The organism is Mesorhizobium sp. M0854 (genome assembly GCF_040319815.1).
In the GTDB taxonomy this organism is placed as follows: Bacteria; Pseudomonadota; Alphaproteobacteria; order Rhizobiales; family Rhizobiaceae; genus Mesorhizobium.
Genome location: NZ_JAMYOL010000001.1, coordinates 171281 through 228578 on the forward strand (window position 1 = coordinate 171281; position 57298 = coordinate 228578).

Below are 57298 nucleotides of genomic sequence, written 5' to 3' on the forward strand. Positions count from 1 at the left end.
GCACCCCAGACGGAATAGCGCCCGCCGACCCAGTCCCAGAAGCCGAAGACGCGATCGGGCGCGATGCCGAATTTGGCGACCAGGTCGAGCGCCGTCGAGACGGCGGCGAAATGCTTGCCGACCGCTTCCTTGCCGAGCGCCTTCTCGACCCATCTGCGCGCGGTTTCGGCATTGGTCATCGTCTCGACCGTGGTGAAGGTCTTGGAGGCGATGATGAACAGGGTGGTTTCGGCGGAAAGACCCTTCAGCGTGTCGTGGATATGGGCACCGTCGATATTGGATACGTAATGCGCGCGCGGCCCGTCATGATAGGGCGCCAGCGCCAGCGTCGCCATGGCCGGGCCGAGATCGGAGCCGCCGATGCCGATGTTGACGATGTCGGTGATCTTCTTGCCGGTCGCGCCGGCCGCCTTGCCGGAACGCACCGCGTCGGCGAAGGCACCCATCGCGTCGAGTACGGCAAGGACTTCCGCCTTCACGTCCTGGCCGTCGAGCACGATGCCCTTGCCGGTCAGGTTGCGCAGCGCCGTGTGCAGCACGGCGCGGCCTTCAGTGACGTTGATCTTCTTGCCGGCAAACATCGCGTCGCGCCGGCCTTCGAGGTCAGCGGCCTCAGCCAGTTTCTCCAGCAACTCCATAGTCCGCGCATCGACCGCGCATTTCGACCAGTCGAGCAGCAGGTCGCCGTCACTGGCGGAGAATTTCTCGAAGCGCTGCGGATCGGCAGCGAAAGCCTCGCGCATCGAGCCCGATTTGGCCGCACGGTGATCGCGCAATGCGTCGAGCTGCTTTTGAAAGGACGATTGATCCACTGCTTCGCTCCGGTCTCTTGAGATGCATCTTATCAGGCCGGATGTTTCCGGCGCGTGTCGTCGCGGCAAACTATCGGGTCGAATTCCATCTGTTTCAATGCGCAGCGATGCCGCAGCGCAGCGTGGCCGGCTCAAAGGATCACTGGCATAAATCCCAGCGATCAGAAAAATTGATTGGCGCAACACCTTGTGCCACCGGTACATTCGACTGGTCCAGCCATGTGAAAAAAGCTGGCCATCGAGGAACATCTCCCATGCCACAACGAAACGACACGGCCATATGGTCCGGCCTGTTCCGGATTTCGGCGGAATCCGGTCAGACCCTGCAGGCGCAGATCCGCCAGGCGATCGTCGCCGCCATCCTCGACCGGCAGATCGCGGCTTCCATGCCGCTTCCGTCCTGCCGGATTCTTGCCGAAAAACTCGGCGTGGCGCGCGGCACCGTGGTGCTGGCCTTCCAGCAGCTGGTCGACCAGGGCTTCCTGGTGGCGCGCGAGCGCCGCGGCCATTTCGTCAATCCCGAAGTGCTGGCGACGCCGGCCAAGCCGCATCAGAAGGCGCCCGACCAGGCCAACGAGATCGACTGGAAGGCGCGTCGGCAGATCGCGGCGAGCGACATGCCGCCGCCGGCCAAGCACGACAACTGGATCAAGTCGTCATACCCCTTCGTCTATGGCCAATTCGACCCGGCGCTGTTCCCGACCGCCGAATGGCGCGAGTGCAACCGCATGGCGTTGGCGGTGCTCGAAATCCGCAACTGGGCATCCGACATGGTCGACCGCGACGATCCGCTCCTGATCGAGCAGATCCAGGCACGGCTGCTGCCGCGACGCGGCATCTTCGCCAATCCGGACGAGATCATCGTGACGTTGGGCGCGCAGAACGCGCTTTATATGCTGGCAACGCTGTTGATGACCAAGGGCTCCAAGGTGGCGATGGAGGACCCGGGCTATCCCGATGCACGTTCGATCTTCCGGCTGGCCGGCGCCGAGATCCAGCCGGTTCCGGTCGACCACTCCGGCATCGTAACCTCGGCCATTCCCAATGATTCCGGCTTCGTCTTCGTCACGCCCAGCCACCATTGCCCGACCATGGTGCCGCTGTCGGCGGAGCGGCGGCAGGAGCTTTTGGCGCGCGCCAACCGGCACAACCAGATCATCATCGAGGACGGATATGACAGCCAGCTCCTGGACGAGGCGCCGCAGCAGGCGCTGAAGAGCCTCGATCGCTCCGGCCGCGTCGTCTATGTCGGCTCGATGTCGAAGACTCTGGCTCCCGGCCTCAGGCTCGGCTACATCGTCGCCTCGGCCGGGCTGATCTCCGAGCTTCGGGCGCTACGCCGCTTCATGCTGCGCCATCCGCCGGCGAACAACCAGCGCGCCGTGGCGCTCTTCCTGTCGCTCGGCCATCACGAGGCGCTGGTGCGGCGGCTGTCGAGCGCCTTCGACGAGAGGCGCAAGCGTCTGGTCCATGCGATTTCCGCCTTCCTGCCGGAGTGGCGCTCGACCGATTCGGCCGGCGGCACGTCGCTCTGGCTCGAGGGGCCGCGCGGCACCGATTCGCGCGGGCTGGCGGAGGCCGCGGCCTCGCGCAGCGTCATCATCGAGCCTGGCGACCGCTTCTTCGACCGCACCGAAAAGCCATCGCGTTTCATGCGCTTGGGCATTTCCTCGATCGCGTTGCAGCACATCGAACCCGGCATCCGCGAACTGGCGACGGCAGCTGGACGCAGGCCGGCAGCGGCCTGATCTCCCTTCCCCGACCGGAGCCTGGCGCATGTGGTGCGGCTCCGGTTCTTTAGCTCCTTGGCATATTCGACGGGACCGGCTGGCACATAGGCTGTGCCAATGCCGGCGGCATAGTCGCTGTGTAGAGGGACGAAGCAGGCCGATGGTGGACCAACCGCCGCGAGTTCCTGCCGATGAAGGTGGAGTGCTTCCATGCCAGTGGCTGTCGAACAGCAGGACACGCCGGCGAACCGTCGTCCACAGCGCTCCGGTCTTCGCGAAACAGGACATGCCATGCGATCAGCTCCTCTGATGGAGGACACCGGACCACGACACCAGGCCATCGAGGGCGGCAGCTACGGGCCGCTGCGCGGGGATGACTGCGAGCGCATCCACGAGGGCGTGCTGACGCTCCTGGAGACGGTGGGTTTCGCCAATGCCATCCCTTCCTGCATAAAGGTGCTGACCAAGGCGGGGGCGGTCCATGGCGACGACGACCGTGTGCGCTTTCCGCGCGCGCTAGTGCTCGACACCATCAAGCGGGCGGCACGACATTTCACACTTCATGGCCAGGACGCCAGGCACGACATGGTGGTCCAGGGCAAGCGCGTGCACTACGGCACGGCAGGTATCGCCGTGCACCTGGTGGATCTGGAGAAGCGCGAGTACCGCGAATCCAAGCTGCAGGACATTTATGATGCTGCCCGCATCGTCGATGGGCTGGACAACATCCATTTCTTCCAGCGGCCGATGGTGGCGCGCGACATCGCCGATCCGCTCGAGATGGATTTCAACACGCTCTATGCCTGTGTGATGGGGACATCGAAGCACGTCGGAACATCCTTCACCGTGCGTGAGAACGTGAAGCCGGCGCTTGAAATGCTGTACGCCATCGCCGGCGGCGAGGAGAATTTCCGCGCCCGGCCATTCGTTTCTAACTCTAACTCATTCGTCGTGCCGCCGATGAAGTTCGCGGAGGATGCCTGCGGCGTGCTCGAGGCTTGCGTTGAAGGCGGCATCCCGATCCTGCTGCTCTCGACTGGCCAGTCCGGCACCACAGCACCCGCGGCGATGGCCGGCGCCGTCGTGCAAGCGGTGGCCGAAGTATTGGCCGGCCTGGTCTATGTCAATGCGCTCAAGCCGGGCCATCCGGCGATCTTCGGCGCCTGGCCGTTCATGTCGGACCTGCGTACCGGCGCCATGGCCGGCGGGTCGGCCGAGCAGTCGGTGGCAACCGCGGCCTGCGCCCAGATGGCGCAATTCTACGATCTGCCCGGCGGCTCGGCCGCTGGCATGACGGATTCGAAACTGCCCGACATTCAATCCGGCTACGAAAAGGGCATCACCAATGTGATGGCCGGCCTCTCCGGCCTCAACCTCGTCTACGAGGCGGCCGGCATGCATGCCTCGCTGCTCGGCTTCTGCCTGGAGAGCCTGGTCATCGACAACGACATGCTCGGTCATTGCCTGGGCTGCGCACGTGGCATCGACGTGACTGACGAGGCCTTGTCGATCGACAACATCGCCGAGGTCTGCCTCAAAGGCCCAGGCCACTATCTCGACAACGAACAAACGCTCAAGCTGATGCAGACCGAGCATTTCTATCCCGCCTTCGCCGATCGTTCCTCACCGAAGGAATGGAACGAAAAAGGCCGACCTGATATATTGCTGCGTGCGATCACCGAGAAGAAACGCATTCTTGCCGAACGATTTCCGCGCCACGTGCCAAAACAGGTCGACGACAGATTGCGTGCCCGCTTCGGCAGCCTGATCCACCTGCCGCGTACGCATATGGGCGGCTGACCGGAGACGAGTTCGTGCAGCCATACAGCCACCACCCAGAGCCAATTCCGGACGGAAAACCGCTTCACAGTTTTCCTGGAATTGCCCCAGGACCAACCATCGGGCAGAACGACAAATGAGTGCGCATCCTATCCTGCAAGCCCACACCGACGGCGACGCGATCGATCGGCTGGTGGCGTCTCACCGGCCCGGCCACGGCCTGGTGCGTGCCTTCTATCATGACCCGGCGATCTTCGAGCGTGACATGGAACGTGTCTTTCGCCGCCACTGGCATTGCCTGGCCCATGCCAGCGTTATCCCGAACCCCGGCGATTTCGAGCTGTTCAAATTGGGCGACGAGGCGGTCATCCTGACGCGCGGCATGGATGGCACCGTGCATGCCATGCTCAATGTCTGCCGCCACCGCGGCGCCGAGGTCTGCACCAAGGAGAAGGGCAACGCGAAGATGTTCGTGTGTCCCTACCACGCCTGGACCTATTCCAATGACGGGTCGTTGCGCGCTGCCCGCCTGATGCCGAAGGATTTCGACCGCACGGCGCACGGGCTGAAGAAGCTTCATGTCCGCGTTGCCTCCGGGCTGGTTTTCATTTCCTTCGCGGAGACGCCGCTCGATTTCGATCCAATCGAACAGTCTCTGCGCACAAGCTGCGGCCAGTATGGCTGGGGCGACGCCAAGGTGGCGTATCGCCAGTCCTATCCGCTCGACGCCAACTGGAAGCTCGCCGTCGAGAACTATGTCGAATGCTACCATTGCGGGCCGGCGCATCCGGAATATTCGCAGACGCATGCGCTGGAAAAGCCGGCCGAGATGATCGAGCAGCTCAACGCGGCGATGGAGCAGCGCACCTGCGCGCTCGGCATCGAGATCGGCAGCGCCAACCGCTGGCAGAACTCGGCGGCCGGTCAGGAAGCAATCCATACCTTCCGCTATGCGCTCTATGATGGCGTTTCGAGCGGCAGCCAGGATGGCTCGCCGGTGGCCCCGCTGATGGGCCGATTCACCGACTATGACGGTGGCGTCACCTCCATCCATCTCGGCGGCACGACCTTCCTCGTCTGCTATCCCGATCACGGCATGATCTACCGCTTCATCCCGAAAACGGCGGGCACCTGCGAGATGGAGCTGATCTGGCTGGTGCGCGGCGACGCGGTCGAGGGCCAGGACTACGATCTGGAGAAGCTGACCTGGCTGTGGAAGGTCACCACCCAAGAGGACAAGAAGATCATCGAGCACACAGCGCGTGGCGTGCGCTCGCACTATTTCGTGCCGGGGCCGATCGCGCCGATGGAATACAACGAACTGCGCTACATCGGCTGGTATCTTGAGGAGATCAGCCGGGCTTGATCGACTCGGCTGCCGCGGGGGGATCCGGCAGATCTTGCCTATCGCGTCATTCCGCGCTGAGCCCGTATCGGTCGACGACTTCGGCGTTGATCAGCTTGGCATGCAGCGTCATCAGCACGATCTGTGCGTCGAAGCTGTCGCCGGCCTCAAGTGCCGCCTCGATGCGGCGCTCGGCTTCCAGCGTCCGTTGATGGCCATTGGCTTGCTCGAAGGTTTCGGGACCCGCGATGCAATAGCTGCACAATTGTGCCACCGACGCATAGATGCCCGGCGGCGGCTCGTCGGGCCAGTGATCCTTCATCAGATTGACGATCGTGAGTTTTACCCCCTCCGGCACAAGGGCGGGATGCAGATCGGCGCCGCGCAATGCATCGTCGAGCTGCCTCAAGTCGCCCGAGCGACCGAACATTCCAAGGAAGCCGAGGGAAGAACGCCGTTGCGCCATAATGGTCCAACCGTTCCCAACCAGTTAGGTGGTTCACAAGCGGAATACAAACGCAGCGGCATTCAAAGCGTCGCGTTTAAGTAGATTCAGGCGATGCGCTTCAAGTCCTTGCAGGCATCAGCTACTTACCGCCAGCAACAAGACACCGGCCAGCGCCGATCCGGCAAGCGTCGGCAGCATACCGATCTTCAGCTTCAGAATGGCGATCATCGAGGCACAGGAAAGCAGCGCCGCGCGCCAGTCTATCGATGAAAGCACCGGCACGTCCATTCCAAGCCCGACATTGCGCACTTCGCCGAAGATGACGTGCAAGCCGAACCATAGAGCGAGATTCATGATGACGCCGACGACGGCGGCGGTGATCGCACCGAGCGCCGCCGACAGCGCCTTGTTGCCGCGCAGCGCTTCGATGTAAGGCGCGCCAAGGAATATCCATAGGAAACATGGGGTAAACGTCGCCCACAGCGTGAACAGCCCGCCAAACAGTCCGGCAAGCAGCGGCGCCAGCAAGCCCGGCTGGCGGAACGCGGCAACGAAGCCGACGAACTGCAAGACCAGGATGAGCGGACCCGGCGTGGTTTCGGCAAGTCCAAGGCCGTCGACCATTTCACCGGGTGCCAGCCAGCCGAAGTACTCGACCGCTGCCTGCGCGACATAGGCAAGGGCTGCGTAGGCGCCGCCGAAGGTGACGACCGCCATGACACTGAAGAAGCCACCGATTTGCGTCCAGACGCTGGCAGGGCCGGTGAAAGCCCAGACCAGCAGAACAGGCCCCAGCCAGATCGGCAGCCAGATCGCCAAAGTGCGCGGCGCGTGCCATCGCGTCGGCCTGACGTGGGTCAGTTCACCGCGCTCGAACATCAGATCCACCGCGCCCTTGATGTCGGGAACATCGCCCTTGCCCTGCGATGCGGCTGAAAAAAATGCTGGCGCACTACGGTTGCCGATCCAGCCTGTCAGGCCGGCAAGCAGGACGATCAGCGGAAACGGCACGTTCAACGCGTAGATGGCGATGAAGGCAGCGAGTGCGATCGACACCATGATCGGGTTTTTCAGCGCGCGTCTGCCGATCCGGATCACCGCCTCGATGACAATGGCGAGCACGGTCGCCTTGACCCCGAAAAACAGCGCCGCGACGAGTGGTACATCGCCATAGAGCGCATAGAGGCTGCTCAGGACGAGCATGACAAGCGCGCCCGGCACGACGAAGAGAATGCCGGCAACAAGGCCGCCGGCCGTTTTGTGCAGCAACCAGCCGATATAGATGGCGAGCTGCTGGGCCTCGGGGCCAGGCAGCAACATGCAGTAGTTCAACGCATGCAGGAAGCGCTGTTCGCCGATCCAGCGCCGTTCCTCGACCAGTTCCTTGTGCATGAGCGCGATCTGCCCGGCCGGGCCGCCAAAGCTGAGCACGCCGATTTTCGCCCAGACCTTCACGGCCTGCCGGAAGCTCGGCACAGCGGGCTCCTGAATCTCCGCCGGCTTTTTCGATAGGACGGCGCTCACGATGGTTTGCCCGCGCTGACTGCGCCGGCGGCCGGCCAGTTATGCGTCTCCTCGGTGGCATCGCGGCACCAGCGGAAGAACATATCATAGAGCAGCATGCCGGCCTCGAGCTGCTCCAGATCGTTGCGAAACATCCGTGACAGGCCAAGCGAGGCGGCCAGGAACCCGGCCGCCTGTGGAACAAGATCGAGGCTCGCAGTATCGGCGGCGCGTATGATCGTGGCCAAGCGATCGAGTGCTTCGGATTTAAGCCCGAACTCCTCGATCATGGTGTCGAAGGTGCAGCGTTCGCCGCGGTGGCTCCAGAACACGTTCTCAATGTCGAAAGGCACGGCCTGAAAGCGATCGGCGACGGCCGACACTTCGGCCGGCTCGACGAAGAGAAAGACCGCGTGAGGATCGATGAAGCGCCGAATCAGCCAGGGGCAGGCGATGCGGTCGACCTTCGGGCGCGTACGCGTCACCCAAACGGTGCGGCCCTTGGCATCGCGGGGCGGTATCTTGCGGGCGTCAACAAGAAGCCCCTTGGCGTCGCGCCAGTCTTCAAACCCGCCGTCGAGCGATTCGGCGGCAATGCCCTCGTGGCGCAGCCATGCGGCCACGCCTTGCGAGAGCTTTTTTCCCTGTTGGCAGACGACTGTCACTTGCCAGCCGGCGAAGTCGGCAGCCCAGTTCGAGACAGTCCTGAAATCACGCCGATCCGACCCCGGCAGCAGTCGCGGGTCGGCGTTGTAGTCATCGTCGATGCGGACATCGATGATCGCGGGTGCACCCGGCAGACCAATCAGACGGGATAGTTGCGGTACGGTGATGGTTGTTGTCGACGGCATGGCGTCCACCTCCTGGAAAGAGAAGCTTGGACGCGAACATTGGGCTGACGCCTCACGGGGTCGTCGCGATTAACCCCTTGCGATGATCGTGGATTTGTCGCGCTCGCTTGTCAAGCATTGCCGTTCTCGCGGGAGCAATCGCTGTTGACAAATGACCGCGTCCAACCCTGTGCCGGGCATTTCTGCCCATTAGCGGCAGGCTATCGCAGGTGGAAAGCCGAGGCTTTCGCTCTGCGATGTGACCCCACCCCTACCCCTCCTGGCGCTGACCTCGGCAAATTGCCTGCACCGGCGGCTGGCTCATGCGACGGACCCTGGTCAGTGATTGTCCCTCGGCACCCCGCTTGTATGAGCCACATCCTGGTATTTTACCGCCGGCTTCAGCACCATGCCTTCGGAAAACTGGTCGACCATGCCGCGCTGGATCTCCTGCCACGGCGTCTGGTGCTTGGGATAGTGATAGCCGCCATTGTTCTGCAGTTCGGTGCGCCGCCGCGTGATCTCGTCGTCGCTGACGAGGATATCGGCGGTGCCCTTGCGCAGATCGACGCGGACGCGGTCACCGGTCTTCAGCAGCGCCAGCCCGCCGCCGATGGCGGCTTCCGGCGAGGCGTTGAGGATCGAGGGCGAACCCGACGTGCCCGACTGGCGGCCGTCGCCGATACAGGCCAGCGCGTGGATGCCCTTTTTGATCAGATAGGCCGGCGGCTGCATGTTGACGACTTCGGCGCCGCCCGGATAGCCGATCGGGCCGGCGCCGCGCATGAACAGGATGGTGTGCTCGTCGATGCCTTGTGCCGGATCGTCGATGCGGGCGTGGTAATCCTCGGGCCCGTCGAACACCATGGCGTTGCCCTCGAAGGCTTCGGGGTCCTTCGGGTTCGACAGATAGCGCTCGCGGAACTCGGGCGAGATGCCGCTGGTCTTCATGATCGCCGAATCGAACAGATTGCCCTTGAGATTGATGAAGCCGGCATTGGCTTTCAGCGGCTCGGCAACCGTGCGGATGACGTCGAGGTTCTCGTTGACGGCGCCCCTGCAATTGTCACCGATGGTCTTGCCATTAGCTGTCATGGCTTCCGGATGGGGCAGCAGGCCGCCCTTCATCAGTTCGGCGACCACGGCCGGCACGCCGCCGGCATGGTGATAGTCCTCGCCGAGATATTCGCCCGTCGGCTGCAGATTGACGATGAGCGGTATGTTGAGGCCGACCTTCTGCCAATCGTCATTGTCGAGCGGCACGCCGAGATGGCGGGCGATGGCGTTGAGGTGGATCGGCGCGTTGGTCGAGCCGCCGATCGCCGAGTTGACGACGATGGCGTTCTCGAAGGCCTTACGGGTCATAATGTCGGACGGCTTCAGATCCTCATGCACCATGTCGACGATGCGCTTTCCGGTCTCGTAGGCGATCTGGCCGCGCTCGCGATAGGGGGCGGGGATAGCGGCCGAGCCCGGCAATTGCATGCCGAGCGCCTCGGCCAGCGAATTCATCGTGGTGGCGGTACCCATCGTGTTGCAATAGCCGGTCGACGGCGCCGAGGAGGCAACGATATCCATGAACTCGTCATAGCCAATCTCGCCGGCCGACAGGCGCTGGCGCGATTCCCAGACGATGGTGCCGGAGCCGGTGCGCTTGCCCTTGTGCCAGCCGTTGAGCATCGGGCCGACCGAAAGCGCGATAGCCGGAATGTTGACGGTGGCCGCGGCCATCAGCATGGCTGGCGTCGTCTTGTCGCAGCCGATGGTGAGCACTACGCCGTCGAGCGGATAGCCGTAGAGCACCTCTACCAGGCTGAGATAGGCAAGGTTGCGGTCAAGTGCAGCAGTCGGCCGCTTGCCGGTCTCCTGGATCGGGTGGCAAGGGAACTCGAAAGGGATGCCACCCATCGAGACGATGCCTTCGCGCACGCGCTTGGCCAGTTCGATGTGATGGCGGTTGCAGGGCGACAGGTCCGAGCCGGTCTGGGCGATGCCGATCAGCGGCTTGCCGGACATCAGTTCGGCCCGCGTCAGCCCGTAATTCAGGTAGCGCTCCAGATAGAGTGCCGTCATGCCCGGATTGTCGGGATTGTCGAACCACTCCTGCGAGCGAAATTTCTTCTTGTGGGTGGGGGCGCCTGCCATCGTGGTCTCCGTATTTGTATGACAAATCGATATGACAACGCGCGGGAGCAGGCAAGGGGCACGCGCCATCCGAATCCGCTCTTTGGTACGAAAGACATACATCTGCCTCCGCGCCAGACGGGATCGTGGTTTGTCAGCCCGCTATCCCGGAGAGTTGGAGCGCGTCGCCGCGGACCCTACCTGACCCTTCCGGCCACCCTCCCCCTCAAGGGGCCCACTTGGGGAGGGACATCCGCATCACTCGAACACGATGCTCGGCACTGCAGCCTCGGCCGCGCCGCGCTCTTCATTGACGCGGTCCCAGACCTTGGCGGCGATGTCGCGATAGATTTTCGCCTCAGCGCCATCCGGCTTGGAGACCACCACCGGCGTGCCGGCATCGGAGCTTTCGCGGATGCCCATCTCGAGCGGCACTTCGCCAAGGAAGGTGACGCCGAGACGCTCGGCCTCGCGGCGGGCGCCGCCATGGCCGAAGATGTCGTAGCGTTTTCCCGTATCGGGGGCGAGAAAATAGCTCATGTTTTCGACGATACCCAATAGCGGCACGTCGACCTTTCTGAACATGTTGAGGCCTTTGCGCGCATCGATCAGGGCCAGGTCCTGTGGCGTCGAGACGATGACGGCGCCGGCCAGCGGCACTTGTTGGGCCATGGTCAGCTGGGCGTCACCGGTGCCGGGCGGCATGTCGACGACGAGCACATCAAGCGGTCCCCATTCGACCTCGCGCAGCATCTGCGTCAATGCCGACATCACCATCGGCCCGCGCCAGATCATCGGCGTCTCCTCATCGACGAGGAAGCCCATCGACATGACCTTGAGGCCATAATTCTGCATCGGCTTCAGGATCTTGCCGTCGACGGTCTGCGGCCTGCCACGAATGTTGAGCAGACGCGGCATGGAAGGGCCATAAATGTCGGCATCGAGCACCCCGACCCGCAGCCCGTTGGCGGCAAGCCCAAGGGCGATATTGACGGCGGTGGTCGACTTGCCGACGCCGCCCTTGCCGGAAGCGACGGCGATGATCGCTTCGATGCCGGGTACGCCGCGCTTGCCCTGGCTGTGCGAGGCGGGCGCCTGCGGCGTGGGACGCGCAGGTGCGGCCGGCGGAGCGGGCCTCTGAGCCGGTCTTTGCGGAACCGGCGCCTCCATGCCGCCGCCCTTCTTTTCCGCCGTCAGCGCGACCACGGCGCCGGCAACACCGGGGATCGCCTTGACGACACGTTCGGCCGCCGCACGCAGCGGTTCCATCTCCTGGGCACGGGCAGCGGGAACGGTTATCGAAAAGAACACCTTGGCATCGGCAATGAAAATCTCGGAAACCAGGCCGAGGTCGACGATATTGCCGGTGAAATCCGGCCCATTGACCGTCTTCAGGCGCTCGATAACGATTTCCTTGGTCACGTTTTCATTGGCGGCGGGCATGAGTTTTTCCTCTACTTTTCCGCTCCAGATAATGCAGTTCCGGAACAGAACCAAGCGATGGACCACCAATTGCAGCGGCGTATCGGGGAGGCAGCGAGCATATGACGGCATTTCCAGTGGGAGCAGCCGTCGCCAAATCGTCAGCGCAGCCTATTTCATGAGCATGGAATGACAGCCAGGGAAGGAGACGAATCATGCTCGCAAACAGCAACGCGACGGCCAATCTCGCCGTGAAGGACCTGGCCAAGGCCAGGGCATTCTACGAAGGGGTCCTTGGCCTGAAAGAGGTGCACAATGAAGGTGGCGAACTGATCGTCTATAAAAGCGGCGACACCAGCATCAACGTCTACCGTTCGAACTTCGCTGGGACCAACAAGGCGACGGCTGTGACATGGACGGTCGGCGACGAACTCGGCAAGATCGTTGAGGCATTGAAATCGAAGGGCGTGACCTTCGAGCATTACGACATGCCCGGGCTGACGCTTGAGGGTGACATCCATGTCGGTCACGGCATGAAGGTCGCATGGTTCAGGGACCCGGACGGCAACATCCTGAATCTTGTGGACCGGTAGTCGCCGCGCCAGAGGCGGCTCCAGGCGCCATGATGCTCACATCACCTTGCCAGACCGACCGCGAAGTAGGTGAGAGCCGCGATCGCCGCGGTTGCCGGCAGGGTGACGATCCACGCCACCACGATGTTACCGGCAATGCCCCAGCGAACGGCGGAGACGCGGCGGGCGGCGCCGACGCCGATGATAGCGCCGGTGATCGTGTGCGTGGTCGATACCGGAATACCGAGCCAGGTGGCGGCGAACAGGGTGATCGCTCCGCCGGTCTCGGCGCAGAAACCCTGCATCGGGTTCAGCCGGGTGATCTTCGAGCCCATGGTGTGGACGATGCGCCAGCCGCCGAGCAACGTGCCCAGCGCCAGCGCCGACTGACAGGTGATGACGACCCACAGCGGCACGTAAAAATTCGCGCCGAGCATGCCTTGCGAATAGAGCAGCACGGCGATGATGCCCATGGTCTTCTGCGCGTCGTTGCCGCCATGGCCGAGCGAATAGAGCGAGGCGGAAAAGAACTGCATGACGCGGAAGGTGCTGTCGACGGCGAACGGCGTCTGCCGCACGAACAGCCAGGAGACCGCGAGGATCAAGACAAGCGCCAGCAGAAAGCCTGCCGCCGGCGATAGCACGATGGCCGCCGTCGTCTTGCCCAACCCGGCCCAGACGATGGCACCGGTGCCTGCCTTGGCAACCCCGGCGCCGACCAAACCGCCGATCAGAGCGTGCGAGCTGCTGGACGGGATTCCGACGAGCCAGGTGACGACATTCCAGACGATGGCGCCGACAAGTGCTGCGAAGATCACTGCCGGCGTGACGATGCTGGCGTCGATGATGCCGGTTCCGAGCGTCTCCGCTACGTGGAGACCGAAGAACATGAAGGCGATGAAATTGAAGAAGGCCGCCCAGAACACCGCATAGTGCGGCCGCAGCACCCGGGTGGAGACGATGGTGGCGATGGAGTTGGCGGCATCGTGCAGGCCGTTGAGGAAATCGAAGAACAGCGCGACGACGACAAGGCCGACCAGCACGGGAAAGGCTATTGCGGCTTCTGACACTATACGTTCTCGATGACGATGCCGCTGATTTCGTTGGCGACGTCCTCGAAGCGATCGACCACCTTTTCCAGCTGGCCGTAAATCTCGCTGCCGATCAGATAGGCCATCGGATCGCTGCGGCCGTGCCGCTTGAACAGGTCCTTCAGGCCCTGCTCGTGCAGGTCGTCGGCCCGGCCTTCGGCGCGCATGACCTCCTCGGCGATGGCGTTGAGGCGCACCGTATGCGCCCCGACCTTGCCGAGCAGCGGGATCGCCTCGGCCACCAACTTGGCGGCCTCGACGATGACACCTCCCATTTCCTGCATCAGCGGGTCGAATTCCTTCTTCTCGAACAGCCTTACCGTCTTGACGGTTTTGTGCATCATATCGATGGCATCATCCATCGACTGGATCAGGTCCTTGATGTCGCCGCGGTCGAAGGGCGTGATGAAGGAGCGGCGCACGGCCAGCAGCACTTCCGCGGTGATCTGATCGGCTTCGTTCTCGAGATCGATGATCGTCTGGCACCAGCGCTCGATGTCGTTGCCCTGCAAAAGCTGCTGCAGTGCCTCGGCGCCACCGACCACGGTGCGGGAATGCCGCTCGAACAGGTCGAAGAAGCGATCTTCGCGCGGCAGCAGCTTGCGGAACCAGCCCAGCATGTTCGGTACTCCCGTCGTGTCCAGTCCACGACCCCGTCTCATCCACATAGCGCCGCATTCCATCGCGGGAAACAGTAAGCCGGCTGAAAGATGTGGATGCGGACGATTTACACAGGCGGCTTGCGGCCGAAGGCGATTTCCCCGACCTTGCGCGCTAAGATCGGACACAGCGTCCATGACAGGCTCCGACGGCATGATCGACAAGCTGGAATTCTTCATAGCACTTGCCAGGGAAGAACATTTCGGCCGGGCGGCGGAGGTGTGCGGCGTCACCCAACCGACGCTTTCGGCCGGCATCAAGCAGCTGGAGGGTCAGCTCGGCGTGATGCTGGTGCTGCGCGGCTCGCGCTTCCAGGGGCTGACGCCGGAAGGCAAGCAGGTGTTGGTGTGGGCGCGCCGCATCGTCGGCGATAGCAGGACCATGCGCGAGGAGATGCGGGCGGCGCGCCACGGCCTGTCGGGGCGCATCCGCATCGCCGCGATCCCGACGGCGCTGGCCATGGTGGCGCGACTGACGACGCCGTTTCGGGCAAAGCACCCCGGCGTCACCTTCTCGGTGCTGTCGCGCACCTCGATCGAGGTGCTATCGCTGCTCGGCAATTTCGACATCGACGCCGGCATCACCTATCTCGACAACGAGCCGCTCGGACGCGTCACCAGCGTGCCGCTCTATGACGAGCGCTATCAGCTGATCACCGCGGTCGGGAACCCCTATTTCGACCGCGACAAAGTGACATGGGCGGAACTCAGCCAGCTGCCGCTCTGCCTGCTGACGCCGGACATGCAGAACCGCCGCATCATCGACCAGCATCTGGCCGAAGCCGGCGTGCAGGTGCGGCCGACATTGGAATCCAACTCGATGATCGTGCTGTTTTCGCATATCCGCACCGGCAAATGGTCGTCGATCATGCCGCTTAATCTTGCGGAAACCTTCGGTTTTTCCGAGCCGATCCGGGCGATCCCGATCGTCGAGCCGGATGCCAGCCACACGGTCGGGCTGGTGGCGGCGCGGCGCGAACCGCACACGCCGCTGGTCTCGGCGCTGTTGGACGAGGCAATGGCGCTGGCGGACGATTTCCACGGCCGCCGCTAGTCTAGACAATGCTGGTGAACGCGAACGATAGAAAATTTCTATCGAGCAACGGATCGGCTTTATTGATTTGGCGGGTTTCCTCTGATTTCCTAACCACTTAGCGGAAGACCGCCACGACCAGGGAGGGCGCTGCATGACGATGCAGCTAGCAAGTACCGAGATCGCATCGCGCACGGCGGCGATCATCCACGAGCTGAAACACCTCGAAGGCCCGCTGTTGCCGATCCTGCACGGCATACAGGAAGAGTTCGGCTATGTGCCGCAGGACGCACTGCCGATCATCGCCGAGGCGCTGAACATCTCCAGGGCCGAGGTTCATGGCGTCGTCACCTTCTATCACGATTACCGCAGCCAGCCCGCCGGCCGCCATGTGCTGAAGCTCTGCCAGGCGGAAGCCTGCCAGTCGTTGGGCTCGGATGCGATTGCCGCCAAGCTCAAATCATTGCTGGGCATCGGTTTCCACGAGACAACCCGCGACGGTTCGGTGACACTGGAGCCGGTCTATTGCCTCGGCCTTTGCGCCTGCTCGCCGTCGGCAATGCTGGACGGGGAGGTGATCGGGCGGCTCGACGACGAAAAGCTCAACGAGATCGTTGCCGAGGTGCGCTCATGATCCCGCGTATCTATATTCCCGGCGATTCCGGCGCGCTGGCGCTCGGTGCGGAAAAGGTTGCCAAGGCGGTTCGTGCGGAATTGGCCGAGCGCGGCATCGAGGCCAAGATCGTGCGCAACGGCTCGCGCGGCGCCTATTTCCTCGAGCCTATGGTCGAGGTTGCGACAGCCACTGGCCGCGTCGCCTACGGGCCGGTGAAGCCATCCGACGTCAAAAGCCTGTTCGACTGCGGCTTCCTCACCGGGGGCCACCACAAGCGCTGGCTGGGCGCACCGGACAAGATCCCGTTCCTGGCAAGGCAGACACGGCTGACCTTTGCGCGCTGCGGCGTCACCGATCCGCTGTCGCTCGACCACTACAAGGCGCATGGCGGGCTGAAGGGCCTGCAGAATGCAGTGGCGATGACGCCGGCCGAGGTCGTCAAGCAGGTGACCGAGTCCGGGCTGCGCGGTCGCGGCGGCGCCGGCTTCCCGACCGGCATCAAATGGAAAACTGTGCTCGATACGTCGGCCGACCGCAAATACATCGTCTGCAATGCCGATGAAGGCGATTCCGGCACGTTCGCCGACCGCATGATCATGGAAGGCGACCCCTTCGTGCTGATCGAAGGCATGGCGATCGCCGGCATCGCCACCGGCGCGACCAAGGGCTTCATCTATATCCGCTCGGAATATCCGCATGCGGTGGCGGTGATGCAGAAGGCCGTCGAGATCGCCCGCAAGGCCGGCGTGCTCGGCGTCAATGTGCTCGGCTCGGCCAATTCATTCGACATGGAAGTGCGGGTCGGCGCCGGCGCCTATGTCTGCGGCGAGGAGACCGCGCTGCTCGACAGCCTCGAAGGCAAGCGCGGGCAGGTGCGGGCCAAGCCGCCGCTGCCGGCGCACAAGGGCCTGTTCGGCAAGCCGACGGTGATCAACAACGTCATCTCGCTGGCCTCGGTGCCGGTGATCATGGACAAGGGCGCTGCCTTCTACAAGGATTTCGGCATGGGCCGTTCACGCGGCACCATCCCGATCCAGATTGCCGGCAACGTCAAGTATCCCGGTCTCTACGAGGCGGCGTTCGGCATGACGCTGGGCGAGATCGTCGACGATATCGGCGGCGGCACGGCGACGGGACGCCCGGTCAAAGCGGTGCAGGTGGGTGGCCCGCTCGGCGCCTACTTCCCGCGCGCGCTGTTCGACACGCCGTTCGACTACGAAGCGTTTGCCGCCAAGGACGGGCTGATCGGCCATGCCGGCATCGTCGTTTTCGACGACAGCGCCGACATGCTGAAGCAGGCACGCTTTGCCATGGAATTCTGCGCCATCGAGAGCTGCGGCAAGTGCACGCCGTGCCGCATCGGCTCGACGCGCGGTGTCGAGGTGCTGGACAGGCTCGCCCAGAACGTCGAACCGGAAAAGCAGATCGCGCTGGTCACCGACCTTTGCAACACAATGAAGTTCGGCTCGCTTTGCGCTCTCGGCGGCTTCACCCCATATCCAGTGATGAGTGCACTCAACCATTTCCCGGACGACTTTCGGCCGACGCCGGTCGCCGAAGCAGCGGAATAGGAGCGGACAGCCATGAACGCGGCATTCGACATCAAATCGCTGGTCCAGGAAATCGACTACGGCACACCTGCCTCTGAAGCCGAGCAGCAAGTGACGCTGACGGTCGACGGCAAGTCGATAACAGTGCCGGCGGGGACCTCGATCATGCGCGCATCGATGGAAGCGGGCGTCGAAATCCCGAAACTGTGCGCCACCGACATGCTGGACTCGTTCGGCTCCTGCCGGGTCTGCCTCGTCGAGATCGACGGGCGCGGCGGCACGCCGGCTTCATGCACTACGCCGGTCGGCGAAGGCATGGTCGTGCATACGCAGACCGATCGGCTGAACGCCATTCGCCGCGGCGTGATGGAACTCTACGTCTCCGACCATCCGGCGGCGTGGGGCGAGAAGGCCGGCACTGGCGCCAGCGAGTTCGACAAGGTCGTCAGGACGGTCGGCCTGACCGAGAACCGCTATGGCGTGGACGGCCGCAACCACGTCAAGCAGGAAAACGGCGTGGCGCCCGGCCATGGCTCGCTGACTATCGATTACATCGCCCGCGATGAATCGAACCCGTATTTCACCTACGATCCGACGCAGTGCATCGTCTGCTCGCGCTGCGTGCGCGCCTGTGAGGAGGTGCAGGGCACGTTCGCGCTGACCATCGAGGGCCGCGGCTTCGAATCCAGGGTCTCGGCCGGCATGCACGAGGCGTTCGTCGATTCCGAATGCGTGTCGTGCGGGGCCTGCGTGCAGGCCTGCCCGACTGATGCGCTGAGGGAAAAGACCGTGCTGGCGAAAGGCCTGCCCGAGCGCTCGACCGTCACCACCTGCGCCTATTGCGGCGTCGGCTGTTCGTTCAAGGCCGAGGTCAAGGGCGACGAGGTCATCCGCATGATGCCCTACAAGGCAGGCAAGGCCAACCACGGCCACTCCTGCGTCAAGGGCCGCTTCGCCTATGGCTATGCGACGCACAAGGACCGGATCCTGAAGCCGATGATCCGCGAGCGGGTCAGTGATCCGTGGCGCGAAGTGTCGTGGGAAGAGGCGCTCACCCACACGGCGAATGAATTCCGCCGCATCCAATACCAGTACGGCCGCACCTCGATCGGCGGCATCACCTCCTCGCGCTGCACCAACGAGGAGACCTACCTCGTCCAGAAGCTTGTCCGGCAGGGCTTCCGCAACAACAATGTCGATACCTGCGCCCGCGTCTGCCATTCGCCGACCGGCTATGGTCTCGGCCAGACCTTCGGCACCTCCGCCGGCACGCAGGACTTCGATTCGATCGAGCAGACGGACGTGATCCTGCTGATCGGCGCCAATCCGACCGATGCGCATCCGGTGTTCGCTTCGCGCATGAAAAAGCGCATGCGCCAGGGCGCCAAGCTGATCGTGCTCGATCCGCGCCGCACCGACATCGTGCGCTCGGCCCATGTCGAAGCTCAGTTCCATCTGCCGCTGAAGCCGGGCACCAACGTCGCCATGCTGACCGCGCTTGCCCATGTCATTGTCACCGAAGGCCTGTTCGACGAAGCGTTCATCCGCGAGCGCTGCGACTGGGACGAGTTCCAGGACTGGGCATCGTTCGTGGCGCTGCCGGAAAACAGCCCGGAAGTGGTCGGCCAGCTTGCCAATGTCGATCCCGACGACATACGCGGCGCGGCGCGGCTCTACGCCCGCGGCGGCAACGGCGCGATCTATTACGGCCTCGGCGTGACCGAGCACAGCCAGGGCTCGACCACCGTCATCGCCATTGCCAACCTCGCCATGGCGACCGGCAATATCGGCCGGCCGGGCGTCGGCGTGAACCCGCTGCGCGGCCAGAACAATGTGCAGGGCTCCTGCGACATGGGCTCGTTCCCGCACGAGCTTCCCGGCTATCGCCACATTTCAGGCGACGCGGTGCGCGCCATCTATGAGAGCCTGTGGGGCGTCAAGCTCGACGACGAGCCCGGCCTGCGCATCCCCAATATGCTGGACGCCGCCGTCGACGGCTCGTTCAAGGGGCTCTATGTGCAGGGCGAGGACATCCTGCAGTCGGACCCCGACACCAAGCATGTCGCCGCCGGTCTCGCCGCGATGGAATGCGTCGTCGTGCACGACCTCTTCCTCAACGAGACGGCCAACTACGCGCATGTGTTCCTGCCCGGCTCGACGTTCCTCGAGAAGGACGGCACCTTCACCAATGCCGAGCGCCGCATCAACATGGTGCGCAAGGTAATGGAGCCGAAATGCGGCTATGCCGACTGGGAAGCGACGCAGGAGCTCGCCAAGGCGCTCGGCCTCGGCTGGAACTACACGCATCCGTCCCAGATCATGGACGAGATCGCCAAGACAACACCAAGTTTCGCCGGCGTTTCCTTCGACCTTCTCGACCGGGTGGGCTCCGTGCAGTGGCCCTGCAACGAGAAGTCGCCGGAAGGCACGCCGATCATGCACATTGGCGGCTTCGTGCGCGGCAAGGGCAAGTTCATCCGCACCGAATATGTCGCGACCGACGAAAGGACCGGACCGCGCTTCCCGCTGCTGCTGACCACCGGCCGCATCCTGTCGCAATACAATGTCGGCGCGCAGACCCGGCGCACCGACAACGTGGTCTGGCATAGCGAGGACCGGCTGGAGATCCATCCGCACGATGCCGAAAATCGCGGCCTGCGCGATGGCGACTGGGTGCGGCTGACCAGCCGCTCGGGCGAGACGACGCTGCGCGCGCTGATCACCGAGCGGGTGTCGCCGGGCGTCGTCTATACGACCTTCCACCATCCCGACACCCAGGCTAACGTCATCACCACCGACTTCTCCGACTGGGCGACCAACTGCCCGGAATACAAGGTGACCGCGGTGCAGGTGGGTGCATCCAACGGCCCGTCGGAATGGCAGCGCGACTATGACGAGCAGGCAAAGCAAAGCCGCCGCATCGCGAAGTTGGAAGCGGCGGAGTAGTCCTTGACCGCGCGCCGCAAAGCCATTGCGCAGATCTCGCGTCTCGCGCGCCGCGCCGGCGGCACTGCGGCCGCCAACCGCATGGTGCCGGAAGAGACGCCGGTGGCGTTCTCCTTTGCCGGCACCACGCATGCGGTGATGATGGCAAGCCCGGCTGATTTCGAGGATTTCGCGCTCGGCTTCTCGCTGACCGAAGGCATCATTGCCTCGCCGGACGAAATCGAAGCGATCGAAGTCGAGGATCACGGCGCCGGCATCGATATCCAGATCCGGCTGAAGGACCAGGCCAACACCCGCTTCGAAGCGCGTCGCAGACGCCTGGCCGGCCCGGTCGGCTGCGGGTTGTGCGGCATCGAATCGATCGAGGAGGCGATGCGCTCGGTAAACCCGGTCGGTGCGTCGCAACTTACACTTCAGGCCAATGACATCGTCCGCTCGGTCAAGCTTTTGTCGAAGCTGCAGCCGCTGCACGCCGAGACCGGTGCCGTCCACGCCGCCGGTTTTTACCTTCCCGGCAAGGGCATCGTCATGGCGCGCGAGGATGTCGGCCGCCATAACGCACTGGACAAGCTGGCTGGCGCGCTGGCCAAAGCCGGTATCGACGGCAGGTCGGGGGCCGTCGTCGTCACGTCGCGCGTTTCGGTCGAGATGGTGCAGAAGACCGCGGCGATCGGCTCGGCCGTCATCATTGCCGTCTCGGCGCCGACGGCACTTGCCATCCGCACCGCGAACGATTCCGGCATGACGCTGGTGGCGCTGGTGCGCGGCGACGATTTCGATATTTTCACCCATCCTGACCGCGTGGTTTCCGGAGTTGCCAAGCATGTCGCATGACGAGGGCCACCTCATGAGCACCAGCGAAAAGCTGGTTCGCATGGCCAACCAGATTGCCGCCTTTTTCCACTCAAAGCCGCGCGAGCAAGGCATTGCCGGCGTCGCCGAGCACATCAACAAATTCTGGGAGCCGAGGATGCGCCGGCAATTGTTCGAGATGCTGGACAGCGGTGGCGAGGGATTCAACGAGCTTGTCGTCGCGGCCGCGCCACACATCAAGCGGCCGGGCGCGCCGGAGGGCGCAGGTTTTAGCGTCGGCGGAGCGAACACCGAGACTGCCGCCGCGTCACAGAAGTAGGCGCCGCGGGCCCACATTCACACTCTCTGAAGTTTCATCTGCCGCAGGCCGCGCGCCTCTGCTATGATCCGGCGATAAGAAATCGTCGGGTCGGGCGGACAACTCGTGAGGCCGATCGAAACTCGATACGCGCTCAGTGGCGACGTGCGGATCGCCTATCAGGTGGTCGGCCAGGGATCGCTCGATCTCGTCTTCGTGCCGGGTTTCATTTCCAATCTCGACCTGCACTGGGAAGACGAGGGCTACACCCGGCTGTTGAAGCGGCTTTCCGCGTTCTCACGGCTGATCCTGTTCGACAAGCGCGGCACCGGTCTGTCCGACCGCGTCGATGTCCACCACCTGCCCAGCCTCGAAACCCGCATGGACGATGTACGCGCGGTGATGGATGCGACCGGCAGCGGCCGCGCCGCCTTGGTCGGCGCTTCGGAAGGCGCGCCGATGGCAATGCTGTTCGCCGCCACCTACCCGGAGCGGACGCGGGCGCTGGCGCTTTATGGCGGCTATGCGCATTTCCACAAATGGGTGATGCCGCCGGAACGCCTTGAGGCGTTCATCGCGACGGCGGAGACCGCATGGGGCACCGGCGCCACCCTGCCGCATTTCGCGCCCGGCCGCGTCGACGATCCGCGTTTCGCCACATGGTGGGCGCGCTTCGAGCGGCTGTCGGCGAGCCCGACCGCGGCAATCGCCCTGGCCCGCATGAATGCGGCTATCGACGTGCGCGGCGTGCTGGCGGCGATCAGCGCACCGATGCTGCTCATCCATCGCCGCAACGATGCGCGCGTCGACCCGGAGGCCAGCCGCTTCCTGGCAAGGAAGATCCCGAATGCGCGGCTGGTCGAGGTGGCCGGGCGCGACCACCCGATCTGGACCGGCGATGTCGACCGGGTGGCCGATCTGATCGAGGAATTCCTGACCGGAGCGCGCGCCGTTGCCGAGGCCGAGCGCGTGCTGGCTGCACTGCTGGTCACCCGGATCTACGACACGGCGCGGCTTGGCGACCGTATGTGGAGCGAGCGCAGCCGACGTTTTCAGGAAACATGGCGCCTGCTGGTCGGGCGCCATGGCGGCCGCCCGGCCGGCACGCATGGCGAGCTGATGATGGCGCGCTTCGACGGCCCGGCGCGGGCCGTACGCTGCGCGGCGGCGCTGCGCGATGCGGCGCAGGAGATCGGCGTCGCCAGCGCGCAGGGCGTGCATGTCGGCGAGGTCGAGTTGCGTGGGCCGCCGACGGGGTTGACGGCGCACGTGACGATGCAGCTTGCCGCGCATGCCGGGCGCGGTGACATCCTCGCTTCGCGGCTGGTCGCCGACCTCGCCGCCGGTTCAGGCCTTCATTTCAATGACGCCGGGCGCATCGCGCTTGACGAGCTGGATGAGCCGCTGGCGCTGGTGCAGGCGACCTCGGAACAGCACCTGGAGCCGGCCTGCCGGCCGAAGGCCAAGGCTGCCGAGCCGGCCGCACTGACGGCGCGCGAAAGCGAGGTGGTGAACCTCATCGCCGATGGCAAGAGCAATGCCGCGATCGCCGCCGAACTCGGGCTGAGCGAACACACCGTCAAGCGCCACGTCGCCAATATTCTGCTCAAGCTGGACCTGCCGTCGCGGGCGGCGGCGGCGGCGTTCTCGGCCCGGCACGCTGGCCCGCACGGGCCATAGGAGCCATGGCGCTTTCGGGCGAAGCGGCCAGGCATGCGTAAGCGCTATCACTTCGTCCCATGCAGGCCAGGCGGATGTCGCCAGGAAAGGTGCTGCGAAGGGAGGAATAAAATGCTGAAGTCGACACTCAAATCACTGGTGCTGGCGGCAGGCGTTGGCGCGCTGTTGGCGATCGTTCCTGCCAAGGCCGAAGACGCCTCGGCGACGGCTGCCTACAAGGACATCCAGGCAACGCTCGGCTCGGTACCGGACATGTTCAAGACGCTGCCGGACGTCGCCGTTGCCGGCGCCTGGGCCGAGATCAAGGGCGTGCAGCTCAACCCGAACACCGCGCTCGACGGCAAGACCAAGGAATTGATGGGCCTCGCCGTCGCCTCGCAGATCCCCTGCCAGTACTGCATCTATTTCCACACGCAGGCGGCCAAGCTCAATGGCGCCAGCGACGAGGAGATCAAGGAGGCGGTGGCGATGGCGGCGATCGTGCGCCACTGGTCGACGATGCTCAACGGCAGCCAGGTCGATCTCGCCACTTTCAAGAAGCAGTCCGACGAGGTGTTCGCGGCCGTCAAGGCGAAGTCGCAGTGAAGAAGCCACTGCCCGGCGGCGAGCGCCGGGCAGTACCTGATCAAGCAACCACCCGATCCGAGAAGACGGGCCTATGGAGGAAAAATTGCTGACCAAGACACAGACGATAGACGGCGCTGCGATCAAGAAGGCGATCGAGGGCCGTGATGGAAAATTGCTGGCGAGCTTCTATGCCGACGACGCATTGGTGCGGGTGATCGACCGCAACAACCCGCCGAGCAAGCCGCGCGAAATCCGCGGGCGCGCTGCGATCACCACGTTCTGGGACGATATCTGCAGCCGGGCGATGACCCACAAGGTCGACACCACCATCGCCGACGGCAACAATCTCGCCTTCACCCAGGCGTGCGCCTATCCGGACGGGACCAAGGTGTTCTGCGCGGCGATGCTGGAGCTGAAGAACGGCCAGATCGCGCGGCAGACCGTCGTGCAGGCGTGGGACGAGTGAGGAGGCGGCGATGTTCAGTGCCGGATGGCAGATCGACGCCAAGTTCGGCCACAAGCAGACCGTGCTCTGTTGAAGAAATGGGAACGCGAGATCGGCTCGCAGGTCGGTCTCGACGACCTCAAGTTCTAGATCATGACCGGATCGATCGGCGCGCGGGAAGCGACGATCGAGTCCCACCAGCAGGTCGAAAGCCTCGCCCAATTGGAGGCTTTCTTCGCCAAGATTGGCAAGATCGATGCGCACGCCAAATGAGGCAAGGAGATGGAGCCCTACGCGGTGTCGGGGCACCAGCCTGTGGAACATCTACCGTATCGTGGAATAGCAGTCCGGCTTACTCCCTTCTCCCCGTCACTTACGGGGAGAAGGTGGCGGCAGCCGGATGAGGGGCAGCGCGACGTCTGCAGGAGAGCTCTACTCGCTCTCGCCTTCCAGCGCCGGCACCGACACGCCGGCAAGCTCGGCCGCGAGCAGCCGCGACGCACCGGCGCGTGCGATCCGCAGCATCAGCGCCTTGCGCGTCGCCGCTGCCATGCGGTGCTCGGGCGCATCGCGCAAAATCTCGGCACCGTAGCCGTCGGAGAGAATGAAGCCGCACTCCTCCGGAAAGATCTCCTGGGGTACGCCGGGATGGGTGGCGAAGAAGAACCGGTCGGAATGCAGCCGGTAGTCCGGCCATTTGCGGTCGACCCTGAAATCCTCGACCGAGGACTTGATCTCGATGATCCAGATGTCGCCGTGGCGGGTCAGCGCGACGAGATCGGCGCGCCGGCCGGTGGCCAGCGACAGTTCGGGCAAGACATGCGCGCCCATCTGCCCGAGCAGCCGCTGCACGCCACGCCTGACCAGCATGGCACGCTCCGACTGGCGGCCGTCGATGAGCGGATTGAGGGGAATCGGTGAGATGATCGGCATGGAGGATACCATGGCAGATTTTGTTCACGGTTTGAACCGGTTTTTGCGGGCGATTACGCACTTTACAAACACGGCGATGTGCCTGATACCTTGAATCCACAGTAGGAATCCGGGTTATGAGTGTCCTTTTCGAGCCACACTTCCACAACGAAGAAGCTGCTTTCGAACGGCTGGAGACGGGCAAGAAGGCCCGTTAGGCAATGGCTGAGTCACAATGAGCGTCGTCAGCGGTGTGGTGCTTTGTACATCCGCTGCCGAAGACTGTTCGAGCCCGAACGGTCAACCCGTTCTTTTTGAGCGCATACAGGAATGGCTGGCGGAGCGCGGCCCCTTCCAACAACTTAACAGTGTCGAGGCTAGCTTTGGCGGCAGCAAGCACCCGCAAATGTTTGTAGCCGGCGGCGGCTTCAACCATTTCTCCGAAGACGACTTTGCGGCCTACGTGATGTCGCTGCCTTGGCAAAACCCAGAAAACGTTGTGTTGGTGATCGACCCCGAAGAGGGGGCTACCCGCGTCTTCAGACCTCCCTGTTTGTAAAGTACATAATCGCCTCGCGGCGATTATCTGGCTGACAAACCTAATCTGCAAAATACTGTGGAGCGGGCGCTACAAGGCCCGCCCTTCCACAAGGCGGGCCGCTCGCGTTATGAATGCGTTTCCTACTGGTGAGGGGAGCTATGTTTTCGCGAGGCGTCGCGGTTGATCTAATATTCACCGCTGCAGGCCCGATAGTGGTCGCAGCATAATCAAAAAGGTGGCGAAGCATGGTTACTGAGAATGCAAGTTTGACGGTCGAGCAGACTAGGCTCAATAGGATGCTCACGCGGGGCGTCGTATTTTCCGTCATTTGGCTCGCCGGTTTCGGGTCTTCTTATGCACTCTACCAGGGGCTTCTGGCGCGACGGATGATAAAAATGAATCCCGTGCTTCGGGGAAATGGCCGCGCCTGGTGGTGCATCATTGTGGGAGGGCTTGGGGCCGCAGCCTTATGTGCGATAGTTGGCGCCGGCATTTTCAACGCCATGACACAACCCTAGGTCACGCTGTAACACCGCCTGCCGATCTGGTGTTGGGTCATATTGATTTGTAGGTCCCGTTCAATGAGTGTTTCCGGCGTCATCCTCCCATCATTGGCCGTTTCCCGCCCGCAAGTTTAAAGCTTGCTGATTCATATCAGAATGCTCCTGTCCCGTCGCCGGGCCGCACCTGATATGGCAACTCAGACTTGCCATTGTCATCGACCCGACCTTCAGCTAACCGGCATCATCCCTTCCAGAGCAATAATTCTCGTCTTTGCGCAGCGTTCGCGGATGGCTTTGAGGCGGCCGTATTCCGGAGAGTCGTACCATGCCAGGAGGGACGCCATGTCCGGGAATTCGACAATGACGAGGCGATGAGGTTCCCAATCGCCTTCCAGAACTTTGGTGGCTCCGCCGCGAGCGATGTACCTCCCCCCATAGCGGGCTTCGGTTGCCGGCACGTCCCGGCGGTATTCCTCGAAAACGGCGGCGTCGGTTATGTCTACATCAGCAATGAGATATGCGGCCATTGACCTTACTCCCTGAAAAAAACATTGAAACAGGTCTATTAGCGGCCCCGCAACTAAGCCAGCGGTACTACGCCTCGGAAACGACTCGCGTTCTCCAGGATTGGGGCGCTTAACTGTCTTGGTGGGGGCAGCTCTGGGAGGAGACGAACCATGCCGATGTATCTCACGCGATTCAGCTACAGGCCCGAAACCTGGGCGCGCTTGATGGATAATCCCGAGGATAGACGCGAGGCTGCCCGTTCCTACATCGAGTCGGTCGGCGGAAAGCTGCACGGGTTCTGGTATGCCTTCGGAGAGTACGATGGCTGGAACCTGTGGGAGGCGCCGGACAACGTGTCGATGGCATCCGTCATGCTCGCCATCGGTGCGGGAGGCGCGCTCAGCTCGTACCAGACCACCGTGCTGTTAAGTGTCGAAGAGACGATGGACGCTCTTGGGAAAGCCAAGTCGATCCGGTATCGCCCGCCGGGATCGTGACCGCCGCCCGCGCTTTGCGGAGTGTCGAAGGCTGGTAACGCTTGCTCGCGAACTGCGCACGTTCCTAAACTTTTGCGCAAAAGAGTCCACTGCGGCTCTTGGCAGCGCCGGCAGCTTGCGCTTTCAATGTCGGCTACGGTCTTTTACGAGGAGCATTAGATGACGGAAGATGACGACCGGAAATCAGCGACGCCGGAGGAAATCCGCCCGGCCATCAGAGGATGGGCGGTGCTTGGGGCAATTATCGTTGCCGTGTTTGGTGCGGCCTACGTCATGATCGATAGTTGAATGGCCGACGGTCCTGGTCGCCCCGATGGACTGCCTGAAACGATCGGCACGGTCCTGGGTGCATTGGTGGTGATCGGCACGTTCGGGCTTCTGGCCTGGACCGTGCTTCGCGGCGTCCTTTATTAAACCCGGCCCGTCTGGACTTTCCCCTGCGGCGGCCGCGTCTCAGGCCGATCTCCTCGTAGCAACGGATGGTCTTGGCCGCAGGCCAGAGCGCCGGGCAGCGTCACCGATATTCATGGGTGATTTCTTCGTCTCCTGGTCCTTGTTCCTGGCCCCATTGATTTTGCAACATAATCCTGCGGGGGCTGTTGCCGAAATGCCATAGTCGCAGGTTTACCAGCACGCAAGCGCAAGGATATAGGCATCGCCCGCTTGGCAAGCAAAGCAAATGCCAGCATGAATGAAGATGAAAAAAGCGGCCGACTCGAGCCGCTGTTGTTTGGGCAGGCATCGGACCTTTTCATGCGCATGAAGTCACTTGCAATCGTCGCGGCCCTGGCGCTGTCGACGGCTGTCGCCGGTTGCAGCACCATCGGCTCGCAGATCTTCACCAACAACTACGGCGCGGTGACCGACGCCGGCTATCACCTGCCGCGCGTTCCGATCGAAAAGGTGCCGTTCAAATACCGCCGGCAGATCGTCGACTACGACACCAAGGAAAAGCCGGGCACCATCATCGTCGATACGCAGAACAAGTTCCTCTACTTCGTCATGGGCGACGGCGAAGCGATGCGCTACGGCATCGGCGTCGGCCGTGAGGGTTTCGAATGGCACGGCACCGCCCATATCGCGCTGAAGCGCGAATGGCCGACCTGGACACCGCCTTCGCAGATGATCAAGCGCCAGCCGGAGTTGGCCAAGTTTGCCGGTGGCATGGAGCCGGGGTTGAAGAACCCGCTCGGCGCGCGCGCCATGTACCTGTTCAACAAGGGCGGCGACATGGGTTATCGCCTGCATGGCAGCCCGGAATGGAATTCGATCGGCAAGGCGATGTCGTCGGGCTGCATCCGGCTGATGAACCAGGACATTATCGACCTCTACGACCGCACCTCGGTCGGCGCCAAGGTCATTGTGATATAAAACCCTTATACGCGGACCGTCTAGGCAACAACACAGACGTCGCAAACAGAAAACCGGGCACTTTGGCCCGGTTTTTTGTTGTCTATCGACGTTGACGATGGAACGGTGCGTCAGGAGACCTGTTCGACGTGCTGCACTTCCGGCACAAAGTGCCGGAGCAGGTTCTGGATGCCGTGCTTCAGCGTCGCCGTCGACGACGGGCAGCCGGCGCAGGCGCCCTTCATGTGCAGGAACACGGTGCCGTTCTCGAAGCCGCGGAAGGTGATGTCGCCGCCGTCCTGGGCCACCGCCGGGCGCACCCGCGTGTCGAGCAGCTCCTTGATGGTGACGACCAGCTCCTCGTCGGCCTTGTCGTAGAATTCGCCGGTCTGGCTGGTCTCGGCGGCGGGGCCGGCCTTGGCCATCACCGGGGCGCCGGACATGAAATGCTCCATGATGGCGCCGAGGATAGCCGGCTTCAGATGCTGCCAGTCGGGGCCGTCCTTGGTCACGGTGATGAAGTCATAGCCGAAGAAGACGCCGGTGACGCCGGGGATTTCGAACAGCCGGCCGGCGAGCGGCGAAGCCGTCGCGGCGCTATCGGCATCGCGGAAATCGGCGGTGCCTTCTTGCAGCACTTCCTTGCCGGGCAGGAATTTCAGCGTCGCCGGGTTTGGCGTCGACTCGGTCTGGATGAACATGGCCGTCTCCGTGCCCGTTTGGGGCAGCTAGTTTGGAATAATTCTAATTAGGCTTTATCCGCCCGACATTCAAGCGAAAGGCATCGCGGGGAACGGCTGGCTGGCGGAATGTTTTGCTAGCGCCCTGAAACGCTTGGAGATGTGTTGAGATTCAGGTCAGGCCGAGCCGAAAATGGTGGGTTCCGAGAACCGGAGCGGAGCGTACTTTTGGTACGTGAGCACCGGAAGCGCAGGAAGCCGCCAATTGCAGGCCGGCCTCACCTGAATATCAGCGCATCTCAGGCGAGGCTGTCGATCTCTTCGTCCGACAGGTTCTGCGGCACCACCGTGACGGGAATCGGAAAGGCGGCGCCCTTGCCGGCGACCGCGCCGACCAGCGGCCCTGGGCCTTCCTTGCCGGCGCCTGCCGCCAGCACCAGGATGGCGATGTCCTGGTCTTCCTCGATCAGCTTGTGGATCTCTTCGGTCGGCTTACCTTCGCGCACCACCAGTTCCGGCTCGATGCCGAGCTTCTGGCGCACCTTGTTGGCGTAGCTGTCGAGTGCGGCGCGCGCCGTGGCGTTCGCCTCCTCGCGCATGATCTTCTCGACGCCCAGCCAGTGCTGGAAATCATCCGGCTCGATGACATAGAGCAGCACCAGCACGCCGCCCGTGCTTTGCGCCCGCTTCGAGGCGTAGGCGACGGCGCGCTCGCATTCGGGCGTGTCGTCGATGATCGCCAGGAACTTGCGGCGATGACCGGCTTCGCGGCTGAGGCGTTTGGAGACCATATTCACCCTGTTCGATGGTTTCGGTCGCAATCTGCCACCGCCTCAGCCCGCCCGCAAGCGACCGGCGGCTGTGGCAATGCTGGTGCAGCTTAAAGCGCGTCGCGTTCGACCAGCGACGCGCTTCAGGTTCTTGTTTTATGCATGTCGTTATCGCAAAACCGCTGCACACTTTTGCGCGACATGCATTAGCCTTGCAGCAGGCCGATAATGTCGCGCACGGTCTTCATGGTCGCTTCGGCCAATGTGCCGGCACGCTCGCCGCCATCCCGCAGCACCGCGTCGACATAGGCGCGGTCGCTGGAGATGCGGCGCATCTCGCCGGCGATCGGCGCCAGTTTTTCCACCGCAAGGTCGGCCAGCGCCGGCTTGAACACCGAAAACTGCTGGCCGCCATATTCCTTCAGCACCGCCTCTTTCGAGATTTCGGCGAGGCCGGCATAGATGCCGACGAGGTTTTCCGCTTCCGGCCGGCCGGCAAGCCCGTCCAGTTCGCCGGGCAAAGCCTCCGGGTCGGTCTTGGCCTTGCGGATCTTCTTCGAGATGGCGTCGGCATCGTCGGTCAGGTTGATGCGCGACAGGTCCGACGGGTCCGACTTCGACATCTTCTTCGAACCGTCGCGCAGCGACATGATGCGCGCTGCCGGGCCGCCGATGACCGGCTCGGTCAGCGGGAAATAGCCGTTCACCGTCTCTTCGCCGACCTCCATCTCGACGCCGACGCCAAGCGCTGCGATGCGGTCCGAAAAGTCGTTGTTGAATTTCTGCGCGATGTCGCGGGTCAGCTCCAGATGTTGCTTCTGGTCGTCGCCGACCGGCACGTGGGTGGCGCGGTAGACGAGGATGTCGGCGGCCATCAGGGAGGGATAGGCGAGCAGGCCGAGCGAGGCGTTCTCGCGGTCCTTGCCGGCCTTGTCCTTGAACTGCGTCATTCGGTTCATCCAACCGATGCGCGCCACGCAGTTGAAGATCCAGGCAAGCTCGGCGTGCTGCATCACCCGCGACTGGTTGAAGACGATGTGCTTGGTCGGGTCGATGCCGGAGGCGAGAAACGCCGCGGTGATCGACCGCGTCTGGTCCTGCAGATCCTCATGGACGAGCTGTGCGGTCAGCGAATGCAGATCGACGACGCAATAGATACAGTCGGAGGTGTCCTGCAGGGCGACGAATTTCTTGATGGCGCCGAGATAATTGCCGAGATGCAGATTGCCGGTTGGCTGGACGCCGGAAAAAACGAGCGGTTTGAAGGGGGGCTGATCGGTCATGGTGTTTCCCTGGCTTGTGGAGGGCCGTTTCGCGCGCGGCGAAAGTCTTGCGACGGCGCGCTTATGGACGAGAGCGAGGAGACGATCAAGAGGGGCGTTGGCCAGGGCGCGCAGGCTTTGACGTCGGCCGAACAGAAGGCTGTTTGAGGGATGGCGCCGACCAGAAACAAAAACCCGCCTCGGTGGGCGGGTCGTTGGAGCCAATTAGCACCATACCGAAATTAATAGCATAGCTGCCGGCACAAAGCAAGAACAAAATTGGCGCTGATGAATTTTCCCCCTCACGGATCCGGAGATTGCTCCTTGACCGGCTGGGAGCCCTTGCGCCCGATATTGCGGCGGATCATGCCGAAATCGGCACCGCCGGTGGCGAAGGCGGTGACGAAGTAAAGCAGCGCCCCGCCGGCGACGAGCGCAAGCAGCGTCACCGCCTTGATCACCAGCGGCGAGCCGGAGCCGAGACTTGCGGCGAACCAGTGTTCGGCAAAATAGAGCGCCGCGGCCATCACCGCCGCCGACAGCACCAGCCGCGGGATGCGTTTCATGAGCGGCACGTCGCGGCCCCAATGGCCGCGCCGGATCAGCACGGCGAGCAGCATCGCCGCATTGACCCAGCCGGCGACAGCGGAGGCAACGGCAATGCCGGGCGCGCCCATCGTCGGAAACAGCGTCAGTGCCGTCGTAATGTTAACCGCCACCGAGATGGCGGCGAAAATCATCGGCGTGCGCGTGTCCTCGCGAGCGAAATAGCCTGGGGTGAACGCCTTGATCAGCACGAAGGCCGGCAGGCCGAGCCCGAAGATCGCCAGGATTGCCGCGACCGTCGGCGTCGAATTGTTGGCGGCAAAGGCGCCGCGCTCATAGACCAGCCGCACGATCGGCTCGGACATGACCAGCAGCGCGGCCGCCGCAGGCAAGGTCATGAAAAGGGTAAACTCGACCGAGCGGTTCTGCAGATTGGCGGCCTCGACCAGATTGCCCGATTTCAGCGCCCGCGACAGTTCCGGCAACAGCACGATGGCGACGGCGACGCCGACGACGCCCAGCGGCAGCTGGTAGACGCGGTCGGCATAGGCCAGCGATGACACCGCGCTGTCCTGCGCCGACGCGATCGCCGTGCCGATCAGCTGATTGATCTGGGTGATGCCGCCGGTGATCGCCGCCGGCAGCGCCAGGATCAGCAGCCGCTTGACGTTCGGCGTCATCTTCGGCCGCCGGAAGCCGATCGAAATGCCGGCATGGCGCACCGCCGCCCAGACGATCGCCAGCTGCACCAGGCCGGCCGCCAGCACGCCCCAAGCCAGGCCGAAACCAACGGTGCGGGCGTCCGAACCCTTGTACCAGGCATAGGCAAGCACGGCGATAAGGATGACGTTGAGGAACACCGGCGCCACCGCAGCGGCGAAATAGCGGCGCAGCGAATTCAGCATGCCGGCCATCATGGCGCCGAGCGACATGCAGATCAGGTAGGGGAACATGACGGTCGCCAGCGCCACCGTCGTCTCGAATTTTCCCGGCGTGTCGGCAAAGCCCGGCGCCACCAGATAGCGCACGATCAGCGGCATCGCCAGTTCCATGGCGATGGTCAGCGCCAGAAGCGCCGTGAACAAGACGCCGAACACCTCTTCGGAAAAGCGCTTGGCGCCGTCGGTGCCGTGTGTCTCGATCTCCTTGGCGAACAGCGGCACGAAGGCGGCATTGAAGGCGCCTTCGGCGAACAGCCGGCGAAAGGTGTTGGGAAACTGGAAGGCGGCATTGAAGGCGTCGGCGATCGGCCCGGTGCCAAGTGCAGCAGCCATCAGCATCTCGCGGCCGAAACCGAGGGCGCGGCTCATCAGCGTGCCGGAAGCGACCGTGGCGAATTTCTTGACAAGGCTCATGCGCTTGAAGACTGCCTGTGCGATTGGGGCAAATGGAAGGTAACAGTCACTCGGCGGCCGTTTTGGTCTTGCCGCGCTCGGACGCCGTGCCCTCGAGCACCGCGATCAGCCTGTTGCGGATGGTCGCCGTACGCGACGGGCTGTCGATCTTCTGGCCGGTGAGATCGGTGACGTAGAACGTGTCGATGACTTTTTCGCCGAAGGTGGTGATGTGGGCCGAGGCGATGTCGAGCGACAGGTCCGACAACATGCCGGTGATCTCCGACAGAAGGCCCGGCCTGTCCAGCCCCTCGACCTCGATCACCGAGAAACGGTTCGACAGCGTGTTGCGGATCTCGGCGCGTGGCGGAATACGGAAAACCTTGGCGCCGCGCCGCGGCTTGGTCCGCTTCTCGATCATTTCGGGCAGCCAGCTCTTGCCCGACAGCACGTCCTCGATCAGCCGGCCGACGCGCTCGGCACGGCGGCGCTCGTCCTCGTCGCGGTCGAACTCCCTCGAGATCAGGATGGTGTCGAGCGCGCGGCCGTCCGAGGTGGTGAAGATCTGCGCGTCGACGATGTTGCCGCCGGCCGCGGCACAGGCGCCGGCAATCACCGAGAGCAGGCGCGGATGGTCCTGCGCCAGCACGGTGATCTCGGTCACCGCCTCGAACTGGTGGGTTTTGACCATGGTGGCGAGCTTCTTGCCGGCGTGATCGGCCTCGCGGATGAATTCGGCATGGCGGAGCTGGTCGGGAAGATCGACCGCCAGCAGATAGTTCTCGTAGTGCTGGCCGACATAACGCTTGCGGGCCTTTTCCGGCCAGTCGGCAAGCGCCTCGGCCAGTTGTTCGCGCGCCGCCGCCGTCCGTTTGGCGCGCGACACCTCCGAAAACCCGCCGGTCAACAAAAGCTCGGTCTCGTAGTAGAGCGTACGCAGCAACTGGCCCTTCCAGCCGTTCCAGACCCCAGGCCCGACGCCGCGGATATCGCAGACGGTAAGCACAAGCAGCATCTTCAGCCGTTCGACCGACTGCACGATGGCGGCAAAATCCTCGATCGTCTTGCGGTCGTTGAGATCGCGGGTCTGCGCCGTCATCGACATGACGAGGTGGTTCTCGACCAGCCAGGCGACCGTTTCGGTGTCGGCCGGCGAGAGCCCCATATGCGGGCAGATGCGCCGGGCGATCCTGGCGCCGGCTTGCGAATGGTCCTCCGGCCTGCCCTTGGCGATGTCGTGCAGCAGCACGGCGACATAGAGCGCCTCGCGGCTCTTCTTCAGCCCCGGCATCAGCGAGTGGGCGAGTGGATGGATCTTTTCGCCGTCGCCGCGCTCGATCTCGGCCAGCACGCCGATGCAGCGGATGAGGTGCTCGTCCACGGTGTAGTGGTGGTACATCGAGAACTGCATCATGGCGACGATCTTGCCGAAATCCGGGATCAGCTTGGCAAGCAGTCCGGCCTCATTCATGCGCCGCAGATTGAGCTCGGCGTTGCGATCCGAGGTCAAGATATCGAGGAACAGCCGGTTGGCCTCCTCGTCGCGCCTGAGCGCCTTGCCGACGAGGCCGAGAGAGCGGGTCAAAAGCTTCAGCGCATCGGGGTGAAATTCCAGGCCATGCTTGTCGGCAAACCAGAACAGCCTGAGCAGGTTAACCGGATCGCGCTCGAACACCTCGTCGTCGGCAATGTTGATGCGGTGGTTGTCGACGATGAAATCGGCCGTGCCGGCGAGCTTACGCTTGCGGCGCGAAAAGGTCAGAAAGATGCGGTTGAAGCCCGGCACATGCTTGGCCTGCTCTTCTTCCAGCGCGGCGCAGAAAATGCGGGTCAGGTCGCCGACATCCTTGGCGACGAGGAAGTAGTGCTTCATGAAGCGTTCGACCGCCGACAGGCCGGGATGGGTGGTGTAGCCCAGCCGCTCGGCAATGTCGCGCTGGATGTCGAAATGCAGCCGCTCCTCGGCCTTGCCGGTGAGGAAATGCATGTGGCAGCGCACCGCCCATAGGAAATCCTCGGCCTTCTGGAATTCCCTGTATTCGGCGTCGGTGAAGACGCCCTTGTCGACCAGTTCCTCGCCGGTGCGCACGCGGTAGAAATATTTGGCGATCCAGAACAGCGTCTGCAGGTCGCGCAGGCCGCCCTTGCCGTCCTTGACGTTGGGTTCGACCAGGTAACGGCTCTCGCCGGCCTTGGCGTGGCGCTCGTCGCGTTCGGCGAGCTTGGCCTGGACATATTCGGGGCCGGTGGTGCGCACCACCTCGTGGTCGAAGCGCTGCAAAAGTTCGTCATAGAGCTTTTGCTCGCCCCACAGGAAGCGCGCCTCCAGGATCGAGGTGCGGATGGTGATGTCGGTGCGCGACAGCCTGAGGCACTCGTCGATGTTGCGGGTGGCGTGGCCGACCTTCAGCCCCAGATCCCACAGCATATAGAGCATGTATTCGACGATCTGCTCGCCCCACGGCGTCTGCTTGTAGGGCAGCAGGAACAGCAGATCGATGTCGGACCCGGGCGCCAGCGTGCCGCGGCCATAGCCGCCGACGGCAACGACCGCCATGCGCTCGGCCGATGATGGGTTTTTGACGCGATAGACATGGGTGGCGGCGAAATCGTAGAGCGCGCGGATGATCTCATCCATCAGATGCGACAGCCGGGCGGCACAGGCGGTACCGCTGCCATCGTCCATCAGCATGCGTTCGGCGACCGTGCGGCCGTCGGCGAGTCGGCTTTTGAGAAGCTTGAGAACGCCGCTGCGCGCGGCCTTGCCGGAGCCGTCGCCTGCCGTGGCCGCGGTCAGTTCGGTCATCTCGCGGCGCAAGGCTTCGCCGTCGATCAGTTCCTCGAGCTTCAGGGATATTCTTGCCATAAATGCCGTTCGGCCTCGCCGTTTCGGCGGCGTCTATAGCGCGTTTTCGCGGCGCTGGGTATGGGGCGGACGGACGCGTTCTCCGCAGCCGTGGAACGGGACGATCGTCTCATGCCCGCGGCCGGTTCGGTTAGGGACTGGCCACGAAAAATCGAAATCGGCCCTTGACCTTCCAGTTACTGGAAGCACTACCTCCGCCGCAACATCGAAATACAGGGGCTTTCGGCATGACGCATTCCGATCACCATCATCACGCCCATGGCAGCTGCTGCTCGGCAAAAGGCGCACCCTCTGCCGCGGACGCCGTCGTCCGCGATCCGGTCTGCGGCATGACCGTCGATCCGGCTGTCGGCAAGCCGACGGCCGAGCATGACGGCCATCGCTATCATTTCTGCAGCGAGAGCTGCCGCGCGAAATTCGTCGCCGAGCCGGAAAAATACCTGACCGCTAGCGATCCCGTCTGCGGCATGAGCGTCGATCGCGCCACGGCCAGGCACTTTTTGCGGCACGAGGGCCGGGGCTTCTATTTCTGCTCGGCCGCTTGCCAGGCGAAGTTCGAGGCCGAGCCGGCAAAATATCTCGGCGACAGGCCGGCGCCGCAGCCGATGCCCAAGGGCACGCAATACACCTGCCCGATGCATCCGGAAATCATCCGCGACAAGCCCGGCTCCTGCCCGATCTGCGGCATGGCGCTGGAACCGATGGGCGTGCCGACCGGCGACGAGGGGCCTAACCCGGAACTGGTCGACTTCACCAGGCGCTTTTGGGTGAGCGCGGTGCTGTCCGTGCCGTTGCTGGTCATCGCCATGGCACCGATGCTCGGCCTGACGTTCCAGGCCTTCATCGACGACCGCGCAAAGGTCTGGCTGGAGCTGGCGCTGGCCAGCCCGGTGGTGCTGTGGGCGGCATTCCCGTTCTTCCACCGCGGCTGGGATTCGATCCTCAACCGCAGCCCCAATATGTGGACGCTGATTTCGCTCGGCGTCGGTGCCGCCTATCTCTACAGCGTCGTCGCCACCCTGTTTCCAGGCCTCTTTCCGCACCAGTTCCGCGGCCATGACGGCACCGTGCCGGTCTATTTCGAGGCGGCGGCGGTGATCGTCGCGCTGGTGTTCCTTGGCCAGGTGCTGGAATTGCGCGCCCGCGAGAAAACCGGCTCGGCGATCCGCGCGCTGCTCGACCTGGCGCCGAAGACGGCGCGGCTGATCGGCGCGGACGGTTCCGAAAACGACGTGCCGCTCGATACGGTCAAGGCCGGCGACCGCCTGCGCATCCGCCCCGGTGAGGCCGTGCCGGTCGACGGCATTGTGCTCGAAGGACGCTCTTCCATCGATGAATCGATGATCACAGGCGAGCCGCTGCCGGTCGAAAAGATCGAAGGCGACAACCTCACCGGCGGCACGCTCAACAAGAACGGCTCGCTGGTCATGCGCGCCGAAAAGATCGGCGCCGAAACGACGCTGGCACGCATCGTCGAGCTGGTCGCCAAGGCACAGCGTTCACGCGCGCCGATCCAGGGGTTGGCCGACCGCGTCTCGTTCTACTTCGTCCCGGCCGTCGTGCTGGTCGCGATCATAGCGTTCGTCGCCTGGGCGATCGTCGGACCGGAACCCAGCCTGGTCTTTGCCATCGTCTCGGCGGTCTCGGTGCTGATCATCGCCTGTCCGTGCGCGCTCGGCCTTGCCACGCCAATGTCGATCATGACCGCCACCGGGCGCGGCGCGCATGCCGGCGTGCTGATCAAGGAAGCGGCGGCGCTCGAGCGCTTTGCCTCGGTTGATACGCTGATCGTCGACAAGACGGGAACGCTGACCGAAGGCCGGCCGCGACTGACCGACGTCGTCGGCGTCGAGGGTATGCCGCAGGACGAGCTGCTGGCGCTCGCCGCCGGGCTGGAAAAGGGCTCGGAGCATCCGCTGGCCGAGGCGATCGTCGAAGGCGCCCGCGAACGCGGCGTGAATATTCCCGATGCCGGCGGTTTCGAGGCAGTCACTGGCAAAGGCGTTTCCGGCACGGTCTCGGGGCAGAAGGTGGCGCTCGGCAATGCCGCGATGATGGCCGATCTCGGCATCGACACGGCGTCGGTCCTGGCCAGTGCCGGGGCGCTGCAGGCCGACGGCAAGACCGCGATGTTCGTTGCTGTCGGCACCCGGCTCGCCGGCCTCGTCGCCGTCGCCGACCCGATCAAGGCGACCACCGCCGAGGCGATCAAGGCGCTGCATGACAGCGGGCTGAAGATCGTCATGGCGACCGGCGACAACGAGCGCACGGCGAAAGCCATCGCAGCCAAGCTCGGCATCGACGAGGTGCGTGCCGGGCTTTTGCCCGAGCAGAAGGGTGCGCTGGTCGAGGAATTGCGTGCCGGCGGTGCCGGCGTCGCCATGGCCGGCGACGGCGTCAACGATGCGCCCGCACTCGCCGCCGCCGATGTCGGCATCGCCATGGGCACCGGCGCCGATGTCGCGGTCGAGAGTGCAGGGATCACGCTGGTCAAGGGCGATCTCAACGGCATCGTCCGAGCCCGCACGCTTGCCCAGGGCACGATCCGCAACATCCGCCAGAACCTGTTTTTCGCTTTCCTCTACAACGTGCTTGGCGTGCCGGTCGCCGCCGGCGTGCTCTATCCGCTCACCGGCACGCTGTTGTCGCCGATGATTGCGGCGGCGGCGATGAGCCTATCGTCGGTTTCGGTGATCTCCAACGCGTTGCGGCTCAGAACGTTGAAACTCTGAGTCGACTGCCCAGATAGACCCTGTTCAAAAAAGGAGACGATGAATGACCTTGGCCAAGAAGATCGTGCTGCTGATGATGGCGGCGGGAATGCTGCTTGCCGTTTTCCTCGAAAGCGTTCCGGCGCAAGCCGAGGAGATGAAACACGACATGGGCGCGATGGGCGCGCAGGGCCCTTCGACCGAAGGCTACAAGGCGGCGATGGACAAGATGCACGTCGACATGATGGCGATCGAATATTCCGGCAATGCCGACGTCGATTTCGCCCGCGGCATGATCCCGCATCACCAGGCGGCCATCGACATGGCCAAGATCGAGCTCGCCAATGGCAAGGATCCGGAAATCCGCAAGCTGGCGGAAGCAGTGATCGCCGCGCAGCAAGCCGAGATCAAGCAGATGCAGGACTGGCTCGCCGCCCATCCGGTGAAGTAGGCGTCACGCTGTCGGGGAATCCGGGCGAGAGGCTTCACCTGGATTTCTGCTTCACCTGGATTTGCCTTGGCGACTGTGGTGCTATCCGGGCCTCGGACTGGAGCATGCCATGCCATCGACGATAAGAACGACCACCCTGCCCTGCGGCGAAGCCGTGCCGGTGCTCGGCCAGGGCACCTGGAAGATGGGCGAAGACGGCCGCCGCCGTGGCGACGAGGCCAATGCCCTGAAGCTCGGGCTGGATCTCGGCATGACGCTGATCGACACCGCCGAAATGTATGCCAGCGGCGGTGCCGAGGAGGTGGTGGCGGAGGCCCTCGCCGGTCGCCGCGACGAGGTTTTCCTGGTCTCCAAAGTGCTGCCGTCCAATGCCTCGCGCGCCGGCGTGAAACGGGCATGCGAGAACAGCCTGAGGCATCTCGCCACCGACCGCATCGATCTTTATCTGCTGCATTGGCCGGGCAGTGTGCCTTTGATGGAAACGGTAGAGGCGTTCGAAGCGTTGAAGGCGGCCGGCAAGATCCGCCATTGGGGCGTCAGCAATTTCGATACCGATGAGATGGAAGAGCTGGTTCGGTTGCCGGCCGGCGGCAACGTCCAGACCAACCAGGTGCTCTACAATCTGTCGCAGCGCGGCGTCGAGTTCGACCTCGCCCCGTGGAGCCGGCAACGCGGCATGCCGCTGATGGCCTATTCGCCGGTCGATCAGGGGGTATTGGCACGCAACGCCAGGTTAGATGCCATCGCCGCCCGCCACGGTGCGACGCCGGCGCAGATCGCGCTTACCTGGGTGATGGCGCAGGAGGGCGTGATTGCCATTCCGAAGGCCAGCCGCCCGGAGCATATCCGGCAGAATGTCGCGGCGTTGGACATCGAGCTCACGAGCGAAGATTTCGCCGAAATTGACCGCGCCTTCCCACCACCGAGGCGGAAGTCCGGCTTGGCGATGATTTGAGGGGTGGGGCGGAAGGCAAGCCAAAGCAGCGTTCCGTCACACCCCCCTCTGTCCTGCCGGACAGTCCGGCAGGACAGAGGGGGGTGCCGTAGAGCGCTATCGGACGAGCACTACTTCCCAGCCAGCCCCTTCAGCCGGTACAGCGCTTCCAGCGCCTCCCTTGGAGTCATCTCGTCGGGATTGATCTCCGCTAGCGCCGCGCCCAGCCCGTCACTCTTCGCCGGCTTCGACGCTTCCCGCTGCGCCGCCACGGAAAACAGCGGCAGGTCGTCGACCAGACGGTTGGCCTTGCCCGAGACCTCGCCTGCTTCAAGCTGGTGCAGCACTTCCTTGGCCCGGCCGACGACGGCCTCTGGCAGGCCGGCCAGCCGCGCTACCTGGACGCCGTAGGAACGGTCGGCCGCACCCTTGCCGACCTCGTGCAGGAAGACCACGTCGCCCTCCCATTCCTTGACCCGCATGGTGACGTTGGAGAGCCGCGGCAGTTTTCCGGCCAGCGCCGTCATCTCGTGGAAATGCGTGGCGAAGACCGCCCGGCAGCGGTTTTTCTCGTGCAGATATTCGACCGCCGCCCAGGCGATCGACAGGCCGTCGAAAGTGGCGGTGCCGCGGCCGATCTCATCGAGGATGACCAGTGCGCGTTCGCCTGCCTGGTTGAGGATCGCCGCCGTCTCGACCATCTCGACCATGAAGGTGGAGCGGCCGCGCGCCAGGTCGTCGGAGGCGCCGACCCGCGAAAACAGCCGGTCGACGACGCCGATATGGGCTGATGCCGCCGGCACGAAGGAGCCGGTCTGGGCGAGGATGGCGATCAGCGCGTTTTGCCTGAGGAAGGTCGATTTGCCGCCCATATTGGGGCCAGTCAGCAGCCAGATCGCGCCGGCCTTGGCATCGCCTTGCGGCGACAGATCGCAATCATTGGCGACGAACGGACCTTCGCCGGAACGCCGCAGCGCCTGTTCGACCACCGGGTGGCGTCCGCCCGAAATCTCGAAGGCAAGGCTCGCATCGACCAGCGGCCGGCACCAGCCCTCGCTCTCGGAAAGCAAGGCAAGCGCGGCCGAAACGTCGAGCACGGCGAGCGCTTCGGCGCCGGCGCGGATCGTGTCGGCGTGGCCGACCACTTCTGCCATCAGCGCCTCGAAAGCGGCAAGCTCGATCGCCAGCGCCCGGTCGGCGGCGTTGGCGATCCTGGTTTCCAGCTCGGCGAGTTCGGTGGTGGTGAAGCGCATGGCGTTGGCCATGGTCTGGCGATGGATGAAGCGCGCCCTGGCGCCGTCGCTGCCGGTCATCAGCGCATGGTGGTTGGCGGTGACTTCGATATAATACCCCAGCACATTGTTGTGCCTGATCTTCAGCGAGCGGATGCCGGTCTCGTCGATCAGCGAACGCTCCAGCCCGGCGATCACCTTTCGCGACTCGTCGCGCAGTGCCCGCATCTCGTCGAGTTCGGCGTGGTAGCCGCCGCGGACGAAGCCGCCGTCGCGCTTGAGCAACGGCAGCTCGTCGCTGAGCGCCTGCGCCAGATGCGTCGCCAGTTCATTAGGCAGTGCCTTGATAGCTCCCAACGCCGTGCTCAGTTCGCCCGGCAAGGCGGTTTGGCCGAACAGTTCGGCGATGGCGCCGGCTGCTTCGAAACCGGCGCGCAGCGCGCCGAGGTCGCGCGGGCCGCCGCGGTTGAGCGCCAGCCTGGACAGCGCGCGCGGCATATCGGCAACGCTCTTCAGGCTTGTCCGCACCGCCTGGCAAAGGCGCGTCTCGGAGCGGAAGAACGACACCGAGTCCAGCCTTGCGGCGATTGCCGCCGGATCGGTCAGCGGCGCCATCAGCCGGTCGGCGAGCAGCCTTGCACCGCCGCCGGTCACCGTGCGGTCGATCGCCTTGAACAGCGATCCGTCGCGGCTGCCGGACAGCGTGCGCAGCAGCTCCAAATTGGCGCGCGTCGCCGGGTCGATGAACAGCGTCGAATCCTGCTCCTCGCGCTGCGGCCGCGACAGCGGCGGCCGCTCGGCTTTCTGCGTCTTCTCGACATAGGCGATGACGCCCGAGATTGCCGACAGCTCGGCGCGCGAAAACGAGCCGAAACTGTCCGGCGTTGCCACCTCGAAGAAGCGGGCGATGCGGCCGGCGGCCGAAGCCGAATCGAACAGCGACGGCGGCTGCGGGCTGGCGACGCGGCCGAGCACGTCGAAGACCGGTTTCAGCTCCGGGTCGTAAAACACCGGTTCGGCGACGATCAGCTCGCGCGGATCGACGCGGAAGACATCGGCGAGCAGCCGGTCGGCGGTTGTCTCGGCGACGCGGAAGACACCGGTCGAGATCTCGATCCAGGCTAGGGCGAAACTTCCTTGGTTCCCTGTCGCGCTGCCGCGCTCCCCGCCTCTTGTATCGCTGCTGCCGCCCTTGACCCGTCCCAACGCCATCAGAAAACTCGATTCCGACGGCGCCAGCAGTTTGTCCTCGGTGATGGTGCCGGGGGTGACCAGCCGGACGACGTCGCGGCGCACCACCGATTTGCCGCCGCGCTTCCTGGCCTCGGCCGGATCCTCGATCTGTTCGCAGACGGCGACGCGGAACCCCTGGCCGATCAGCTTTTGCAGATAGTCGTCGGCGGCATGCACCGGCACGCCGCACATCGGGATGTCGAGCCCCTGGTGCTTGCCGCGCTTGGTCAGCACGATGCCGAGTGCCCGGCTCGCCTTCTCGGCATCGTCGAAGAACAGCTCGTAGAAATCGCCCATGCGGTAGAACAGCAGCGAATCCGGGTTCGCCGCCTTGATCTCGATATACTGCTCCATCATCGGCGTCGCCGGCGCGAAGGCCGGCGTGGCGTTGTCGCTTCGAATGGGCGTCTCGTCGTTCAAGAAGCTGCTTCCAAAATTTTCCAAGCCATGCTTGGCGGTTTACAGCGGCGAAGTGTAGCCTTAATCCCGAACCTTCCACAAAAGAAAGCATGCGCACCCATCTCAAGCGGTGCCGTACGGGCGAGGAAACCAAAAGTACCATGGCCAAGAAAACGGAAAGCAACGGGCCCTCCGTCAGCGCCCAGGAGGCGCTGGAATTCCACGCCATGGGCCGTCCGGGCAAGCTGGAGATCGTCGCCACAAAACCGATGGCGACGCAGCGCGATCTCAGCCTTGCCTATTCGCCGGGCGTCGCGGTTCCGGTTCTCGCCATCGCCGAGGACCCGAGCCGCGCCTTCGACTACACGGTTCGCGGCAACATGGTCGCCGTCATCTCCAACGGCACCGCCATCCTCGGCCTCGGCAATCTCGGCGCGCTGGCCTCGAAGCCGGTGATGGAAGGCAAGGCGGTGCTGTTCAAGCGCTTCGCCGATGTCGATTCCATCGACCTTGAGGTCGACACCGAGGATGCCGACGAATTCATCAACTGCGTGCGTTTCCTTGGACCCTCCTTCGGCGGCATCAACCTCGAGGACATCAAGGCACCGGAATGCTTCATTATCGAGCAGCGGCTGCGCGAGCTGATGGACATCCCGGTCTTCCATGACGACCAGCACGGCACCGCCATCATCTCGGCTGCCGGCCTGATCAACGCGCTGGAAATCACCGGCCGCGATATGAAGACCACGAAAATGGTCTGCAACGGCGCCGGTGCTGCCGGCATCGCCTGCATCGAATTGATGAAGGCGATGGGCTTTGCGCCTGAGAATATCATCCTTTGCGACACCAAGGGCGTGGTCTTCCAGGGTCGCACCGAAGGCATGAACCAGTGGAAATCGGCGCACGCCGTGAAAACCGGTGCGCGCTCGCTGGCCGAAGCGCTGGACGGCGCCGACGTGTTCCTCGGCCTCTCGGCCAAGGGCACGCTGACCACCAGGATGGTGCAGTCGATGGCCAAGAACCCGATCATCTTCGCCATGGCCAATCCCGACCCCGAGATCACGCCGGAGGAAGTCGCCGAGATCCGCACCGACGCCATCATGGCGACGGGACGGTCCGACTATCCCAACCAGGTCAACAATGTGCTTGGCTTCCCCTACATCTTCCGCGGCGCGCTGGATGTGCGGGCGACCACCATCAACGACGACATGAAGATCGCCGCGGCCAAAGCGCTCGCCGAACTGGCGCGCCAGGACGTGCCCGACGACGTCGCCGCCGCCTATCAGGGCATGCGGCCGAAATTCGGCCCCAACTACATCATCCCAGTGCCGTTCGACCCGCGCCTGATCTCGGCCATTCCGATTGCGGTGGCCAAAGCGGCGATGGACTCCGGCGTCGCGCGCAAGCCGATCCTCGATCTCGACCGCTACGCGCAGGAGCTTTCCGCCCGCCGCGACCCGATCGCCTCGACGCTGCAGCGCATCTACGACCGGGTGCGCCGCCAGCCCAAGCGCATCGTCTTTGCCGAGGGCGAGGAGGAGCAGGTGATGCGCGCCGCCGTCTCCTATGTGAACCAGCGGCTCGGCACCGCCATCCTGCTCGGCCGCGACGACATCATCAAGGAAAACGCCAGGAACGCCGGCATCGACCTCGGCAAGCAAGGCATCGAGATCATCAATGCGCGGCTGTCGCGGCGCAACTCCGTCTACACCGACTATCTCTACGAGCGCATGCAGCGCAAAGGCTTCCTGTTCCGCGACTGCCAGCGGCTGATCAACAACGACCGCAACCATTTCGCCGCCTGCATGGTGGCGCTGGGCGATGCCGACGGCATCGTCACCGGCGTTACCCGCAACTATTCGACGGCGCTCGACGACATCCGCCGCGTCATCGACGCAAGGCCCGGCCATTGCGTCATCGGCGTGTCGATCGTGCTCGCGCGCGGTCGCACCGTCCTCGTTGCCGACACCGCGGTGCACGACATGCCGGATGCCGTCGAGATCGCCGACATCGCCGAGGAGGCCGCCGGTTTCGCCCGCCGCATGGGCTACGAGCCGAGGCTCGCCATGCTCGCCTATTCGACCTTCGGCCATCCGCAGGGCGAGCGCTCCGAGCGCGTCCAGGAAGCGGTGCGCATCCTCGACAAGCGCCGCGTCGATTTCGAGTATGACGGCGAGATGGCCGCCGACGTGGCGCTCAACGCCCGTGCCATGGCGCAGTACCCGTTCATCAGGCTGACCGGCCCGGCCAACGTGCTGGTCATGCCGGCCTTCCACTCGGCCTCGATCTCGACCAAGATGCTGCAGGAGCTCGGCGGCTCGACCGTCATCGGCCCGCTGCTGGTCGGCCTGAACAAGCCGGTTCAGATCGTCTCGCTGAATGCCAAGGATTCAGACATCGTCAACATGGCGGCGATCGCGGCGTATAGCGCGGGAGCTTGACGAGCGGGGGCAGCAGCAGCGCCTCTCCCTTCTCCCCCTGTGGGAGAAGGTGGCCGAGCGAAGCTCGGTCGGATGAGGGGTGTTCCAGCTTGGCACCGGCAGCACTCCGTCCAGCACCCCTCAACCGTCTCGGCGCTGCGCGCCGATCCACCTTCTCCCACAGGGGAGAAGGAAGAGATGCCGCTACAGCAGCCCCGCCTGCTCGGCCTCGCGGCGCAGATTCTGCCGTGGCCTTGGGCCTATCTGCTGGATGACCAGCCCGGCCGCCAGCGAGCCGAGATCGCCGCACTGCTTCAGGCTGCGGCCTTGCGTGTAGCCATAGAGGAAGCCGGCGGCATAGAGGTCGCCGGCGCCGGTGGTGTCGACCAGCTCGCGGATCCTGGTCGCATTGATGGTCACGGTCTCGTCGCCGCGCACGATGACCGAGCCCTTTTCCGAGCGGGTGACGGCGGCGATCTTGCAGTCCTTGCGGATCCGCGCCAGCGCTTCGTCGAATGACGCGGTCTGGTAGAGCGACTTGATCTCGTGGCTGTTGGCAAAGACGATATCGACGGTGCCGGAGCGCATCAGATCGAGGAATTCGTCGCGGTAGCGATCGACGCAGAACGAGTCCGATAATGTCATCGACACTTCGCGCCCGGCGGCGTGGGCGAGCTTAGCCGTCTGCCTGATCGCCTCCTTGGCGCGCGGCGGGTCCCACAGATAGCCCTCGAAATAGGTGACGGCGGCGCCCGACGCCTTGTCGGCCTCGACGTCCTCCGGGCCGAGCTCGACGCAGGCGCCGAGATAGGTGTTCATCGAGCGCTCGCCGTCCGGCGTGACGAAGATCATCGAGCGCGCCGTCGGTGGCTCGCCGCTGAGCGGCCTGGTGTCGAAGGCGACGCCCTGGGCATGGATGTCGTGCGCATAAATTTCGCCGAGTGCGTCGTTCGAGACCTTGCCGAAGAAAGCGGCGCGGCCGCCGAAGGAGGCGACGCCCGCCGCCGTGTTGCCGGCGCTGCCGCCCGAGGCTTCAATGGCCGGGCCCATGCGGCTGTAGAGCAGTTCGGCGCGCCTCGTGTCGATCAAATTCATCGCGCCCTTGATGATGCCGTTGGTCTCCAGGAACGCCTCGTCGCACTGGGCGATGATGTCGACGATGGCATTCCCTATACAAAGCACGTCATAGTCCGGCATCAATTCATCTCTCCGCCAAAAACCCACCGGCTTTCTGCCACGCCGGGCGCGGGCGGGTCTAGCGGTTTGATGCGGCTTTGCCTAGGCCGCGAGTTATAAATCCGGGCAGAACACAGATGCTTCGTATCGCGCGGTTTGCGCTTGTCTCGCGACCTGTCTCCGCCTATCCCGAAATATCGCCCATGGGCCTCGTTTGACATGGAATTGGAAACGCCGTGATCCTCGACGCCGCCCGTGCCGCCTTGAGCCGGCTGTTCTCGCCCGAATTCCGTTCCGTGTTCCTGAAGACGCTGGCGCTGACCTTGCTGGCGCTGGCGGCGCTTTGGTTCGGGATCAAGAGCCTGTTCGAATGGCTGGCCTGGCCGTGGATCGATGCATGGCTGCCCGCCCTACCCTCCTGGGCCGGATGGCTGGGCGCCGTCGTCGCCGGCATCGGCCTTGCGCTGGGCTTGGCGCTGCTCATCGCGCCGGTGACGGCGATCATCGCCGGCCTGTTCCTCGACGACGTCGCCGAAGTGGTCGAGCGCACGGATTATCCCAACGATCCGCCCGGCCGCGCCGTGCCGGCGTTGCGCTCGCTGGTGCTGGCGATCCGGTTCTTCGGCGTCGTCATCCTCGGCAATATCGTCGCCCTGCTGCTTCTGCTGGTGCCGGGCATCAACATCGCCGCCTTTTTCATCGTCAACGGCTATCTGCTCGGGCGCGAGTTCTTCGAATTCGCCGCCATGCGCTTTCGCCCGGAGGCCGAGGCCAAGGCGCTGCGCAGGAAATATGCCGGCACGGTGTTTCTCGCCGGGCTGCTCATTGCTGCTTTTCTTGCCGTGCCGCTGCTCAACCTTCTGACGCCGCTGTTCGCCGCCGCCATGATGGTGCATCTGCACAAGGCGATCTCGGCACGGGAAGGGAGCTAGCGCAGCAGAAAGCCGCGCCCCAGTTCGTCGTCGTCCTCGACGATAAATTCGGCCCGCCCTGAGTAATAGGCGCGGCCGCCGACGCGGGCGATGATGGCGTCATGCGGCCCGGCCGTGGCCGTGCGTACGACGGCGCCGGAAAAGCGCGAGCCGGCGATGCTCTCGAACAGCCGCGTCCGGCCAATCTCGATTTGCCCCTTGGCGTGCATGGCCGCCAGCCGCGCGGTGACGCCGGAGCCGGTCGGCGAACGGTCGACCTCGGCCTCGGCGAAAACGCAGATGTTTTTGGTCGGCGTATCGGAGAACGCATCCTGTCCGTCGGTCAGGATGGTGCCGTAGAGAAAGGCGAGATCGGCATGGTCGGGATGCAACAGCGGCAATTCGGCCTTCAGCCTGTCAGTCAGCGCGGTCGCCGCATCGACGAAATCGCGCACGCGGTTCCTGCCAAATTCCAGCCCGAACTGGCGGCAGTCGGCCACTGCATAGAAGGCGCCGCCATAGGCGATGTCGAAGCCGACCGGACCATAGCCCGGCAGCTCGATCCGCTGGTCGCCGACGAACAGAAACGCCGGCACGCTTTCGAAGGACACCGCGCCGGCCTTGCCATCCCTTACCTCGACTGCAGCCGAAATCAGCCCGCATGGCGCCTCGATATTGACGGTCGTCAGCGGCTCGCGTGGCCCCACCAGCCGCTCGTCGACGGCGTAGCGGCCGAGCGCGACGATGGCGTGGCCGCACATCGTCGAATAGCCCTCATTGTGCATGAACAGCACGGCGAGATCGGCGCCCGGCAGGTCGGGCTCCACCAGCAGCGCGCCATACATGTCGTAATGGCCGCGCGGCTCGAACATCAGGATCTTTCTGAGATGATCGAGATGGTCGCGCACATACGCACGCTTTTCGAGGATCGTGCCCTTGGGAATATCGGGGTAGCCGCCGGTGACGATCCGCAGCGGCTCGCCGCCGGTGTGCATGTCCACGACCGTGAGGGTCATTTGCCGGGCCCGACCTAGGCGGAAGGTCTGGCAAACAGCGCCTGCAGCTTGCCGAACGGCATGGCGGCGCGGGTGAAGCCGAAGGTGCCATCCTGCTGGATCTCGCGCGCCGCGGTCTCCAGCATGCCGAAGGCGAAATTGGTCAGCCACGGACCGAGCGAGACGCGCTTTACCCCCGCCATCGCCAGGTCGGCGATGGTGAAGCCGGGCCTGGCCATGACGTTGACCGGCTTGGTCAGCGCCGAGCAGACGGTTCGCACCATCTCGATGTCGTCCAGCCCCGGTGCATAGAGCACGTCGGCGCCGGCCTTCTCGAAGGCCTGCAGCCGCTTGATCGTATCGTCGAGGTCGGGCTTGCCCCACAGGAAATTCTCGGCTCGCGCGGTGAAAACGAAATCGCGTTTCAGTGCCCGTGCCGCTTCCGCCGCCGCCGCGACGCGCTCGACGGCATGCGCAAAATCATAGATCGGCTTGTCGGGCTCACCGGTATGGTCCTCGATCGAGCAGCCGGCGAGGCCAGCCGCCTCGGCGGCGAAGATGGTCTCGCCGGCACTTGTTGCGCTGTCGCCCTTGCCCTTTTCGAGATCGGCCGAAACCGGCAGCCCGGTCGCCGCCGACACTTCACGGCAATGATGGATCATCGCCTCGAACGTCACCGCGCCATCGGGCAGGCCGCGCGAAAAGGCAAAGCCGGCGCTGGTCGTGGCCAGCGCCTTGAAGCCGAACGAGGCCAAAAGCTTGGTCGTGCCGACGTCCCAGGAATTGGCCATGACGAAGATCGAGGCATGCAGGTCGCGAAAAATCTTGCCCTTGTCCATGGATGCTCCCCTCCAGTGCAGAATGTGAGGCAAATTCTAGCCCGGCGGCAGGCGCCGGGCAAACAAATGCGGTTGGCTCAGAAGCGTTTGGCGTTGTCATCTGCCAATCGATCCAGCGCGTCGGAATCCTTGACATAGCGCGAAGCATTTTTGTCCCAATGATAGGTGACGGAGATGTCGCGCGAAGACGCCTCTGGCGGCGGCTGGCCGTCGCAGCTTTCTTCTCCCGGCAGCGTCGCGTCGGTCACCGTGACCTTGATGGCTGCATAGGGCTGGCCGTCGGCGATCACCTGGAACGCCGCATTCTGTGTCCTCCTATGAGTGCAGAGGTTTTCGTCGAATGTATAGATCATGTCGATCAGCTCGAAGCTGTCGTTGCGGACCATGACCAGCGGCGTGATCCCATAGCCCTGGCTCGAATTGAAATGCATGCTCATGCTGATGATGGCGTCATCGCCGGGCCCGATCGACAGCTTGCCCGGATCGCGAAAGTAGGTGCTGCGGTCGACGGCAACATTGACCGCGTCGAGCAAGGCCGGCTTGCCGGTGATGTCGTAGAGTGCCAGCACGGCATAACCCTCGGCGCTATCAGGCGAGTCGCCGAGGTCGAGCAGCATCGCCAGCCGGTCCTTGCCGCCGGTCTTGATGTCGAGCACGTCACCGCTGGAAAGACCCGACGTCGCCGGCGGCGAGCCGTCGTAGTCCGGTCCAGCGATGTGGCGCATCTCGATCGGCATCGAACCTCGGAAAAAGCCGTCCTTGTCCGCCGCCAGATCGGGAATGACCATCCTGGCGAGATCGAGATAGGTGACATCGCCGTGGCCGGGGACGGCGCCGCCGAGCTCCGGGAAACTGACGGCCTCCGCGCTGGCCGTCGTCCAAAGACAGGGCAGCAGCAGGCAGGCAAAGATGAAACGAAGCAGGGAGAAGGTCATGCGCGCGCGCTCGTTATCTCGGGCGCGCGCAAGCTAGAGCATTTTGCGACCAAGAGGAAACACCTGGCGTTGCCTCACTATGTTGGCTTGGCTTGGCTCGCCAGGGTCTGCTGGAAAACCGGCACCAGCTGATCCATGGCGGCTGCGAGCCACGCGCCGAGTTCGTCGGGCAGAGTGTCGTGGATCCAGACCAGGCGGCTCCGGCCCTCGCCCTCGGCAAAGACCTGCATGGAGGTATTATCGTGGGTGACCTCGTCGCCGAGCCATCCCCACACGATCCGCCGGCTCTGCTCGTCGCGGGCGATGAGCCGCTCTCGCACAATCTTGCCGTCGGCGAAAGTAAGGGCCCGTACGTCGCCCTCATCCACCCGGCAGTCGACGAAAACGCCTGGGGCTATCCGTTGGGCGCCGCCGGCGAAGTCGCCCACCGTCCCGTCGCATCCTCGATACGGCGACCGCACTGTTTTCTCTGGAGGGGGTCCGTGCAGTCGGGATCGACCGCATCATCGCCGAGGCCGGCGTTGCCAAGGCGACGTTCTATCATCACTTCGCGGCCAAGGACGACCTCGTCCGCGCCTATATCGAGGAGCTCAGCAAGGGAGGACGGGCGGCAATCGCGAGCCTTGGCCGGCCACCTCGCCAGATGATCCTTGCCATATTTGATCTCATCGCCGACGCGGCGGATCAGCCGGGCTACCGCGGCTGCCCGTTTCAGAACGCCGCTGCTGAATATCCGGACCCCAGCAGCCCGGTTCGCCAGGCGATCGATCAGCATCGTCACTGGAAGTGGGGCACCCTCAGGGACTTGCTGATCGCCGACGCAGATCCCGATCCGGACCGCACCGCGGACGCGCTAACGGTGGCGGCCGACGGCCTCCTTGTCGTCAGTCATCTCGACAGGCCGGCCAATCTGCGCAGTCTCATACGCGACACGGTCGACCGAGTACTTGGGGCGCCGCGCCCGGTCTGAGATCGGGCGCGCATGCAGGCTGCGCAAAGGCGATCAGTGGATCGGCACCAGCCCGGCCAGTTCACGCATGTCGTCGAACAGGATGCCGCCGGCTTCGATCAGCCCGTCGCGGTCGGAAAGCGGGTCGCCGTGGTAGGAATAGACGCGCATGCCGGCGGCGATGCCGGCTGCCGTGCCGGCGACGCTGTCCTCGATGACGATGCAGTCGGCGGGTGCGAAGCCCATCGTCGCTGCCGCATGCAGGAAGAGGTCGGGGAACGGCTTACCGCGCGAGACCATGGTCGAGCTGAACAGCGCATGCTCGAACAGCGGCAGCAGCCCGGTCTGACCGAGCGTGATGTGCATTTTCGATACCCGTGCCGACGAGGCGACGCAGGTGGCGATGCCGGCGGCGTGCACGGTTTCGATGAACTCGCGAACGTAGGGGATGGCCTCGACGCCATGCGCAAACAGGTCCGGCAGGCCGGCGTTCCAACGCTCGACGAAATCGGCGCCGAGGCTGACGCCGGTCGCCTCGACTTCCTTCTGCACCGAGACCATGCTGCGGCCGGAGAAATTCTTGCGGCAATATTCGAAGCTGGCCGGAAAGCCGGCCGCGGTCAGCCACTCGGCGAGGCGCCGATTGGCCAGGTTCTCGGTGTCGACCAGAACCCCGTCGCAATCGAAGATGACGAGCTTGGGTATTTTCATCAGGCCGTGCCGGTCGATCCGAAGCCGCCCGAGCCGCGCGCCGTACCGCCAGCCAATGTGCGCTCCTCGACGGTCGCCTGCGTCACCGGGGCGAAGACGATCTGGGCGATCCGCATGCCCCGCGTCACCGCGAAATCCTCGTCGCCGAGATTGATCAGCAGCACCTTGACCTCGCCGCGATAGTCACTGTCGATGGTGCCCGGCGTGTTGAGGCAGGTGAGCCCGTGCTTGAAGGCGAGGCCCGAACGCGGCCGGACCTGGCCTTCGACGCCCTCCGGAATTTCCAGGACCAGCCCGGTCGGCACCAGCGCGCGCTTTCCCGGCAGGATCAAAAGCGGCCTGTCGTCCGGGACGGCGGCGCGCAGGTCCATGCCGGCGGCGCCCGAGCTTTCATAGGCCGGAAGCGGCAAGCCCTCGCCATGCGGCAGCCTGACGAAGCCGACAGCCGGACCGATGACGGAGGTGGGATAAAGTGCTGCGCGCATGAGGCTGATCCTATCGTCGCGAACGCCGGCTCAGTCAACTCGGCGGCAATGCTATCAACGGCTTTCTTTCAGTGCGGTTCCGCCTCAGCGCAGTTCCATCGGAATGACCGTGGTCTCCTTGATCTCCTCCATGACGAAGGAGGCCGAAACGTCGGATAGTGCCACCTTGGCGATCAGCCGTTGATAGAGCCGGTCATACGCCTTCACATCGGCGACGCGGGCGCGCAGGACATAGTCGAGATCGCCGGACATGCGGTAAGCGCCGGTGATCTCGGCAAAGCCGGTCACCGCCGCTCGGAATCTTTGCAGCCAGTCGGGATCGTGGTTGGAGGTGCGGATCAGGATGAACACCGAAAGGCCGAGCCCAAGCTTGTCGGCATCGACCAGCGCCACCCGGCCGGTGATGACGCCGTCCTCCTCCAGCCGCTTCACCCGGCGCCAGCAGGCATTGCGCGACAGCGATATTCTTGCCGAGAGCTGGTCGACGGACAGCGTGCCGTCGCGTTGCAGCTCGGCCAGCAATCTCCGGTCTATTTCGTCGATTTCCGGCGCCATGTGGGATGTTTGTCCCAAAATTCAGCCTTTCACAAGGACAATTTGAGACCGATGAACCGAACACCCATGCCAGTATACTCATCGCCGGCTCTTCATGCCGGCAGGAGGGATCGACATGACCGCACGGCTCGCAAGACTTTTCACCTCTCACCCGGCCGCGGTCGGCGAGAGTTATTTCGGCCATATGGCTTTCGCCGCATGGTTCTCGTCGCGATTGTTCATGGCGGCCTTTGCCGCGCTCGTTCATGCTTTCTTGCCGTTTCTGTTCGAGACCACGGCAAGCGGCATCATCCGTGAGCTCTATGAGCGGACGCACAACAGAGGACGGTAAGCCGTAGAGGTGCCGATCGCGGCGAGGCCGCTGGACAGCGCCGCCCCTCAACAGGCCCCGCAGCGCAATCCCGATCAAGCGCCGCCATCGTCGAATGCCGAGCCAGGCTTGCATCCACGCGCCAATCCGCCATTTTGAGGATCGCGGCGCGATAGCCCGGAGCATTCACCATGGATATCGTCTTTTCCTCGACCACCAAACTGGCCGCGGCCATCCGCGACCGTACGGTTTCCGCAATAGAGGTGCTGGACGCGCATCTGGCGCAGATCGACAGGCACAATGAGGCGGTCAATGCCGTCGTAACCCTCGATCGGAAAGGCGCGCGGCAACGCGCCGTCAAGGCCGACGACGCGCAGGCGCGCGGCGAGGCCCTTGGGCCGCTGCATGGCGTGCCGTTCACACTGAAGGACACGCATGAAACCGCCGGCATGAGAACCACCGTCGGCTTCCCGGCCTTCGCCGACTATGCTCCGAGGGCAGACAGTCCGGTCGTTGCCCGGCTGAAGGCGGCAGGCGGCGTGCTGGTGGGCAAGACGAACGTGGCGACGATGCTCGGTGACTGGCAGTCTGACAATCCACTGTTCGGCCGCACCGGCAACCCCTGGAAGCTCCAGCACACCGCCGGCGGCTCCAGCGGCGGTGCGGCGGCGGCGCTCGGCACTGGTATGACGCCGTTCGAGGTCGGCACCGACATGCAGGATTCGATCCGGCTGCCGGCCGCCTTTTGTGGCGTCTACGGCCTCAAGCCGACCGAGCACCGCGTCTCGCTCGCCGGCGCCTTCCCCGACCCGGGCGGGGCGCCGCGCAGCGTGCGGCTGATGTCCTGCCTCGGACCGCTGGCGCGCAGCGTCGAGGACCTGGCACTGATCTACGGCCTCATTGCCGGGCCGGATGGAAGCGATACCGACCTTGCGCCGGTACCGGTCGAAACCATGCCGGAGCTGGATCTCAGAAATTTGCGCATTGCCGTCGCGCCGTCCTTTCCGGGCTTTCCGGTGGCCGGCGAGATCAGCGCGGCGGTCGAAAGTCTGGCAAAGGAGCTTCAGTCGGCAGGCGCCATCGTCGAGGATGCCAAATTGCCGGAGCTTGACCTGCACGACGACCTAGCACAAGGCGGTGCGCTGATCGGCATGATGCTGGAGGCGGCGCAGCCCAAACCACCGGAGAAGCCGACGCCGGTCTCGCGCTGGTTCGAGGCGCTCGCCCGCCGCGACCGCTCCATCCTGGCGTGGGAACGGTTCTTCGACGGCTGCGACGCCTTGCTGTGCCCGGTCGCCATGGCCACCGCCTTCCCGCATTGCGAGCCGGGAACGCCGATCGGGGTCGACGGCAAGACGCAAAGCTACTGGATGCTGCCGGCCTATGGCGCGGTGTTCAACTACAGCGGCCATCCGGCACTGTCGCTGCCCTGCGGACAAGATCGCGACGGCCTGCCCATCGGACTACAGCTTGTCGGCAAACGCTGGTCGGAGCGGCGCCTGCTCGGGATCGCCAGGGCAATCGAGCCGCTGGCCGGCGGCTTTCGCCGCCCGCCCGGTTATTGAGTAAACCGCGCCAGTCCGTAGGGATCAAGCAGCGGATCGCGCTCGCCGTCGAGGATTTCGCGGGCGGCGAACAGGGCGACGGCCGGCGCCAGCGTGATGCCGGAATGCATGACCGCAACATAGACGCCGCTCGTGCCTTCGGCGCGGCCTATGATCGGAAAGCCATCGACCGGGGTCGGCCGGTAGCCAATGGTGTGGAAATCGAGTTCCAGCCCATCCGCGCCGCGCAGCATCGCCTTCATCGCCGCAAACAGGTCGCGGGCGGTGGCCGGGGCATCCATGCCGGGATCGGCGCCGCCGAAATCCGAGCCGGCGATGACGCGGCCTTCCGCCGTCTGGCGCATATGCAGGCGGTCGCCGATCACCAGGCCATTGAGCAGCTTTTCGTAGGGGCGCGAATGCACGATCAGGCCGGGCGGCGTTTCGATCGGCAGTTCTATCCCGGCTGTGGCAGCGATTGCCGGAGAGCCGGCTCCGGCCGCGATCACCACCTCGTCGGCAGCAATCCGCCCGCCGGATGTATCGACGCCGGCAATCCTGCCGTTGGCTTGCACCAGAGCGGTCGCGGTAACTCCCGTCAGCAGCCGCGCGCCGCGCCGCTCGGCGTCAACCAGCAGTGCTTGCGTGGCAGCGACCGGCTCGGCAACGCCTTCCCCAGGCACATAAAGGGCGAAATCGGGAAGCTCGGTCAGATTGGGCTCGATGCGCGCCGCTCCGGCACGGTCGACACGCTCGATGCCGTAGCCCCAGGCGGCGTGCTCGGCCGCATAGGCCTCAAGTTCGGCACGCGGCAGGTCCCAGCACAAGCCACCGCACCATTGCAACGGGATGCCGGGCACCTCGTTCGCCAGTCGCGTCCATTCGGCCATCGACCGAATGCGCAGCCGGAAATAGACCTCCGGATTACCCCAGCTGGCATTGATCCAGGCAAAGGAATTCGGTGTTGCGATGCCGCCGGCGCCGCTCCCGGCAATGACCGTCACCTTTGCCCCGGCCCTGGCCAGGTGCCAGGCGATGGAGGCGCCGATGATGCCGGCGCCGATGACGATGACTTGTTTCGCCGCTGTCATGCTTCACTCCTCGTTCCGACGCCCCCACTGCGATGCCATTGCCCGTGGGTTCTGCCAAGTGCGCACGGTATCAAATATTCTCTTGACTTTAATACGTACGTACGTATTGTCTCAATATGGCCAGACATTCACTTCGCGAAAAACTTCTCGACGCCGGTTTCAAAACCATCTGGAATTCCGGCTATTCGTCCGCCGGCGTACGCGACATCGTCGCCGCGGCCGATGCCCGCCCGGGGTCCTTCACCAATCATTTTGCCTCCAAGGAGGCGTTCACCGGCGAGGTGCTGGACCGCTATTTCGCCTATGTGAGCGGTTTGGTGGAGCAGGCCCTCGCCCGGGACGGCACGCCCCCGGTCGGGCGCTTGCGCCGCTATCTCGAAATCATCACGTCGAAGCTGGAGGCGCATGATTGGGCACGGGGCTGCATGATCGGCAATCTCAGCCTCGAGACGGCGGCTCACAGCGAGGCGCTGAGGCTGCAACTCGTCGCCATTTTCGAACGCTGGCGCAAGCCCTTCGCCGAATGCATCGCCGAGGGCCAGGCGGCCGGCGACATCACCGACGCGTTCGATGCCGAGGACCTCGCCGATTTCCTGTTGAGTTCCTGGCAAGGCGCGATGCTGCGCATGAAGGTGGAGCGCAGTCCCGAACCGCTCGAGCGTTTCAAGAACATCGTCTTCAAAACAGTCTTCGCAAAAAAAAGGAGCTGATCCGATGAACCCGAAACTCGAAAAGCGCACAATGTTGCCGCGCTCGCAAGTCGCGGTACTCGATTCCACCATCTCCTATGTCGAGGCAGGTACTGCCGGTCCGACTGTGCTCTTCCTGCACGGCAACCCGACGTCGTCCTACATCTGGCGCGACATCATCCCGCATGTGGCGCCGCGCGGCCGCTGCATAGCGCCCGACCTGATCGGCTATGGCCAATCCGGCAAGCCGGACATCGACTATCGCTTCTTCGACCACATCCGCTATCTCGACGCCTTCATCGAGACGCTTGGCATCACTGACGTGGTGGTCGTCGCGCAGGACTGGGGCACCGCGCTCGCCTTCCATCTCGCGGCCCGGCGGCCGCAGCGGATCCTCGGCCTCGCCTTCATGGAATTCATCCGCCCCTTCGAGAGTTGGGACGATTTTCACCAGCGTCCGCAGGCGCGCGAATTGTTCAAGGCAATGCGCACGCCTGGCGTCGGTGAGAAGCTTGTCCTGGAAGACAACGTCTTCGTCGAAAAGGTGCTTCCGGCTGCGGTGCTGCGCACGATGAGCGATGAGGAAATGGCCTCCTACCGGGCACCGTTCCCGACGCCCCAATCGCGCAAGCCGATCCTGCGGCTGCCGCGCGACCTGCCGATTGAAGGCCAGCCCGCCGATGTCGCTGCCATCAGC

53 protein-coding genes (2 of these 53 cut by a window edge) are annotated in these 57298 nt (G+C 64.1%); 28 read left to right on the forward strand and 25 right to left on the reverse strand.

All coding sequences use genetic code 11. From position 1 onward, the window contains the following. Nucleotides 1–812 carry the 5' portion of a glucose-6-phosphate isomerase gene (gene pgi / locus NKH99_RS00780; RefSeq protein WP_352591237.1) on the reverse strand. It extends 832 nt beyond the left edge of the window, so only the first 812 of its 1644 coding nucleotides appear in the window; its start codon is at nt 810–812; its stop codon lies beyond the left edge, outside the window. Between the two features lie 254 nt (nt 813–1066). On the opposite strand from pgi, the gene pdxR reads away from it, so the two are divergent. From pdxR to NKH99_RS00795, 3 genes are all read left to right on the forward strand, one after another. Continuing rightward, nucleotides 1067–2560 carry a MocR-like pyridoxine biosynthesis transcription factor PdxR gene (gene pdxR, locus NKH99_RS00785; protein WP_023676815.1) on the forward strand — a complete coding sequence of 498 codons (1494 nt, stop codon included), beginning with the start codon at nt 1067–1069 and terminating at the stop codon, nt 2558–2560. 192 nt (nt 2561–2752) lie between these two features. Next, nucleotides 2753–4342 (forward strand): trimethylamine methyltransferase family protein, encoded by a 1590-nt coding sequence (locus tag NKH99_RS00790; protein ID WP_352469998.1) that lies wholly within the window; start codon nt 2753–2755, stop codon nt 4340–4342. A gap of 115 nt (nt 4343–4457) precedes the next feature. Continuing rightward, entirely contained in the window at nt 4458–5687 is a 1230-nt protein-coding gene (locus NKH99_RS00795; RefSeq protein WP_352540459.1) for an aromatic ring-hydroxylating oxygenase subunit alpha, read from the forward strand. Nucleotides 5688–5733: 46 nt separating this feature from the next. On the opposite strand, the gene NKH99_RS00800 is transcribed toward NKH99_RS00795, so the two are convergent. From NKH99_RS00800 to NKH99_RS00820, 5 genes are all read right to left on the reverse strand, one after another. Next, entirely contained in the window at nt 5734–6132 is a 399-nt protein-coding gene (locus NKH99_RS00800; RefSeq protein WP_352469996.1) for a hypothetical protein, read from the reverse strand. A gap of 117 nt (nt 6133–6249) precedes the next feature. Continuing rightward, nucleotides 6250–7638 (reverse strand): chromate efflux transporter, encoded by a 1389-nt coding sequence (chrA, locus tag NKH99_RS00805; RefSeq protein ID WP_353012033.1) that lies wholly within the window; start codon nt 7636–7638, stop codon nt 6250–6252. Beyond that, entirely contained in the window at nt 7635–8468 is an 834-nt protein-coding gene (locus NKH99_RS00810) for a chromate resistance protein ChrB domain-containing protein (RefSeq protein WP_352997384.1), read from the reverse strand. The genes chrA and NKH99_RS00810 overlap by 4 nt, the downstream gene beginning before the upstream one ends. A gap of 318 nt (nt 8469–8786) precedes the next feature. Next, nucleotides 8787–10592, reverse strand: coding sequence for an IlvD/Edd family dehydratase (locus NKH99_RS00815; protein ID WP_353012036.1), 1806 nt, complete (start codon nt 10590–10592; stop codon nt 8787–8789). A gap of 237 nt (nt 10593–10829) precedes the next feature. Continuing rightward, entirely contained in the window at nt 10830–12014 is a 1185-nt protein-coding gene (locus NKH99_RS00820; RefSeq protein ID WP_352469992.1) for an Mrp/NBP35 family ATP-binding protein, read from the reverse strand. A 194-nt stretch (nt 12015–12208) separates the two neighbouring features. Between NKH99_RS00820 and NKH99_RS00825 the strand changes: the two genes are divergently transcribed. Then, entirely contained in the window at nt 12209–12586 is a 378-nt protein-coding gene (locus tag NKH99_RS00825; protein ID WP_352469991.1) for a VOC family protein, read from the forward strand. 41 nt (nt 12587–12627) lie between these two features. Here NKH99_RS00825 and NKH99_RS00830 read toward each other — a convergent pair whose 3' ends face one another. After that, nucleotides 12628–13635, reverse strand: a complete 1008-nt coding sequence (locus NKH99_RS00830; protein WP_352469990.1) for an inorganic phosphate transporter — start codon at nt 13633–13635, stop codon at nt 12628–12630. Next, nucleotides 13635–14276 (reverse strand): DUF47 family protein, encoded by a 642-nt coding sequence (locus tag NKH99_RS00835; protein WP_352469989.1) that lies wholly within the window; start codon nt 14274–14276, stop codon nt 13635–13637. The genes NKH99_RS00830 and NKH99_RS00835 overlap by 1 nt, the downstream gene beginning before the upstream one ends. 193 nt (nt 14277–14469) lie before the next feature. On the opposite strand from NKH99_RS00835, the gene NKH99_RS00840 reads away from it, so the two are divergent. From NKH99_RS00840 to NKH99_RS00880, 9 genes are all read left to right on the forward strand, one after another. Next, nucleotides 14470–15369 (forward strand): LysR family transcriptional regulator, encoded by a 900-nt coding sequence (locus tag NKH99_RS00840; protein ID WP_352470186.1) that lies wholly within the window; start codon nt 14470–14472, stop codon nt 15367–15369. Between the two features lie 133 nt (nt 15370–15502). Beyond that, nucleotides 15503–15982, forward strand: coding sequence for a formate dehydrogenase subunit gamma (locus tag NKH99_RS00845; protein WP_353012039.1), 480 nt, complete (start codon nt 15503–15505; stop codon nt 15980–15982). Beyond that, nucleotides 15979–17535, forward strand: coding sequence for a formate dehydrogenase beta subunit (locus NKH99_RS00850; protein WP_352613835.1), 1557 nt, complete (start codon nt 15979–15981; stop codon nt 17533–17535). Before NKH99_RS00845 ends, NKH99_RS00850 begins: the two co-directional genes overlap by 4 nt. Before the next feature lie 12 nt (nt 17536–17547). Next, nucleotides 17548–20460: a formate dehydrogenase subunit alpha gene (gene fdhF, locus NKH99_RS00855; protein ID WP_353012042.1), complete on the forward strand. Its 2913-nt coding sequence runs from the start codon at nt 17548–17550 to the stop codon at nt 20458–20460. A 3-nt stretch (nt 20461–20463) separates the two neighbouring features. Continuing rightward, nucleotides 20464–21294, forward strand: a complete 831-nt coding sequence (gene fdhD, locus NKH99_RS00860; protein WP_352702418.1) for a formate dehydrogenase accessory sulfurtransferase FdhD — start codon at nt 20464–20466, stop codon at nt 21292–21294. Next, the gene (locus NKH99_RS00865; RefSeq protein WP_352469984.1) at nt 21284–21592 is read left to right on the forward strand and encodes a formate dehydrogenase subunit delta; all 309 of its coding nucleotides are present in this window, start codon (nt 21284–21286) and stop codon (nt 21590–21592) included. The genes fdhD and NKH99_RS00865 overlap by 11 nt, the downstream gene beginning before the upstream one ends. 105 nt (nt 21593–21697) lie before the next feature. Next, the gene (locus NKH99_RS00870; protein ID WP_353012045.1) at nt 21698–23251 is read left to right on the forward strand and encodes an alpha/beta fold hydrolase; all 1554 of its coding nucleotides are present in this window, start codon (nt 21698–21700) and stop codon (nt 23249–23251) included. Nucleotides 23252–23362: 111 nt separating this feature from the next. Next, on the forward strand, nt 23363–23836 hold the full coding sequence (locus NKH99_RS00875) for a carboxymuconolactone decarboxylase family protein (protein ID WP_352448517.1): 474 nt from the start codon (nt 23363–23365) through the stop codon (nt 23834–23836). Between the two features lie 85 nt (nt 23837–23921). Next, nucleotides 23922–24284, forward strand: a complete 363-nt coding sequence (locus NKH99_RS00880) for a nuclear transport factor 2 family protein (protein WP_352577470.1) — start codon at nt 23922–23924, stop codon at nt 24282–24284. A gap of 411 nt (nt 24285–24695) precedes the next feature. Here the strand turns inward: NKH99_RS00880 and NKH99_RS00885 are convergent, their stop codons facing one another. Then, on the reverse strand, nt 24696–25196 hold the full coding sequence (locus NKH99_RS00885; RefSeq protein WP_352748936.1) for an MmcB family DNA repair protein: 501 nt from the start codon (nt 25194–25196) through the stop codon (nt 24696–24698). Between the two features lie 214 nt (nt 25197–25410). Between NKH99_RS00885 and NKH99_RS00890 the strand changes: the two genes are divergently transcribed. Beyond that, nucleotides 25411–25734 carry a hypothetical protein gene (locus NKH99_RS00890; protein WP_352748939.1) on the forward strand — a complete coding sequence of 108 codons (324 nt, stop codon included), beginning with the start codon at nt 25411–25413 and terminating at the stop codon, nt 25732–25734. Between the two features lie 712 nt (nt 25735–26446). On the opposite strand, the gene NKH99_RS00895 is transcribed toward NKH99_RS00890, so the two are convergent. Next, nucleotides 26447–26746 carry a DUF1330 domain-containing protein gene (locus NKH99_RS00895; protein ID WP_023717905.1) on the reverse strand — a complete coding sequence of 100 codons (300 nt, stop codon included), beginning with the start codon at nt 26744–26746 and terminating at the stop codon, nt 26447–26449. A gap of 150 nt (nt 26747–26896) precedes the next feature. Here NKH99_RS00895 and NKH99_RS00900 point away from each other — a divergent pair, with 150 nt between their 5' ends. The 4 genes from NKH99_RS00900 to NKH99_RS00915 all read left to right on the forward strand — a co-directional run bounded on the left by NKH99_RS00900 (nt 26897) and on the right by NKH99_RS00915 (nt 28594). Continuing rightward, a complete protein-coding gene (locus tag NKH99_RS00900; protein ID WP_023676390.1) occupies nt 26897–27223 on the forward strand; it encodes a GYD domain-containing protein in 327 nt (108 codons plus the stop codon). A 159-nt stretch (nt 27224–27382) separates the two neighbouring features. After that, nucleotides 27383–27511 carry a hypothetical protein gene (locus tag NKH99_RS00905; RefSeq protein ID WP_023676389.1) on the forward strand — a complete coding sequence of 43 codons (129 nt, stop codon included), beginning with the start codon at nt 27383–27385 and terminating at the stop codon, nt 27509–27511. Continuing rightward, on the forward strand, nt 27512–27637 hold the full coding sequence (locus tag NKH99_RS00910; RefSeq protein ID WP_023676388.1) for a hypothetical protein: 126 nt from the start codon (nt 27512–27514) through the stop codon (nt 27635–27637). Between the two features lie 339 nt (nt 27638–27976). Then, nucleotides 27977–28594: a L,D-transpeptidase gene (locus tag NKH99_RS00915; protein ID WP_023676387.1), complete on the forward strand. Its 618-nt coding sequence runs from the start codon at nt 27977–27979 to the stop codon at nt 28592–28594. 110 nt (nt 28595–28704) lie between these two features. Here the strand turns inward: NKH99_RS00915 and NKH99_RS00920 are convergent, their stop codons facing one another. The 5 genes from NKH99_RS00920 to NKH99_RS00940 all read right to left on the reverse strand — a co-directional run bounded on the left by NKH99_RS00920 (nt 28705) and on the right by NKH99_RS00940 (nt 36031). Continuing rightward, nucleotides 28705–29274, reverse strand: a complete 570-nt coding sequence (locus tag NKH99_RS00920) for a NifU family protein (RefSeq protein ID WP_023676386.1) — start codon at nt 29272–29274, stop codon at nt 28705–28707. Nucleotides 29275–29552: 278 nt separating this feature from the next. Further along, nucleotides 29553–30044: a universal stress protein gene (locus NKH99_RS00925; protein ID WP_352469977.1), complete on the reverse strand. Its 492-nt coding sequence runs from the start codon at nt 30042–30044 to the stop codon at nt 29553–29555. A gap of 185 nt (nt 30045–30229) precedes the next feature. After that, nucleotides 30230–31306, reverse strand: coding sequence for a tryptophan--tRNA ligase (gene trpS / locus NKH99_RS00930; protein WP_352469976.1), 1077 nt, complete (start codon nt 31304–31306; stop codon nt 30230–30232). Nucleotides 31307–31587: 281 nt separating this feature from the next. Continuing rightward, the gene (gene murJ, locus NKH99_RS00935) at nt 31588–33186 is read right to left on the reverse strand and encodes a murein biosynthesis integral membrane protein MurJ (RefSeq protein WP_353012048.1); all 1599 of its coding nucleotides are present in this window, start codon (nt 33184–33186) and stop codon (nt 31588–31590) included. Between the two features lie 46 nt (nt 33187–33232). Further along, complete coding sequence (locus NKH99_RS00940) at nt 33233–36031, reverse strand: [protein-PII] uridylyltransferase (RefSeq protein ID WP_353012051.1); 2799 nt, start codon at nt 36029–36031, stop codon at nt 33233–33235. A gap of 227 nt (nt 36032–36258) precedes the next feature. Between NKH99_RS00940 and NKH99_RS00945 the strand changes: the two genes are divergently transcribed. The 3 genes from NKH99_RS00945 (at nt 36259) to NKH99_RS00955 (ending at nt 40148) form a co-directional block, all read left to right on the forward strand. Further along, nucleotides 36259–38763 carry a heavy metal translocating P-type ATPase gene (locus NKH99_RS00945; protein WP_353012054.1) on the forward strand — a complete coding sequence of 835 codons (2505 nt, stop codon included), beginning with the start codon at nt 36259–36261 and terminating at the stop codon, nt 38761–38763. Nucleotides 38764–38806: 43 nt separating this feature from the next. Further along, complete coding sequence (copM, locus tag NKH99_RS00950; RefSeq protein ID WP_353012057.1) at nt 38807–39193, forward strand: CopM family metallochaperone; 387 nt, start codon at nt 38807–38809, stop codon at nt 39191–39193. A gap of 109 nt (nt 39194–39302) precedes the next feature. Beyond that, nucleotides 39303–40148, forward strand: a complete 846-nt coding sequence (locus NKH99_RS00955) for an aldo/keto reductase (protein ID WP_353012060.1) — start codon at nt 39303–39305, stop codon at nt 40146–40148. 110 nt (nt 40149–40258) lie between these two features. Here the strand turns inward: NKH99_RS00955 and mutS are convergent, their stop codons facing one another. Beyond that, on the reverse strand, nt 40259–42949 hold the full coding sequence (mutS, locus tag NKH99_RS00960) for a DNA mismatch repair protein MutS (RefSeq protein ID WP_353012444.1): 2691 nt from the start codon (nt 42947–42949) through the stop codon (nt 40259–40261). Between the two features lie 203 nt (nt 42950–43152). Between mutS and NKH99_RS00965 the strand changes: the two genes are divergently transcribed. Continuing rightward, a complete protein-coding gene (locus NKH99_RS00965) occupies nt 43153–45432 on the forward strand; it encodes an NADP-dependent malic enzyme (RefSeq protein ID WP_352614475.1) in 2280 nt (759 codons plus the stop codon). 183 nt (nt 45433–45615) lie between these two features. Here the strand turns inward: NKH99_RS00965 and NKH99_RS00970 are convergent, their stop codons facing one another. Continuing rightward, entirely contained in the window at nt 45616–46608 is a 993-nt protein-coding gene (locus NKH99_RS00970) for an adenosine kinase (protein ID WP_353012064.1), read from the reverse strand. 215 nt (nt 46609–46823) lie between these two features. On the opposite strand from NKH99_RS00970, the gene NKH99_RS00975 reads away from it, so the two are divergent. Continuing rightward, the gene (locus NKH99_RS00975) at nt 46824–47519 is read left to right on the forward strand and encodes a sulfate transporter family protein (RefSeq protein ID WP_353012067.1); all 696 of its coding nucleotides are present in this window, start codon (nt 46824–46826) and stop codon (nt 47517–47519) included. On the opposite strand, the gene NKH99_RS00980 is transcribed toward NKH99_RS00975, so the two are convergent. The 4 genes from NKH99_RS00980 to NKH99_RS00995 form a co-directional block, all read right to left on the reverse strand. After that, entirely contained in the window at nt 47516–48514 is a 999-nt protein-coding gene (locus tag NKH99_RS00980) for a proline racemase family protein (RefSeq protein ID WP_353012070.1), read from the reverse strand. The two genes, NKH99_RS00975 and NKH99_RS00980, sit on opposite strands and share 4 nt — an antisense overlap. Before the next feature lie 14 nt (nt 48515–48528). After that, nucleotides 48529–49332 (reverse strand): isocitrate lyase/PEP mutase family protein, encoded by an 804-nt coding sequence (locus NKH99_RS00985; protein ID WP_353012073.1) that lies wholly within the window; start codon nt 49330–49332, stop codon nt 48529–48531. A gap of 77 nt (nt 49333–49409) precedes the next feature. Next, the gene (locus tag NKH99_RS00990) at nt 49410–50267 is read right to left on the reverse strand and encodes a hypothetical protein (RefSeq protein WP_353012076.1); all 858 of its coding nucleotides are present in this window, start codon (nt 50265–50267) and stop codon (nt 49410–49412) included. Nucleotides 50268–50344: 77 nt separating this feature from the next. After that, a complete protein-coding gene (locus NKH99_RS00995) occupies nt 50345–50695 on the reverse strand; it encodes an SRPBCC family protein (RefSeq protein ID WP_352818524.1) in 351 nt (116 codons plus the stop codon). A gap of 11 nt (nt 50696–50706) precedes the next feature. On the opposite strand from NKH99_RS00995, the gene NKH99_RS32715 reads away from it, so the two are divergent. Then, nucleotides 50707–51237: a TetR/AcrR family transcriptional regulator gene (locus NKH99_RS32715; RefSeq protein ID WP_502899991.1), complete on the forward strand. Its 531-nt coding sequence runs from the start codon at nt 50707–50709 to the stop codon at nt 51235–51237. A gap of 33 nt (nt 51238–51270) precedes the next feature. Here NKH99_RS32715 and NKH99_RS01010 read toward each other — a convergent pair whose 3' ends face one another. From NKH99_RS01010 to NKH99_RS01020, 3 genes are all read right to left on the reverse strand, one after another. After that, nucleotides 51271–51927: an HAD family hydrolase gene (locus tag NKH99_RS01010; RefSeq protein WP_352458656.1), complete on the reverse strand. Its 657-nt coding sequence runs from the start codon at nt 51925–51927 to the stop codon at nt 51271–51273. Continuing rightward, nucleotides 51927–52412, reverse strand: a complete 486-nt coding sequence (gene dut / locus NKH99_RS01015) for a dUTP diphosphatase (protein WP_352448498.1) — start codon at nt 52410–52412, stop codon at nt 51927–51929. Before dut ends, NKH99_RS01010 begins: the two co-directional genes overlap by 1 nt. 84 nt (nt 52413–52496) lie before the next feature. Next, complete coding sequence (locus tag NKH99_RS01020; protein WP_353012082.1) at nt 52497–52967, reverse strand: Lrp/AsnC family transcriptional regulator; 471 nt, start codon at nt 52965–52967, stop codon at nt 52497–52499. A 115-nt stretch (nt 52968–53082) separates the two neighbouring features. On the opposite strand from NKH99_RS01020, the gene NKH99_RS01025 reads away from it, so the two are divergent. Both NKH99_RS01025 and NKH99_RS01030 read left to right on the forward strand, forming a co-directional pair. After that, the gene (locus NKH99_RS01025; protein WP_352469961.1) at nt 53083–53298 is read left to right on the forward strand and encodes a DUF6356 family protein; all 216 of its coding nucleotides are present in this window, start codon (nt 53083–53085) and stop codon (nt 53296–53298) included. Nucleotides 53299–53468: 170 nt separating this feature from the next. Next, nucleotides 53469–54842, forward strand: coding sequence for an amidase (locus NKH99_RS01030; protein WP_353012085.1), 1374 nt, complete (start codon nt 53469–53471; stop codon nt 54840–54842). Here NKH99_RS01030 and NKH99_RS01035 read toward each other — a convergent pair. Next, on the reverse strand, nt 54836–55912 hold the full coding sequence (locus NKH99_RS01035) for an NAD(P)/FAD-dependent oxidoreductase (RefSeq protein ID WP_353012088.1): 1077 nt from the start codon (nt 55910–55912) through the stop codon (nt 54836–54838). The two genes, NKH99_RS01030 and NKH99_RS01035, sit on opposite strands and share 7 nt — an antisense overlap. 116 nt (nt 55913–56028) lie before the next feature. Here NKH99_RS01035 and NKH99_RS01040 point away from each other — a divergent pair, with 116 nt between their 5' ends. Together NKH99_RS01040 and NKH99_RS01045 are read left to right on the forward strand one after the other, a co-directional pair. Then, on the forward strand, nt 56029–56622 hold the full coding sequence (locus tag NKH99_RS01040; RefSeq protein WP_352919329.1) for a TetR/AcrR family transcriptional regulator: 594 nt from the start codon (nt 56029–56031) through the stop codon (nt 56620–56622). 4 nt (nt 56623–56626) lie between these two features. After that, nucleotides 56627–57298, forward strand: the 5' portion of a protein-coding gene (locus NKH99_RS01045; protein ID WP_353012090.1) for a haloalkane dehalogenase. It continues 246 nt past the right edge of the window; only the first 672 of its 918 coding nucleotides appear in the window; its start codon is at nt 56627–56629; its stop codon lies beyond the right edge, outside the window.

Coding starts and splice junctions, on each gene's coding strand:
- murJ (WP_353012048.1), bottom strand. CDS start 33,186: ATGAGCCTTGTCAAGAAATTCGCCACGGTCGCTTCCGGCACGCTGATG.
- NKH99_RS00915 (WP_023676387.1), top strand. CDS start 27,977: ATGCGCATGAAGTCACTTGCAATCGTCGCGGCCCTGGCGCTGTCGACG.
- NKH99_RS00910 (WP_023676388.1), top strand. CDS start 27,512: ATGGCCGACGGTCCTGGTCGCCCCGATGGACTGCCTGAAACGATCGGC.
- NKH99_RS00825 (WP_352469991.1), top strand. CDS start 12,209: ATGCTCGCAAACAGCAACGCGACGGCCAATCTCGCCGTGAAGGACCTG.
- NKH99_RS00925 (WP_352469977.1), bottom strand. CDS start 30,044: ATGGTCTCCAAACGCCTCAGCCGCGAAGCCGGTCATCGCCGCAAGTTC.
- NKH99_RS00940 (WP_353012051.1), bottom strand. CDS start 36,031: ATGGCAAGAATATCCCTGAAGCTCGAGGAACTGATCGACGGCGAAGCC.
- NKH99_RS00980 (WP_353012070.1), bottom strand. CDS start 48,514: ATGACCCTCACGGTCGTGGACATGCACACCGGCGGCGAGCCGCTGCGG.
- NKH99_RS00795 (WP_352540459.1), top strand. CDS start 4,458: ATGAGTGCGCATCCTATCCTGCAAGCCCACACCGACGGCGACGCGATC.
- NKH99_RS00920 (WP_023676386.1), bottom strand. CDS start 29,274: ATGTTCATCCAGACCGAGTCGACGCCAAACCCGGCGACGCTGAAATTC.
- NKH99_RS01035 (WP_353012088.1), bottom strand. CDS start 55,912: ATGACAGCGGCGAAACAAGTCATCGTCATCGGCGCCGGCATCATCGGC.
- NKH99_RS00790 (WP_352469998.1), top strand. CDS start 2,753: ATGCCAGTGGCTGTCGAACAGCAGGACACGCCGGCGAACCGTCGTCCA.
- NKH99_RS00865 (WP_352469984.1), top strand. CDS start 21,284: ATGTCGCATGACGAGGGCCACCTCATGAGCACCAGCGAAAAGCTGGTT.
- NKH99_RS00840 (WP_352470186.1), top strand. CDS start 14,470: ATGATCGACAAGCTGGAATTCTTCATAGCACTTGCCAGGGAAGAACAT.
- NKH99_RS00845 (WP_353012039.1), top strand. CDS start 15,503: ATGACGATGCAGCTAGCAAGTACCGAGATCGCATCGCGCACGGCGGCG.
- fdhF (WP_353012042.1), top strand. CDS start 17,548: ATGAACGCGGCATTCGACATCAAATCGCTGGTCCAGGAAATCGACTAC.
- NKH99_RS00890 (WP_352748939.1), top strand. CDS start 25,411: ATGAGCGTCGTCAGCGGTGTGGTGCTTTGTACATCCGCTGCCGAAGAC.
- NKH99_RS01040 (WP_352919329.1), top strand. CDS start 56,029: ATGGCCAGACATTCACTTCGCGAAAAACTTCTCGACGCCGGTTTCAAA.
- dut (WP_352448498.1), bottom strand. CDS start 52,412: ATGCGCGCAGCACTTTATCCCACCTCCGTCATCGGTCCGGCTGTCGGC.
- NKH99_RS00850 (WP_352613835.1), top strand. CDS start 15,979: ATGATCCCGCGTATCTATATTCCCGGCGATTCCGGCGCGCTGGCGCTC.
- trpS (WP_352469976.1), bottom strand. CDS start 31,306: ATGACCGATCAGCCCCCCTTCAAACCGCTCGTTTTTTCCGGCGTCCAG.
- NKH99_RS01010 (WP_352458656.1), bottom strand. CDS start 51,927: ATGAAAATACCCAAGCTCGTCATCTTCGATTGCGACGGGGTTCTGGTC.
- NKH99_RS00985 (WP_353012073.1), bottom strand. CDS start 49,332: ATGGACAAGGGCAAGATTTTTCGCGACCTGCATGCCTCGATCTTCGTC.
- NKH99_RS00800 (WP_352469996.1), bottom strand. CDS start 6,132: ATGGCGCAACGGCGTTCTTCCCTCGGCTTCCTTGGAATGTTCGGTCGC.
- NKH99_RS01030 (WP_353012085.1), top strand. CDS start 53,469: ATGGATATCGTCTTTTCCTCGACCACCAAACTGGCCGCGGCCATCCGC.
- NKH99_RS00900 (WP_023676390.1), top strand. CDS start 26,897: ATGCCGATGTATCTCACGCGATTCAGCTACAGGCCCGAAACCTGGGCG.
- NKH99_RS00905 (WP_023676389.1), top strand. CDS start 27,383: ATGACGGAAGATGACGACCGGAAATCAGCGACGCCGGAGGAAATCCGC.
- NKH99_RS01025 (WP_352469961.1), top strand. CDS start 53,083: ATGACCGCACGGCTCGCAAGACTTTTCACCTCTCACCCGGCCGCGGTC.
- NKH99_RS00810 (WP_352997384.1), bottom strand. CDS start 8,468: ATGCCGTCGACAACAACCATCACCGTACCGCAACTATCCCGTCTGATT.
- copM (WP_353012057.1), top strand. CDS start 38,807: ATGACCTTGGCCAAGAAGATCGTGCTGCTGATGATGGCGGCGGGAATG.
- NKH99_RS00835 (WP_352469989.1), bottom strand. CDS start 14,276: ATGCTGGGCTGGTTCCGCAAGCTGCTGCCGCGCGAAGATCGCTTCTTC.
- NKH99_RS00955 (WP_353012060.1), top strand. CDS start 39,303: ATGCCATCGACGATAAGAACGACCACCCTGCCCTGCGGCGAAGCCGTG.
- pdxR (WP_023676815.1), top strand. CDS start 1,067: ATGCCACAACGAAACGACACGGCCATATGGTCCGGCCTGTTCCGGATT.
- mutS (WP_353012444.1), bottom strand. CDS start 42,949: ATGATGGAGCAGTATATCGAGATCAAGGCGGCGAACCCGGATTCGCTG.
- NKH99_RS00970 (WP_353012064.1), bottom strand. CDS start 46,608: ATGCCGGACTATGACGTGCTTTGTATAGGGAATGCCATCGTCGACATC.
- NKH99_RS00815 (WP_353012036.1), bottom strand. CDS start 10,592: ATGGCAGGCGCCCCCACCCACAAGAAGAAATTTCGCTCGCAGGAGTGG.
- NKH99_RS00820 (WP_352469992.1), bottom strand. CDS start 12,014: ATGCCCGCCGCCAATGAAAACGTGACCAAGGAAATCGTTATCGAGCGC.
- NKH99_RS00875 (WP_352448517.1), top strand. CDS start 23,363: ATGCTGAAGTCGACACTCAAATCACTGGTGCTGGCGGCAGGCGTTGGC.
- NKH99_RS00965 (WP_352614475.1), top strand. CDS start 43,153: ATGGCCAAGAAAACGGAAAGCAACGGGCCCTCCGTCAGCGCCCAGGAG.
- NKH99_RS00895 (WP_023717905.1), bottom strand. CDS start 26,746: ATGGCCGCATATCTCATTGCTGATGTAGACATAACCGACGCCGCCGTT.
- NKH99_RS00990 (WP_353012076.1), bottom strand. CDS start 50,267: ATGACCTTCTCCCTGCTTCGTTTCATCTTTGCCTGCCTGCTGCTGCCC.
- NKH99_RS00885 (WP_352748936.1), bottom strand. CDS start 25,196: ATGCCGATCATCTCACCGATTCCCCTCAATCCGCTCATCGACGGCCGC.
- NKH99_RS01020 (WP_353012082.1), bottom strand. CDS start 52,967: ATGGCGCCGGAAATCGACGAAATAGACCGGAGATTGCTGGCCGAGCTG.
- NKH99_RS00945 (WP_353012054.1), top strand. CDS start 36,259: ATGACGCATTCCGATCACCATCATCACGCCCATGGCAGCTGCTGCTCG.